This window comes from Pseudomonas sp. AG1028, from assembly GCF_007993955.1.
In the GTDB taxonomy this organism is placed as follows: domain Bacteria; phylum Pseudomonadota; class Gammaproteobacteria; order Pseudomonadales; family Pseudomonadaceae; genus Aquipseudomonas; species Aquipseudomonas straminea.
In genome coordinates this window covers 55002-112672 of the sequence record NZ_VIVP01000008.1, presented here as the reverse complement: position 1 = coordinate 112672, position 57671 = coordinate 55002, and the positions used below count along the sequence as shown (strand labels likewise).

General features: G+C 64.2%; 48 protein-coding genes (2 of these 48 cut by a window edge). 19 read left to right on the top strand and 29 right to left on the bottom strand.

The window, feature by feature from the left end; all coding sequences use genetic code 11:
* A protein-coding gene (locus FB481_RS14715; protein ID WP_147176889.1) for a hypothetical protein crosses the window boundary here: on the top strand, positions 1-254 show its end. 646 nt of this gene lie to the left of the window's left edge; only the last 254 of its 900 coding nucleotides appear in the window; its start codon lies off the left edge, out of view; it ends in the stop codon at positions 252-254.
* 21 nt (positions 255-275) lie between these two features.
* On the opposite strand, the gene FB481_RS14710 is transcribed toward FB481_RS14715, so the two are convergent.
* Entirely contained in the window at positions 276-1226 is a 951-nt protein-coding gene (locus FB481_RS14710) for a threonine dehydratase (protein ID WP_147176888.1), read from the bottom strand.
* Between the two features lie 82 nt (positions 1227-1308).
* Here FB481_RS14710 and FB481_RS14705 point away from each other — a divergent pair, with 82 nt between their 5' ends.
* A complete protein-coding gene (locus tag FB481_RS14705; RefSeq protein ID WP_147176887.1) occupies positions 1309-2649 on the top strand; it encodes a PLP-dependent aminotransferase family protein in 1341 nt (446 codons plus the stop codon).
* A 70-nt stretch (positions 2650-2719) separates the two neighbouring features.
* Complete coding sequence (gene amn / locus FB481_RS14700) at positions 2720-4195, top strand: AMP nucleosidase (protein WP_147176886.1); 1476 nt, start codon at positions 2720-2722, stop codon at positions 4193-4195.
* A gap of 262 nt (positions 4196-4457) precedes the next feature.
* On the opposite strand, the gene FB481_RS14695 is transcribed toward amn, so the two are convergent.
* Positions 4458-4682, bottom strand: a complete 225-nt coding sequence (locus FB481_RS14695) for a hypothetical protein (protein ID WP_093505302.1) — start codon at positions 4680-4682, stop codon at positions 4458-4460.
* 135 nt (positions 4683-4817) lie between these two features.
* Here FB481_RS14695 and FB481_RS14690 point away from each other — a divergent pair, with 135 nt between their 5' ends.
* Entirely contained in the window at positions 4818-6038 is a 1221-nt protein-coding gene (locus tag FB481_RS14690) for an HD-GYP domain-containing protein (RefSeq protein WP_147176885.1), read from the top strand.
* Here FB481_RS14690 and FB481_RS14685 read toward each other — a convergent pair.
* Together FB481_RS14685 and FB481_RS14680 are read right to left on the bottom strand one after the other, a co-directional pair.
* Positions 6035-7102 carry an ATP-binding protein gene (locus tag FB481_RS14685; protein ID WP_147176884.1) on the bottom strand — a complete coding sequence of 356 codons (1068 nt, stop codon included), beginning with the start codon at positions 7100-7102 and terminating at the stop codon, positions 6035-6037. The genes FB481_RS14690 and FB481_RS14685 overlap by 4 nt on opposite strands.
* A complete protein-coding gene (locus FB481_RS14680) occupies positions 7099-7818 on the bottom strand; it encodes a response regulator (protein ID WP_147176883.1) in 720 nt (239 codons plus the stop codon). Before FB481_RS14680 ends, FB481_RS14685 begins: the two co-directional genes overlap by 4 nt.
* Positions 7819-8068: 250 nt before the next feature.
* On the opposite strand from FB481_RS14680, the gene FB481_RS14675 reads away from it, so the two are divergent.
* Genes FB481_RS14675 through FB481_RS14660 form a run of 4 tightly spaced genes read left to right on the top strand, consistent with a single transcriptional unit; the run spans position 8069 to position 15239 of the window.
* On the top strand, positions 8069-9115 hold the full coding sequence (locus FB481_RS14675; RefSeq protein ID WP_256662752.1) for an efflux RND transporter periplasmic adaptor subunit: 1047 nt from the start codon (positions 8069-8071) through the stop codon (positions 9113-9115).
* 15 nt (positions 9116-9130) lie between these two features.
* Positions 9131-12271: an efflux RND transporter permease subunit gene (locus FB481_RS14670; protein WP_147176881.1), complete on the top strand. Its 3141-nt coding sequence runs from the start codon at positions 9131-9133 to the stop codon at positions 12269-12271.
* Positions 12272-12273: 2 nt separating this feature from the next.
* Complete coding sequence (locus FB481_RS14665) at positions 12274-13728, top strand: efflux transporter outer membrane subunit (protein WP_147176880.1); 1455 nt, start codon at positions 12274-12276, stop codon at positions 13726-13728.
* A gap of 2 nt (positions 13729-13730) precedes the next feature.
* Positions 13731-15239, top strand: a complete 1509-nt coding sequence (locus tag FB481_RS14660; protein WP_147176879.1) for an MFS transporter — start codon at positions 13731-13733, stop codon at positions 15237-15239.
* 339 nt (positions 15240-15578) lie between these two features.
* Here the strand turns inward: FB481_RS14660 and FB481_RS14655 are convergent, their stop codons facing one another.
* From FB481_RS14655 to FB481_RS14615, 9 genes are all read right to left on the bottom strand, one after another.
* On the bottom strand, positions 15579-17189 hold the full coding sequence (locus FB481_RS14655; protein WP_147176878.1) for a gamma-glutamyltransferase family protein: 1611 nt from the start codon (positions 17187-17189) through the stop codon (positions 15579-15581).
* On the bottom strand, positions 17183-17980 hold the full coding sequence (locus tag FB481_RS14650) for an amino acid ABC transporter ATP-binding protein (protein ID WP_147176877.1): 798 nt from the start codon (positions 17978-17980) through the stop codon (positions 17183-17185). Before FB481_RS14650 ends, FB481_RS14655 begins: the two co-directional genes overlap by 7 nt.
* Before the next feature lies 1 nt (position 17981).
* A complete protein-coding gene (locus tag FB481_RS14645) occupies positions 17982-18752 on the bottom strand; it encodes an amino acid ABC transporter permease (protein WP_093505284.1) in 771 nt (256 codons plus the stop codon).
* A 10-nt stretch (positions 18753-18762) separates the two neighbouring features.
* A complete protein-coding gene (locus tag FB481_RS14640; protein ID WP_147176876.1) occupies positions 18763-19569 on the bottom strand; it encodes an ABC transporter substrate-binding protein in 807 nt (268 codons plus the stop codon).
* Between the two features lie 77 nt (positions 19570-19646).
* Positions 19647-20315 (bottom strand): GntR family transcriptional regulator, encoded by a 669-nt coding sequence (locus FB481_RS14635; RefSeq protein ID WP_147176875.1) that lies wholly within the window; start codon positions 20313-20315, stop codon positions 19647-19649.
* Positions 20316-20602: 287 nt separating this feature from the next.
* A complete protein-coding gene (locus FB481_RS14630; protein ID WP_147176874.1) occupies positions 20603-22042 on the bottom strand; it encodes an amidase in 1440 nt (479 codons plus the stop codon).
* A gap of 57 nt (positions 22043-22099) precedes the next feature.
* A complete protein-coding gene (locus FB481_RS14625) occupies positions 22100-23326 on the bottom strand; it encodes an MFS transporter (RefSeq protein ID WP_147176873.1) in 1227 nt (408 codons plus the stop codon).
* Positions 23327-23336: 10 nt separating this feature from the next.
* Positions 23337-24266 (bottom strand): transporter, encoded by a 930-nt coding sequence (locus FB481_RS14620; RefSeq protein ID WP_147176872.1) that lies wholly within the window; start codon positions 24264-24266, stop codon positions 23337-23339.
* A 59-nt stretch (positions 24267-24325) separates the two neighbouring features.
* Positions 24326-25330, bottom strand: coding sequence for a helix-turn-helix domain-containing protein (locus FB481_RS14615; protein ID WP_147176871.1), 1005 nt, complete (start codon positions 25328-25330; stop codon positions 24326-24328).
* Positions 25331-25596: 266 nt separating this feature from the next.
* On the opposite strand from FB481_RS14615, the gene FB481_RS14610 reads away from it, so the two are divergent.
* The 7 genes from FB481_RS14610 (at position 25597) to FB481_RS14580 (ending at position 33025) form a co-directional block, all read left to right on the top strand.
* Positions 25597-26775 carry an MFS transporter gene (locus FB481_RS14610; protein ID WP_147176870.1) on the top strand — a complete coding sequence of 393 codons (1179 nt, stop codon included), beginning with the start codon at positions 25597-25599 and terminating at the stop codon, positions 26773-26775.
* A 409-nt stretch (positions 26776-27184) separates the two neighbouring features.
* Entirely contained in the window at positions 27185-27757 is a 573-nt protein-coding gene (locus tag FB481_RS14605; RefSeq protein ID WP_147176869.1) for a fimbrial protein, read from the top strand.
* A gap of 67 nt (positions 27758-27824) precedes the next feature.
* Positions 27825-28520, top strand: coding sequence for a molecular chaperone (locus FB481_RS14600; RefSeq protein ID WP_147176868.1), 696 nt, complete (start codon positions 27825-27827; stop codon positions 28518-28520).
* A gap of 29 nt (positions 28521-28549) precedes the next feature.
* A complete protein-coding gene (locus FB481_RS14595) occupies positions 28550-31156 on the top strand; it encodes a fimbria/pilus outer membrane usher protein (protein WP_147176867.1) in 2607 nt (868 codons plus the stop codon).
* A gap of 3 nt (positions 31157-31159) precedes the next feature.
* A complete protein-coding gene (locus FB481_RS14590) occupies positions 31160-32071 on the top strand; it encodes a fimbrial protein (protein WP_147176866.1) in 912 nt (303 codons plus the stop codon).
* Between the two features lie 7 nt (positions 32072-32078).
* A complete protein-coding gene (locus tag FB481_RS14585) occupies positions 32079-32546 on the top strand; it encodes a fimbrial protein (RefSeq protein WP_147176865.1) in 468 nt (155 codons plus the stop codon).
* Entirely contained in the window at positions 32543-33025 is a 483-nt protein-coding gene (locus tag FB481_RS14580; RefSeq protein WP_147176864.1) for a fimbrial protein, read from the top strand. Before FB481_RS14585 ends, FB481_RS14580 begins: the two co-directional genes overlap by 4 nt.
* Here the strand turns inward: FB481_RS14580 and FB481_RS14575 are convergent, their stop codons facing one another.
* The 6 genes from FB481_RS14575 to FB481_RS14550 all read right to left on the bottom strand — a co-directional run bounded on the left by FB481_RS14575 (position 33026) and on the right by FB481_RS14550 (position 42192).
* Entirely contained in the window at positions 33026-33673 is a 648-nt protein-coding gene (locus tag FB481_RS14575) for a response regulator (protein ID WP_147176863.1), read from the bottom strand.
* Between the two features lie 30 nt (positions 33674-33703).
* Entirely contained in the window at positions 33704-36601 is a 2898-nt protein-coding gene (locus FB481_RS14570; protein ID WP_147176862.1) for a response regulator, read from the bottom strand.
* Between the two features lie 108 nt (positions 36602-36709).
* Positions 36710-37909 (bottom strand): EAL domain-containing protein, encoded by a 1200-nt coding sequence (locus tag FB481_RS14565; RefSeq protein WP_147176861.1) that lies wholly within the window; start codon positions 37907-37909, stop codon positions 36710-36712.
* The gene (locus FB481_RS14560; protein WP_147176860.1) at positions 37906-40728 is read right to left on the bottom strand and encodes an ATP-binding protein; all 2823 of its coding nucleotides are present in this window, start codon (positions 40726-40728) and stop codon (positions 37906-37908) included. The genes FB481_RS14565 and FB481_RS14560 overlap by 4 nt, the downstream gene beginning before the upstream one ends.
* Before the next feature lie 146 nt (positions 40729-40874).
* A complete protein-coding gene (locus FB481_RS14555) occupies positions 40875-41249 on the bottom strand; it encodes a type 1 fimbrial protein (RefSeq protein ID WP_147176859.1) in 375 nt (124 codons plus the stop codon).
* A 235-nt stretch (positions 41250-41484) separates the two neighbouring features.
* Entirely contained in the window at positions 41485-42192 is a 708-nt protein-coding gene (locus FB481_RS14550) for a CPBP family intramembrane glutamic endopeptidase (protein WP_147176858.1), read from the bottom strand.
* A gap of 320 nt (positions 42193-42512) precedes the next feature.
* Between FB481_RS14550 and FB481_RS14545 the strand changes: the two genes are divergently transcribed.
* A complete protein-coding gene (locus FB481_RS14545) occupies positions 42513-43223 on the top strand; it encodes a tRNA (adenine(22)-N(1))-methyltransferase TrmK (protein WP_147176857.1) in 711 nt (236 codons plus the stop codon).
* Positions 43224-43239: 16 nt separating this feature from the next.
* On the opposite strand, the gene FB481_RS14540 is transcribed toward FB481_RS14545, so the two are convergent.
* The 8 genes from FB481_RS14540 to FB481_RS14505 form a co-directional block, all read right to left on the bottom strand.
* A complete protein-coding gene (locus FB481_RS14540; protein ID WP_147176856.1) occupies positions 43240-44637 on the bottom strand; it encodes an ABC transporter ATP-binding protein in 1398 nt (465 codons plus the stop codon).
* Positions 44634-45455, bottom strand: coding sequence for an ABC transporter permease (locus FB481_RS14535; RefSeq protein WP_147176855.1), 822 nt, complete (start codon positions 45453-45455; stop codon positions 44634-44636). Before FB481_RS14535 ends, FB481_RS14540 begins: the two co-directional genes overlap by 4 nt.
* Positions 45452-46387 (bottom strand): ABC transporter permease, encoded by a 936-nt coding sequence (locus FB481_RS14530; protein ID WP_147176854.1) that lies wholly within the window; start codon positions 46385-46387, stop codon positions 45452-45454. Before FB481_RS14530 ends, FB481_RS14535 begins: the two co-directional genes overlap by 4 nt.
* Complete coding sequence (locus tag FB481_RS14525; RefSeq protein ID WP_147176853.1) at positions 46384-47925, bottom strand: ABC transporter substrate-binding protein; 1542 nt, start codon at positions 47923-47925, stop codon at positions 46384-46386. Before FB481_RS14525 ends, FB481_RS14530 begins: the two co-directional genes overlap by 4 nt.
* A 141-nt stretch (positions 47926-48066) precedes the next feature.
* Positions 48067-48975 (bottom strand): LysR family transcriptional regulator, encoded by a 909-nt coding sequence (locus FB481_RS14520; protein WP_147176852.1) that lies wholly within the window; start codon positions 48973-48975, stop codon positions 48067-48069.
* Positions 48976-49045: 70 nt separating this feature from the next.
* The gene (locus FB481_RS14515; protein WP_027904438.1) at positions 49046-49435 is read right to left on the bottom strand and encodes a hypothetical protein; all 390 of its coding nucleotides are present in this window, start codon (positions 49433-49435) and stop codon (positions 49046-49048) included.
* A 63-nt stretch (positions 49436-49498) separates the two neighbouring features.
* Positions 49499-50467: a carbon-nitrogen hydrolase family protein gene (locus FB481_RS14510; RefSeq protein ID WP_147176851.1), complete on the bottom strand. Its 969-nt coding sequence runs from the start codon at positions 50465-50467 to the stop codon at positions 49499-49501.
* A 78-nt stretch (positions 50468-50545) separates the two neighbouring features.
* Positions 50546-51958, bottom strand: a complete 1413-nt coding sequence (locus tag FB481_RS14505; protein ID WP_147176850.1) for a cytosine permease — start codon at positions 51956-51958, stop codon at positions 50546-50548.
* Positions 51959-52499: 541 nt separating this feature from the next.
* Here FB481_RS14505 and FB481_RS14500 point away from each other — a divergent pair.
* Together FB481_RS14500 and FB481_RS14495 are read left to right on the top strand one after the other, a co-directional pair.
* Complete coding sequence (locus FB481_RS14500; protein ID WP_093505244.1) at positions 52500-54119, top strand: methyl-accepting chemotaxis protein; 1620 nt, start codon at positions 52500-52502, stop codon at positions 54117-54119.
* A 363-nt stretch (positions 54120-54482) separates the two neighbouring features.
* A complete protein-coding gene (locus tag FB481_RS14495; RefSeq protein WP_147176849.1) occupies positions 54483-55544 on the top strand; it encodes an acyltransferase in 1062 nt (353 codons plus the stop codon).
* 75 nt (positions 55545-55619) lie between these two features.
* On the opposite strand, the gene FB481_RS14490 is transcribed toward FB481_RS14495, so the two are convergent.
* Positions 55620-56138, bottom strand: coding sequence for a hypothetical protein (locus tag FB481_RS14490; RefSeq protein WP_178109886.1), 519 nt, complete (start codon positions 56136-56138; stop codon positions 55620-55622).
* A 201-nt stretch (positions 56139-56339) separates the two neighbouring features.
* Entirely contained in the window at positions 56340-57290 is a 951-nt protein-coding gene (locus tag FB481_RS14485) for a GlxA family transcriptional regulator (RefSeq protein WP_147176847.1), read from the bottom strand.
* 109 nt (positions 57291-57399) lie between these two features.
* Between FB481_RS14485 and FB481_RS14480 the strand changes: the two genes are divergently transcribed.
* Positions 57400-57671: the 5' portion of an SDR family oxidoreductase gene (locus FB481_RS14480; protein WP_147176846.1), read on the top strand. The gene runs 529 nt beyond the window's last position; only the first 272 of its 801 coding nucleotides appear in the window; the start codon lies at positions 57400-57402; its stop codon lies beyond the right edge, outside the window.

Here is a 57671-nt window from a genome sequence, read left to right as displayed (position 1 = left end):
AAGCCCGCCAGGAGCGCAACGAGCGTCAGCGCCGTGCCGACGCCGAAGAGCTGAAGAAGGTCGCCGCCCAGCTCAAGCAGCTGCTGGCCATGGTGCGCTCGCAGATCAGCGGCAAGCCGGGCGAAGAGAACAAGAAACTCATGGAAGGCATCGACAAGCAGCTCGCCGAGGTCGAGAAAGCCGCAGGCGAAATGGCTGGCGGCGGTTTGTCCCTGTCCGTTTCGGTCGGCGCGACGCTGTCGATCAGCGTTTAGCTGGCTCGGGTGGACGGCGGCTCAGGCGAGGATCGCCGCCAGCGCCGCGCGGTCGACGTTGGCGCCGCTTAGCACCACGGCGGCGCGCTCGCCACGGTTTATCTCTCGCTCCTGAATCAATGCCGCCAGGGCTGCCGCGCCGGCGCCTTCTGCGAGGTTGTGGGTGTCTTCGTGGTAGATGCGCATGGCCTGGCGGATCTCGTCGTCGTCGACCCGCACGATGCGCGCCGCGCCTGCGCGAATGATTTCCAGCGCTTCGGGCTGCGGCATGCGGCAGGCCATGCCGTCGGCGATGGTGTCGGCGCTGTCGGTGCAGATGATCCGCCCGGCGGCGAAGCTCTGCGCATAACCATCGGCGGCGGCGCTGACCACACCGATCACCTCGGTATCCAGGCCGAGCAGGTCGCGGGTACGGATTACCCCGCAGATGCCTGAGCCCAGGCCGATGGGCACATAGATGCGCTTGAGCGGCGGCGCGGCCTCGAACAGCTCCAGCGCATAGGTGGCAACGCCGCGGATCAGATCCGGATGCAGTGAGGGCACGAAGTGCAGGCCACGTTGCACTGCCAGCTCGGCTGCCCGGGCGCGGGCGGCATCGAAGTCGCGACCATGCTCGATCACCTCGGCGCCCAGCGCGGCCATGGCGGCATTCTTCTCCCGTGCATTGCCTTCAGGCACCACGATGACGATGGGTAATCCGGCCTTGCGCGCCGCTAGCGCCATGCTTTGCCCATGGTTGCCGCGGGTCGCCGAGATCAGCCCGCTGATGCCCGGCTCGCGGCGCAACAACTGGTCCACATAGACCAGCCCGCCGCGCACCTTGAAGGCGCCAGTCGGGGTGTGGTTCTCGTGCTTGACCCACACTTCGCAACCCAGGCGCTCGGCCAGCAGCGGCCAGGCGAACTGCGGCGTCGCCGGAATGCTCGGGCGGATCAGGGTAACGGCTTGGCGCAGGGCGGCGAGGTCGAACATCGGGTAGTGCTCCGGGCGGGCTTTGACCAGATGCTACGGCTCGGGCATTGTATGGGTAAATCTTTATATTGCATGGCAAGCAATGTGGTTACCTGACCTTCAGGGCAGCACGCTGCCCACTTACCTGGCGCTGGTCGAAGCGATCTCCGTGGCCATCGGCAAGGGTGAACTCAAGCCCGGCGAACGGCTGCCGCCCCAGCGGCGACTGGCCTGGACGCTGGGCATCAACCCGAGCACGGTGATGCAGGCGTACCGCGAGGCGGCGCGCCGGCATCTGGTGTCTGGCGAAGTGGGCCGCGGCACCTACGTGTTGGCCGATAGCCACGAAGCCAGCCTGTTTCACCTCAAGCAGCCACGGCTGCCGGCCGACGGCATCGACCTGTCGACCAACGTGCCGGTGCACGATGGCGGCAGCGATGACCTGTCGCACACCCTGCAGCGGATGATCGCCGAAGGGCGCCTGGATGCCCTGCAGGCCTACGCGCCGGCCGAGCTCGAGCAGCGCGGGCGGGTGGCCGTCAGCCTGTGGCTGCAGCAGCGCGGCGTGCATACACCGCCGTCTCAGGTGGCGCTGTGCGCGGGTGCCCAGCAGGGCGTGTCGGCGGCGCTGCTGGCGCTGTGTGAGGCGGGTGACCCGGTGCTCGCCGAAGCCTTCACCGCGCCTGGCATCAAGGCCGCTGCCCGCCAGTTGCGGCTGCCGCTGCACGGCGTGGCCATGGACGAGCGCGGCATTCTTCCTCAGGACCTCGACCGTCAGATACGCGCCACCGGCGCGCGGGTGCTGGTGCTTACCCCGTGCCTGCAGAACCCCACCGGCAGCAGCATGGATGGCGAACGCCGCCAGCGCATCGCCGAACTGGTGGAGCGCCATGGCCTGTGGCTTATCGAGGATGACGTCTACGGCGCCCTCGGCAGCCAGGCGCCGTTGGCCGCGGCGGTACCGGCACGCAGCCTGCTGGTCAGCAGCCTGTCGAAAACCGTGGCGCCCGGCCTGCGCCTGGGTTTCATGCATGGGCCCCAGGCGCTGCTCAAGCGCATCGACCCGCAAGGCCACGCGACCAGCTGGGCGGTGTCGCCGTTGTGCCTGGCACTGGCCTGCGAATGGATCGAGAGCGGCACCGCCGCCCGCAAACTGGCCTGGCAACGCGAAGAACTGCAGCAGCGCTGGCGCCTGGCGAGCCGCGTATTGGGCTCGCGTATGCCGCCGGGACGTGAGGTGGCGCCGCACCTGTGGCTGCAGCCGCCGGACAGCGGCGCGCTGGTGGCGGCCTGCCGGGCTGCAGGCGTGGAAGTGGTGCCGGCGGACGTGTTCGCCGTCGGCCCGGCCCAGGCCAGCGCGATTCGTATCAGCCTGGCCGCCGCGCGCAGCCGCGCCGAACTCAAGCAGGCGCTGGAGCACATCGTCGCCGCCTGGCCTGTTTGATCGAGCTACTTGCACCGGCGTTGTAATGCGTGTCAGCTATGAACCATGAATCCACGATAAGGAACCGTGCATGTCCCTTCCTACAGACGGCGCTTTTATCGTCGTCAACACTGCCGAAGAAGCCGTTGACCGCCTTGCCGCGCTGCACCAGCGCGCCACCGAGGGCCTGAGCCAGGCGCTCAAGCGCTACCTCAAGGATCGCGTGCGCCCCGATGCCGACGAGCAGGATCTGTTCCGCTATCCCGAGCTGCGCCTGACCTACGATTGCCAGGGCGAAGTGCCGACCACCGTGCGCGCCTACGCCAAGGTGCAGGTGCCCGGCACCTACAGCGTGACCATCACCCATCCGGCGGCGTTTCGTAAGTACCTGCTCGAGCAGCTGCAGCCGCTGATGGCCGACTTCACCCTGACCGTCGAAGTCGGGGTCAGCGAGCAATACATTCCCTACCCTTACGTGGTCGAGGGCGGTGACGAGTTGGCCGGCAGTGGCGTGACCGCCGCCGAGCTGGCGCGGGTGTTTCCCAGCACCGACCTGTCCGCCGCCACTGATGGCACCGCAGACGGCCTGTACGACTGGGAGAACATCGACCCGCTGCCGCTGGCGCTGTTCGACGCGGCGCGCACCGACTTCTCGCTCAAGCGCATCCAGCACTACACCGGCAGTGACTGGCGCCATGTGCAGCCATGGATCCTGCTGACCAACTACCACCGTTACGTCGACCAGTTCATCCGCCATGGCCTGGACATGCTGCAGGGCGACTCGCGCTTCACCCGCATGGTGCTGCCGGGCAACGTGGTGGTCGAACGCGGCATGGCCGAAGGCGAGATGCAGGCGATCATCGAGAGCGTGGTCTGGCACCGTTACCAGATGCCGGCTTACCACCTGCAGGCCACCGATGGCGACGGCATCACCCTGGTCAACATCGGCGTCGGCCCGTCCAACGCCAAGAACATCACCGACCACCTGGCCGTGCTGCGCCCGCACTGCTGGCTGATGATCGGCCACTGCGGCGGCCTGCGGCAGTCGCAAACCATCGGCGACTACGTGCTGGCGCACGCCTACATGCGCCGCGACGGCATTCTTGATCGCGTGCTACCGCCGCACATTCCGCTGCCGGCCCTGGCCGAGGTGCAGCAGGCGCTGCAGGATGCCGCCGCCCAGGTCACCGGCGAGCGTGGGGATGATCTAAAACGTCGCCTGCGTACCGGCACCGTGCTGACCTACGACGACCGCAACTGGGAGCTGCGTTGGGCCCAGGAACGGCCGCTGATCAACCTGTCGCGGGCCGTGGCGGTGGATATGGAAAGCGGCACCATCGCCGCCCAAGGCTATCGCCTGCGCGTGCCGTACGGCACCTTGCTGTGCGTGTCTGACAAACCGCTGCACAGCGAGATCAAGCTGCCGGGCGCGGCCGGTGCGTTCTACGAGCGGGCGGTGACTCAGCACTTGCATATCGGCATTGCCGCGCTGGATCTTTTGCGCGGCCAGCTCAACTCGCTGCACTCGCGCAAGCTGCGCAGCTTCGACGAGCCGCCGTTCCGCTGAGGTCATTGCGCTAAGAACCTGCTCATGATGTTTCAGCCAGGTTCGTCGATTTTGTTAGCTAAGTGGTGGGAGCGGCCTTTCGCTATCTGGTGGGAGGGGCTTTAGCCCCGAGCTTTTTGCAGCCTAGTAAAGCTCGGGGCTAAAGCCCCTCCTACATGCTCACCGACCGCTTCTGCTTTGTAGCTGCAGCTGCCGTTTCATGCGCACAAAGATCGTGAACAGGCTCGAAGAGAGAGCCGCGCCGGGCAATCCGGCGCGACGTTTATTTGCCGTTCTTACCTGTCATCATTTTCCAGCGGTTGCGGTTGAGCAGTACGTAGCCGGTCAACTGCATGCCGGCAGCGATCACCAGGCTGCGGGTCAGGTCCGGGTTGGCCGGGCGCGGGCCGGTGTATATCTGGTACAGGGCGTACACGACGCCGATCAGACCGAGGATGAAAAACACCAGGCCGAGGATGGTCAGGCGGTGAAGCTTGCGTGGCAGCATGGCAGCACATCGTCCGGGAAAAGGGGCGTCAAACTAACCCGTAATTGGTGACGGCGCCAGCCACCTTATCGCCTTGAAACGCGCTAGATTAGTGAGCAGGCATCAACGCGTTCGCTGAGTTCTATCGAGGCGCCCATGCTGAAAAAAATCCCCACCCAGGCCGTGCGTATCGGCATGTTCATCCAGGGCTTCGATGGCAACTGGCTGTCGCATCCATTCTGGAAAAGTCGTTTCGTCATCGAGGATGCCGAAGACCTGGCCCGAGTGCGCCAGAGCGGTGTGTCCGGTGTGTGGATCGACACCAGCAAGGGGCTGGATGTCGCCGTCCAGGCCGCTCAGGCGCCTGCGCCTTCGGCCGCTCAAATTGTCGTACCTGCCGAGATCATCGCCCCAGCTGTCTCGCCACCCGCGACCGTGCCCAGCTGCAGTGTGCGTGACGAACTGCAACGCGCCGCCAAGCTGATCAATCGTTCCAAGAAAGCCGTCACCGAGCTGTTCCAGGAGGCGCGCCTGGGCAATGCCATCAATGTCGAAAGCTGCCTGCCGCTGGTCGCTGATATCGGCGAGTCGCTGGCGCGCAACAGTTCGGCGTTGCTCGGCCTGGCGCGCCTGAAGAGCAAGGATGAATACACTTACATGCACTCGGTGGCTGTTTGCGCGCTGATGCTGTCGCTGGCCCGGCAACTGGGTCTGGACGAGGCGCGTGCCCGGGAAGCCGGTCTCGCCGGACTGCTGCACGATGTCGGCAAGATGGCCATGCCGCTGGAAGTACTCAACAAGCCCGGCAGCCTGACGGAGGTCGAGTTCGCCATCATGCGCAGCCATCCGGAGCGCGGCCACGCCATGCTGCAGGCGGCCGGTTCGCTACCCGAGTCGGCGCTGGACGTTTGCCTGCGGCACCACGAGAAATATGACGGCAGCGGTTATCCCGGCCGTCTGGCTGGTGAGGCGATCAGCCTGCTGGCGCGCATGGGCGCGGTCTGCGATGTGTACGACGCCATTACCTCCAACCGGCCTTACAAGCACGCCTGGAACCCGGCCGAGTCGCTGGCTCGGATGGCACAGTGGACCGGTCATTTCGATACCCATGTGTTCCATGCTCTGGTGCGCACGGTCGGCATCTATCCGCTGGGCTCGCTGGTGCGCCTGGAGTCCGGGCGACTTGGTGTGGTGGTCGACTTGCTGCCCGGCAAGCTGACCACGCCTGTTGTGCGGGTGTTCTTCTCGGCGAAGAGCAAGGTAGCGATTACCCAGCAGGAGGTCGATCTGTCGAGGTCTGGCGCCAACGACCGCATCGTCAGCCGTGAAGATCCAGCCGAGTGGGGATTCAGCAATCTCGACGACTTCTGGCGTTAGCGCTCGTGAGCTAACGGCAATTGCACGACAAACCGCGTTCCGCCTCCCGCCCTTTCGCAGCGCGCCTGTCCGCCATGGGCCTGAGCGATAGCCCGTACCACCGCCAGGCCCAGGCCGCTGCCGCCGCTGTTTCGCGAACGCGACGGATCGCCACGGCGAAACGCCTCGAACACTTGGCTGGCCAGTTCGGTGTCGATGCCCGGGCCGCTGTCCGTGATGCTCAGCTGGTAGCTGTCATTCACCACACCGGCTTCGATTCGCACTGGGCCTGCGTCGGCATGGGCCAGGGTATTTTCCAGCAGGGCGATCAGCGCTTGACGCAGACGAAATTCGTCGCAAACCACGCACGTCTGCTCATCGAGCTGCACCTGCAGTTCGAAGCCGCGGGCCTGTAAACGGCCAGCGAAAGCCTGCACGGTGGCCGCGATACCTTCGGCGGGGCAGGTGGTGGCCAGGTCCAGTTGCAGGTGGTCGCTGTCGCCCAGGCTCAGCACGCGCAGGTCTTCGATCAGCCTGCCAAGCCCTTCGACTTGGCGCAGCAGCCCTTCGAAGGTTTCCGTGCTGGGCGTGAATACGCCTTCGGCGAGGCCTTGCAGGCGCCCGCGCAGGATGGTTACCGGGGTGCGCAGTTCGTGGGCCACCGCGGCGTTCCAGAACTGCTGTTCGCGGGTCACGCTCTGCAGGCGCTCTGCCATGGCGTTGAAGTCGCGCACCAGTTGCCCGGCTTCGCCCAGCGCCCTGTCATCCGGTGCGGCGCGGGCCTGCAGGTTGCCCTGAGCGATCTCCCGTAGGCTGTGGGCCACCGAGTTGAGCGGGGTAAGAATGCGCCGGGACAGGCGCACGCCTACGTAGCCGGCGATGCACAGCGCCACCAGTATGGTGCCGGCCATCCACAGCATTTCGATGCCCGAGGGCACCCAGGTTTCCGAGATGCTGCCGGGCGCCAGTGTCGAAGCGATGGCGTAGAACGCGTAGCTGCCGACGATGGACAGCAGGATCACGCCCAACGCCATGATGCTCAGTGACAGCAGGATCTGCCGGCGCAGACTCACCGCGCCACTCATGTGCCGCTCCCGAAGCGGTAGCCGACGCCACGCACGCTCACCGGCGTGCCCTGGATACCGAGGTTTTCCAGTTTGCGGCGCAGCTTGCTGATGTGGCTGTCCACGGTGCGTTCCTGGGTGTCGCCTTCGGGGAGGCAGCCGACCAGCAGCTCGGCGCGGCTGAATACCCGTTTGGGCGTGCGCATCAGGGTGACCAAGATCTTGAATTCGGTAAGGGTCAGGTCGAGGCCGTGTTGCCGGTCGTCGCAGTTGACCGTGGCCTCGTGGTTATCCAGGTCGACCTGGAACTGGCCGACGCGCAGCAGTCGGCTGCCGGCCGCACCACCGGTCTTGGCGCGACGCAGTACGGCGCTGACCCGGGCCACCACCTCGGCCGGGTTGAAGGGTTTGACCACGTAGTCGTCGGCGCCGATGCGCAGGCCCATCAGCTTGTCGATGTCCTGATCCAGCGCGGTGAGCATGATCACCGGCGTGTCGCCACGGTGACGGATCTCGGCCAGCACCTGCCAGCCATCCAGACGCGGCATCTGTACATCGAGCAGTACCAGGTCGGGCTTGAGCGTCTGGTGATGGAGCAGTGCCTCCTGGCCGTCGCGGGCGTGCACGGTGCGCAAACCACCGCGCTGCAGGTAGGCGGCGAGGATCTCGGCGATCTCGCTCTCGTCCTCGGCAATCAGGATCAGCGCATCCTGGCTGGATGTGGGCGGCAATGTCATGAATTTCACCTTTTCGTCTGCCTCCACATTATCTCCACAAAAGCTCGAATCAATCCCGATTGTTTGCACCGACACTCGCCTCCTGATGCTGCGCCAGGTGCGCAGGCAACGAAACATCTGCGAGGTCGGTGAGGTTATGGGAAGTGGAAGAGGGCGGTACGTCATGGGCCTGTGCCTGTGCGCCCTGATACTGGGCGGTTGTGATTCGGCGCAGCAGGAGGCACAACCGGAACCCGTGCAGGTTTCGGTCATGACGCTGACACCGCAGCCCTTGGAGGTCAGCGAGGATCTGCCGGGGCGCGTCGCGGCGTTCAGAACCGCGGAGATTCGCCCGCAGGTCAGCGGTATCGTGCAGCGCCGGCTGTTCGAGCAGGGGGCCGACATCCAGGCTGGCGCCGCGCTGTTCGAGATCGATGCAGCGCCGTTCAAGGCCGAGGTGCAAAACGCACAGGCGGCCCTTAAGCGTGCCCAGGCCGTGCTCGCCCGCGCACGCATTCAGGTCGAGCGCCTGCGGCCCCTGGTCGGCGCCGAAGCGGTGAGCCAGCAGACCTTTGATGACGCCGCCTCTCAGCGCGAGCAGGCCGCCGCCGACGTCGCCCAGGCCGAGGCGACGCTGGCGCGCAAGCGCCTGGACCTGAAGTACGCCACCGTCAGCGCGCCGATTTCCGGGCGCGTCGACCAGGCGCAGGTGTCTGAAGGCGCCCTGGTTTCGACCACCGACACCACGCCCATGGCCACCGTGCAGCAGATCGATCAGGTGTATGTGGACGTGCGCGAGTCGGCCACTAGCCTGGAGCGCTGGCGCCATGCCCTTGGCAGCCAGCTGGCCCCCGGCGCCGATGGCGTACCGGTGCAGGTGCTCGACAGCAGCGGCAAGGCCTACGGGCTGAGCGGCAAGATCCTGTTCTCCGGCATCAGCGTCGACACTGGCACCGGCAACGTGCTGTTGCGTGTGCAGGTCGACAACCCCAATCGCCAGTTGCTGCCGGGCATGTATGTGCTGGCGCGGGTACCACGGGCGCACCATGCCGATGCCCTGAGCGTGCCACAACAGGCGGTGCTGCGCCGTGATGGCCAGGCCAGCGTGTGGGTACTGGGCGAGGGCGAGCGGGTGCAGCGTGTGGCGGTCGAGCTCGGTGAGCTGGTGGATCGTCGCTACCGCATCGTCAGCGGCCTCAGCGCTGGCCAGCGGGTGGTGATCGAAGGCCTCGACCGCCTGGCTGATGGCGCCGTCGTCAAGGCGCGGCTGTGGCAAACCGGCAACGCCAGCGAGCTGGCCAGCTCGTCCGCGCGCTGATCGGGAGAAACCCAAATGCCACAGTTCTTCATCAACCGTCCGGTGTTCGCCTGGGTGATCGCCCTGTTCATCGTGCTGTTCGGCACAATCGCCATTCCGCAACTGCCGATCGCCCGTTACCCCTCGGTGGCGCCGCCGTCGGTGGCGCTCTACGCCACCTACCCGGGCGCCACGCCCAAGACCCTCAATGATTCGGTGGTCAGTCTGGTCGAGCGCGAGCTGTCCGGGGTCAAGAACCTGCTCTACTTCGAGTCCTCGGTTGACACTTCGGGCACTGCGCAGATCACTGCAACCTTCAAACCGGGCACCGATCCCGAACTGGCCCAGGTGGACGTGCAGAACCGCATCAAGGCGGTCGAATCGCGGCTGCCCCAGGTGGTGCGCCAGAGCGGCCTGCAGGTGGAATCCGCCGCCTCGGGCTTTCTGATGATGATCGGCATGACCTCGCCGGACGGCCAGTTCGACGAGGTCATGCTGGGCGACTACCTGGCGCGCAATATCGTGCCGGAGCTGCGCCGCATCGAGGGCGTCGGCCGCGTGCAGTTGTTCGGCGCCGAGCAGGCGCTGCGCATCTGGGTCGACCCCAGCAAGCTGAACGCCTTCGGCCTGACCATGGGGGATCTGTCCCAAGCCATCGAGCAGCAGAACGCGCAGATTGCCCCCGGTCGGCTCGGTGATGAGCCGGCATTGCCGGGGCAGCGGCTGGCCGTGCCGCTGACCGTCGAAGGCCAGTTGGAAACGCCCGAGCAATTCGCCGCTGTGGTGCTGCGCGCCAGCGCCGACGGCTCGCGGGTGACCATCGGCGACGTGGCGCGGGTCGAGCTGGGCGCGCAGTCCTACGGATTTTCCAACCGCGAGAACGGTGTGTCGGCGACCAGCGCGGCGATCCAGCTGTCGCCGGGTGCCAACGCCGTGCGCACGGCTCAGGCTGTGCGCGACCGGCTCGCTGAGCTGGCGCCGAGCATGCCCACCGGCATGAGCTATTCGGTGCCGTTCGACACTGCGCCGTTCGTCAAGGTGTCCATCGAGAAGGTGATCTACACCCTGCTCGAGGCCATGGTGCTGGTGTTTCTGGTGATGTTCCTGTTCCTGCAGAACATGCGTTACACGCTGATCCCGGCCATCGTCGCGCCCATCGCGTTGCTCGGCACCTTCGCGGTGATGCTGCTGGCCGGCTTCTCGATCAACTCGCTGACCATGTTCGGCATGGTGCTGGCCATCGGCATCATCGTCGACGATGCCATCGTGGTGGTGGAGAACGTCGAGCGGCTGATGGTCACCCGCGGTCTGTCGCCGCGTGAGGCGACGCTGCAGGCGATGAAGGAAATCACCGGCGCGGTGATCGGCATCACCCTGGTGCTCACCGCGGTGTTCATTCCCATGGCCTTCGCCAGCGGCTCGGTGGGGGTGATCTACCAGCAGTTCACGCTGTCGATGGCGGTGTCGATTCTGTTCTCGGCGTTCCTGGCCCTTACCCTGACGCCGGCGCTGTGCGCCACGCTGTTGCGCCCGGTGAGTGCCGATCACCATGAGAAACGCGGTTTCTTCGGCGCCTTCAACCGCGGCTTCGAGCGGCTGACCGAGCGCTACACCGGACGTGTCAGCCGGCTGGTCGGGCGCAGCGGAAGGATGATGGTGGTGTTCATGCTGCTCTTTGGCGTGCTGGCCGTCGCCGGTCAGCAGTTGCCATCGTCGTTCCTGCCGGAAGAGGATCAGGGCTATTTCATGACCTCCATCCAGTTGCCGACCGGCGCCACCAGCGAACGCACCCTGGATGTGGTCAAACGCTTCGAGGCCCACGTGGCCACACGTCCGGCGCTGGACACCAACCTGGTGGTGCAGGGCTTCAGCTTCTCGGGTTCCGGCACCAACGCAGCCATGGCCTTCACCATGCTCAAGGACTGGGATCAGCGCCACGGCGCCACTGCCGCCGAGGAGGCGACGCTGGCCCAGGAGGCCATGGCCGATAACGTGGAAGGCACGGTGATGAGCCTGATGCCGCCGGCCATCGACGAGCTAGGTACCTCGTCGGGCTTCACGCTATTTCTGCAGGATCGTGGCAACCGTGGCGAAGCCGAGTTGCTCAAGGCCCAGGCGCAGCTGCTGGAGCTGGCCGGACAGAGCAAGGTGGTCAGCGACGTTTATCCCGATGGTCTGCCGCCGGGCGAGAGCATTCGCCTGAACATCGACCGCCAGAAGGCCGAGGCCATGGGCCTGTCGTTCGCGGCGGTGAGCAGCACGCTGTCAGCGGCCATGGGCTCGCAGTACGTCAACGACTTCCCCAACGCCGGGCGCATGCAGCAGGTGATTCTGCAGGCCGACGCCCCGGCGCGCATGCAGCTCGACGATGTGCTCAATCTGCGCGTGCGCAACACCAGCGGCGGCATGGTGCCGCTGCGCGAAGTGGTGACGCCGGTGTGGAGCGAGTCGCCGCAGCAGATGATGCGCTTCCAGGGCTTCCCGGCGGTGCGTATTGCCGGCGGCGCGGCGCCTGGCGTTTCCAGCGGCGCGGCAATGGCCGAGATGGAGCGCCTGGTCGCCCAGTTGCCTCAGGGCTATGCGGTGGCCTGGACGGGCCAATCACTGCAGGAGCGCCAGTCGGCGGCCCAGGCACCGATGCTCATGGCGCTCTCGGCGCTGGTGGTGTTCCTGGTGCTGGCGGCGTTGTACGAGAGCTGGTCGATTCCTTTGTCGGTGATGCTGGTGGTGCCCCTCGGTCTGCTCGGCGCGGTAGCGGCGGTGATGCTGCGCGGGCTGCCCAACGACGTGTTCTTCAAGGTGGGGATGATCACCATCATCGGCCTGTCGGCGAAGAACGCCATTCTGATCGTCGAGTTCGCCCGCCAGCTGCACGGCGAAGGTCGCTCGCTGGTGGACGCCGCGGTGACCGCCGCACGCCTGCGCCTGCGGCCGATCCTGATGACTTCGCTGGCCTTCACCCTGGGCGTGGTGCCGTTGATGCTCGCCGCCGGCGCCAGCGCCGAGACCCAGCACGCCATCGGCACCGGCGTGTTCGGCGGCATGCTCAGCGGCACCCTGCTGGCGGTGTTCTTCGTGCCGTCGTTCTTCGTGTTCGTGATGGGGCTGCAGGAACGCTTTCAGGCTTGGCGCGCACAGCGCACCGCCGCAGTGCCGCAGCCTGGTGAGGAGCAATGATCATGCGTTGTTTTCTGGTAGTCGCCCTGGTCACCGGTTTGTCGGCCTGTTCCATGACGCCCGAACTGGAGCGCCCGGCGCCACCGGTGCCGGTCAGCTTTCCAGAGGCTGCTGCGCTGCAGGGCGCCGCCGTGCCAGCCAGCGAAATGGGCTGGCGCACGATGTTCGCCGACCCGCAGTTGCAGCGCCTGATCGAGCTGGCCCTGGCGCACAACCGCGATCTGCGTCTGGCGGCATTGAACGTCGACGCTGCGCGCGCGATGTTCAACATCCAGCAGTCCACCCGTCTGCCGTCGGTGTCCCTGGATGCCAGCCGCACCCGCGAGCGCGCCCTGGCGCAGGGCAACAGCGGTGAGTCGCGACGCGAGGTGACCAACCAAGTCGCCGTGAATGTCGGCGTCAGCGCCTTCGAGCTGGATTTGTTCGGTCGCGTGCGCTCGCTGTCAGATGCGGCGCTGGCCCGTTACCTGGCCAGTGAGCAGGGCCGCGATGCCGCGCAGATCAGCCTGATCGGGGCGGTGGCCGACGCCTACTTCGCTCGCCAACTGGCCGACGAGCAGCGTCAGCTGGCGCAGCGCACCCTCAAGGACTGGCAGCAGTCTCTGAAGCTCGCGCGCCTGCTGCAGGACGCCAAGCAGAACAGCGGCCTGGATGTCGCCCAGGCCGAAGGTCAGGTGGCCAGTGCCGAGGCCGATCTGCAGGCGCGCCAGCGGGCCTATGTCCAGGCCGGCAATGCCCTGCAGTTGCTGGTCGGTGAAGCGCTGCCGGCTGACCTGCCCGCGGCGCGGGAACTCGCCCGGCAACCGCTGGTGGCGCGGCTGCCGGCCGGTCTGCAGTCGGACATGCTGCTGGTGCGCCCGGACATTCGTCAGGCCGAACAGACCCTCAGCGCGGCCAATGCCGATATCGGCGCGGCGCGGGCGGCGTTCTTCCCGCAAGTATCGCTGACCGCCTCGTTCGGCTATGCCAGCACTTCGCTGGGCAGCCTGTTCGACCCGAGCCGTCAGGTCTGGCGCTTCACGCCGCAGCTATCCCAGCCGCTGTTCCAGGCCGGGCGGCTGCGCGCTGAACTGCGCCTGGCCAAGGTACGCAAGTCCGAGGCGGTGGCTCAGTATGAGCGCGCCATCCAGACCGCCTTCCGCGAAGTGGCCGATGCCCTGGCCGGCGCGGCCACATTGGACAGCCAGATCGAGGCGCAAACCCGTGTGGTGGCCAGTGCCCAGCGCCGGGTGGCGCTGTCCGGCTTGCGCTATCAGGCCGGCGTCGATGGTCGCCTGGAGCTGCTCGACGCCCAGCGTGGGTTGTACGCCGCCCAGCATAGCCTGCTGGAGCTGCGCTGCGACGCAGCGGTCAATAGCGTGGCCTTGTACAAGGCGCTGGGCGGCGGCCTGCGTGAACGTACTATCATCACCGCCGCGAACGACCCCGCGGCCAACGCCGATCACCGAGAGCAGTAGTCATGTTGCGTGCCGTACCCAAACGCTGGTTGATTCTCGTCGCCGTGATGCTGGCCTTCATGCCCATCGTCATCGACATGACCATCCTGCATATCGCCGTGCCGTCGCTGACCCAGGCGCTCGGCGCCACGAGCACGGAGATCCTGTGGATCATCGACATCTACCCGCTGCTGATGGCCGGCCTGTTGGTGCCCATGGGCACACTGGCCGACCGGGTGGGCAACCGGCGCATTCTGCTCGCCGGGCTCGGCGTGTTCGGCGTGGCGTCGACGCTGGCAGCCTTCGCGCCCACACCGACTCTGCTGATCGCCGCACGAATACTGCTAGCCCTCGGCGGATCGATGATCATGCCCTGCGTGCTGGGCATCATCCGCCGTACCTTCGAGGATGAGCGCGAACGGGCCATGGCGCTCGGCCTGTGGGGCACCGTCGGCGCGGCGGGCGCGGCGGTCGGCCCGCTGATCGGTGGTGCGCTGCTCGAGCATTTCTGGTGGGGCTCGGTGTTCCTGATCAACGTGCCGGTGATGGCGGTGGTGATTCCGGTGGCCTTCGCACTGCTGCCCCGCGTCGAGGAGACTACGCCGGGCAAATGGGCCATCGGCCAGGCGCTGATCCTGATCGCCGGCATCATCAGCGTGGTCTACGCCCTCAAGGCCGGCGTCGGCGGTACCCAGCCGCTGCCGGTGGCCCTGCTGGTGCTGCTCGTCGGCCTGGCGTTGCTGACCCTGTTTACCCGCCAGCAGTTGCGCTCGGCCGAGCCGATGCTCGATCTGTCGCTGTTCGGCCGCCCGGTGCTGCTGGCCGGGCTGATCATGGCAGTGGTCGCGATCGGTGCCCTGGCTGGAGTGGAACTGACCCTGGCGATGGAGCTGCAGTACGTGCTCGACAAGTCGCCGCTTGAGGCCGGCATCTTCATGATTCCGATCATGGCAGCGGCGGCGGTCGGCGGGCCGCTGGCCGGCTACCTGTCCAACCGCTTCGGCCTGCGTGGCGTAGCCAGCCTGTCGCTGCTGGTTTCCGCAGGCGCCCTGGGTTTCGTGGCATTCGCCGATCTGCATGAGCCGGACGTCAGCGTGCCGGTGGTGCTCGCCGTGCTGGGGCTGGCGCTGAGCATCGGCCTGACCGCTTCATCCATCGCCATCATGGGCGCGGTGGAGGCCAGCAAGGGCGGCGCGGCAGGTGCCCTGGAGGCCACCGCCTACGAGCTGGGCACCGGGCTGGGAATTACTTTCTTTGGCGTATTCATGTCCAGCGTGTACGGCCACACCATCGCTTTGCCCGCAGAGCTGGCGGCAGCATTGGCACAGCGGGCTGCGCGTTCGATTGGCGACAGTTACCTGGTGGCCGCCGAGTTGCCGGCCGAGCAGGGCAGTGCGGTGATCGCGGCGGCCAAGGCGGCGTTCTCCAGTACCCATTCGATCTTGCTGTGCACCGCGGCCGTGGTGGTCGGCGTGCTGGCCGTCGTGGTGTTCAGGTTGTTCAAGGGGCAGCGCGGGCAAAGCGCTCACTAGGCACTGTATGAACAGGACCTGCGCTCCGAGTTGTTTCAGTCAGACCTGAGAGGCTGCTACGGGGTAATAGCAGCCGTTCGCCGATCCACTGTGGGAGCGCGCCATGCGCGCGAAAAATCGCGGGCATGGCCCGCTCCCACAGGTGCTGCGCAGATGGCCGCTTCCGCCACTTTGCAGACCGTAGGATGGGTGAAACCCATCAATTGCGATGGGATTCACCCATCCTACGGTCTACCACTACTTCGCCGTCAAAGCGTTAAGTTCGAGCCGATAGCTCGTGAACCGACTCTAAAAAAACGGGCCGCCATTGCGGCGGCCCGGGTATTTCAGAAAACGGCGTCACCACACGGCGATATGGGAGTCCGCGCGTGGCTCGGTGCCGCCGCACAGCACGCCGGTTTGCGGATCACGCACGATGATCTGCCCGCGGCCGTAGTCGGTGGAGTCGCATTCCACATTGACCTGGTGGCCCATGCGCGCCAGGGCCACAGCCACGTCACGCGGGGCTGCCTGTTCGATGCCGACCTTCTTGTCGCCCTGCCACTGCCAGCGCGGTGCATCGAGTGCGGCTTGCGGATTTAGGCCGAAGTCGACCAGGTTCATGACCATCTGCACATGGCCCTGGGGCTGCATGTAGCCGCCCATCACGCCGAACGGCGCGACCGCTTCGCCGTCCTTGGTCAGGAAGCCGGGGATGATGGTGTGGAAGGTTTTCTTGCCGGCAACCAGGGCGTTGGCGTGATTGGCGTCCAGGCTGAATTCCTGGCCGCGGTTCTGCAGGGAGATGCCGGTGTCCGGCACCACTACGCCGGAGCCGAAGCCGTGGTAGTTGCTCTGGATAAACGAGATCATGTTGCCTTCGCCATCGGCGGCAGCCAGGTAAACGGTACCGCTGGCGTGCGGGTCGCCGGCTTCCGGCTTGATCGCGCGCTCGCCAATCAGTCTACGGCGGCGCTCGGTGTAGCCCGGGCTGAGCAGGTCAGCTACGGCGACGCGCATGTGCTCGGGGTCGGTAATGTGATGCAGGCCGTCGGCGTAGGCCAGCTTCAGCGCCTCGATCTGGCGGTGCCAGGTTTGCAGACTGTCACGATGGTCGAACTCGAAGCCCTGAAGAATCTGCAGGGTCATCAGGGCGACCAGGCCCTGGCCGCTCGGCGGGATTTCCCACACGTCATAGCCGCGGTAGTTGACGCTGATCGGGTCGACCCAACGCGGCTTGTAGCCTTGCAGATCTTCCTTGCGCAGGTAGCCGCCGGCGGCGCGCGAGGCCTGGTCGATGGTCTCGGCGAGCTCGCCGCGGTAGAAGCTCTCGCACTGGCTGTCAGCCAGCGCCTGAAGGGTGCGCGCCTGGGCCGGGTTACGGAACAGCTCGCCGGCCTTTGGCGCGCGGCCATCGATCAGAAAGGTGTCGAACCAGGCCTGCATGGCCGGCTCGCGGCGCGCGGTGTATTCGTCCAGCGTCACCTGCCACTGGTGGGCGACCACTGGCGACAGCGGGAATCCATCGGCAGCCAGGCTGATTGCAGGTGCCAGCAGGTCGGCGAACGGCAGGCGACCGAAGCGGCGTGACAGTTCGGCCCAGGCCGATGGGCAGCCCGGCACGGTGACTGGCGTCCAGCCGTACAACGGCATCTCCTTGTGGCCGGCGGCCTTGACCGCCTCGATGTTCAGAGCCGCTGGCGCGTGGCCGCTGGCGTCCAGGCCGTGCAGCTGGCCCTTGACCCAGACCAGCGCGAAGGCGTCACCGCCGATGCCGCAGCCGGTGGGTTCGACCACCGTCAGTGCGGCAGCCGTGGCAATGGCGGCGTCGATGGCGTTGCCACCGCGGCGCATGATGTCAATACCGGCCTCGGCGGCCAGGGGTTGCGAAGCCGCCACCATGCCGCGCCGGGCGAATACGCTCTGGCGCTGCGAAGCATAGGGATAGCGGTGGGCAGAAAAACTCAGCATGCGGTTACCTCCGGCAGTACGCGACTCAGGAACGCCCGCGTACGCGGATGGCTGGGTGCGCTGAAAATTTGTTCGGGCGGGCCTTGTTCGATCAGTTCGCCCTGGTCGAGCACCACGACGCGGTCGGCCACTTCCCGGGCGAAGCCCATTTCATGGGTGACCACCACCATGGTCATGCCCTGTTCGGCGAGCTGCTTCATCACCTGCAGCACTTCACCGACGGTTTCCGGGTCCAGGGCGCTGGTCGGCTCGTCGAACAGCATGGCTTGCGGCTTCATCGCCAGGGCGCGGGCGATGGCCACGCGCTGCTGCTGGCCGCCGGAAAGCATCGACGGGTAGTGGTCGGCCTTGTCGGCCAGGCCTACCTGCTTGAGCAATTGGCGGGCGTGTTCCAGGGCCTGGGCCTTGCTGACACCGAGTACCTGGGTCGGCGCCTCGATGATGTTTTCCAACGCGGTCATGTGCGGGAACAGGTTGAAGCGCTGGAACACCATGCCGATGTCGCGGCGCTGGCGGGCGATATTGCGCTCGCTGTCGCGCACCAGCTTGCCGCCCGGGCGTTCGCGATAGCCCATGGGTTGGCCGTTGACGCGGATACGCCCGCTCTGAATTTCTTCCAGCAGGTTGATGCAGCGGATGAAGGTGGTCTTGCCTGAACCCGAGGCACCGATCAGCACCACCACTTCGCCGCGTTTGACCTGCAGCGACACGCCCTTGAGGATCTCCAGGTCGCCGTAGGCCTTATGGATATCCAGCGCTTCGATGACCAGATCCTGATTACTGCTCTGCATCTCAACGTCCCCTCAAGAGTTTTGCCGTGTAGCTGCCGAACATGCGCTTGGAGGCCGTGGCCGGGCGCCGGTCGGATTGCCCGAAGCGGCGCTCCAGCCAGGTCTGGAAGAAGCCCCACAGGGTGGTCAGCGCCAGGAAGTAAATGGCCACCACCAGGTACAGCTCGAACACCCGGAAGGTCGCCGAGGTGATCATCTGCGTGCTGAGCAGAAGCTCCTGCACGCCGATCACGCTGACCAGGGTGGTGTTCTTGAGCATCAGGTTGAACTCGTTACCCAGCGGCGGAACGATGATCCGGAACGCCTGGGGCAGCACAATGCGGCGCATCAGCTTGCCGAAGGTCATGCCCAGAGAGCGGCCGGCCTCGTACTGGCCCTTGTCCACGGCGCCTATACCGGCACGCATGATCTCCGCCATGTAGGCGCCCTCGTTGAGGCCCAGGGCGATGATCGCCGCCTGCAGGTTGCCCGGTATCACCACCCAGCCCAGGTCCAGGTCCTCGAAGCGGAAGATGCCGCCCGCCGCCAGCGCCGTGTACAGGAAAACGATCTGCACCAACAGCGGAGTGCCGCGCATCAGCCACACGTAGAAGCGTGCCGGTGCCTGGATGAGCGGGTTGCTCGACAGGCGCATCAGCGCCGTCAGCAACCCGATCACGCAGCCCAGCGCCATCGCCAGTACGGCGATGACGCAGGTCATCCACAAGGCACGCAGGTACACATCACTGGGTTGCAGCAGGTATTGCCAGAAGATGTCCCAGTTGAAATTCATCGTGCCGCCCTCAATCCAGCGTGTCGCCAGGGATGTGCCATTTGGTCAGCAGCGCCATGTAGCTGCCGTCGGCGCGCATGTCATCGATGATCTGCTGCACGGCGGCAGACATCTGCTGGTCGTCCTTGCGCACACCAATGCCGGTGAGGATGCGGCCGAACGCCGGCACGGCTTCCTCGAACATGTCCGGCGCCATCGCCGCGTAGTAGCCCGAGGTTTCCACGGTGGTGCCGTAGGCATCGACCTGGTTGATGCGCAGCGCCTGGAAGGCGTCGGTGTCACTGTTGTAAACCGCCAGTTTCATCGGCGCTTTACCGTCCTTGGTCAGTTTGTCGTTCTCGGCTTCGAGCAAGGTCTTGATGGTCGAGCCGTTGAGCACCGCGACCTTCTTGCCGGACAGGTCGCCCATCGCCTTGACGCCCTTGGGGTTGCCCTTGGGCACCACTACCGACTGGCTGGAGTACATGTAGTTGACGATGTCGATCACCTGGCGGCGCTCGGGCTTATCGAAAAGCTGGTCGACGATCAGGTCGCACTGGCCGGCCAGCAGCGCTGGGATGATTCCGGAGAAGGGCGTGACGCGCCACGACACTTCCTTGTTGCCCAGGCGCTTGGCGATCTCCTCGCCCAGCTCGATGATCATCCCGGTTGGCTTCTGCGCCGCGTCGAAGGAAGCCAGCGGTGGGGAATCCATGCCCGAACAATACGTCAGCTTATTAACGTCCTTGAGGCGATCTGGAATGACCGGTGCAGCAGAGGCCAGCGAGGCGGCCAGGCTGAGGGAAATTGCGGCGGCTAGAGAGCATGTTAGGCGCATGGTGGTACTCCGTTTGCTGTGATCGAAAGGGCAGCAGTGAAGTGGGATGAGAGGCAGTCGTTGGCGACCGTCCGTTGTTATTGTTCGGTTTGCAGGAACTGGGTCAGGGCCGGCAAGGTGCCCTCGATGTGCTCGCGGATCACCCGTTCGGCCAGGTCGGCATCGCGGGTGCGCAGGGCGTCGAGCAGCTTGTCGTGTTCTTCGCGGTCGCTGAGCGGCTTCTCGCCGTGTTCGATCCACAGGCGCATCGGTGCCTCGGTCAGCGAGTAGAGCGCGATGATCTGCTTCATCAGCCGCGGGCGCTCGGCGATGCTGCACAGGTATTCGTGAAAGATGCGGTGGCGCGCGACCCATTGGGCGGCGTCGTCGCGGCAGTCGTCCATGTCGTCGAGCAGGCGCTCGAGCAGGGTCAGGTGGCGCTCGGTTACCTTGCTGACCGCCACGCGGATCGCCAGGCCTTCAAGGGCGCTGCGCATCTCGAAGACTTCGCTCATTTCCTCGATATCCAAACCACTGACCACCGCACCGCGGTTGGGGCGCAGGGTGACAAGGCCCTGGGCATCCAGGCGGCGAAAGGCTTCGCGCACCGGCATGCGGCTGGTGCCTATCTCTGCAGCGATGTCCTCGGCCACCAGCCGGTCACCCTTGCGGTAACGCCCCGCGCAGATCGCGCCGAGCAGGAAGTTGTACGCCTCCTCTTCGGCAGTGACGGGCGGGCGCTGGGCATAGAGCGGAACAGTCAGCATGGCGGCAATCCTGAATAAATGTATCCAATTATCCGTTTATCCAATAAGGCAAAACGCGGGCCAGGTTTGGAAAGCTGAATAATTCGCGAGGGATAACAGAGAGTTAGGCGAAGACCGTGGATTTTTCGTAGAAAGCGCGGTGATGAGCGTGTCACCAAATGAAGCACGCTGGGTGCCGATTGCTCACTTAGTGGGCGTTTTGGTGGCAGAGCGGAGCGGGAAATGTAGATGTATCGATGGGCTAGGTGTTGCGGGTATCGCCTTGCGGTCGATACCCGCAGTACCCCTCAGCGGCGCTGGGCGCTTACGGGGGGCACGCGGCCGGCCCAGGGTTGGGCCTGTTCCAGCTGCGCCGCGAGGGCGAGCAGGGTGCCTTCTTCGCCGAAGCGGGCGGCGAAGTGCGAGCCCAGGGGCAGGCCGCCGGCGGTCCAGTACAGCGGCACCGACATGGCCGGTTGGCCGCTGGCGTTGAACAGCGCGGTGAACGGCGAATAGCTGTGGAAGCGGTCGATCAGGGTGGCCAGGCTCAGGCTCTCATCGAACGGGTCCAGGGTGCCGATCAGCGGCGGTTCGCGGGTCAGCGTCGGGGTGAGGATCAGGTCGTATTCGGTGAGAAAGGCGGCCAGGCGCCGGCCCAGCATGTGAATGCTGGCGACCGCATCGGCGTAGCGAGCACCGCTGGCGTTGCCCTTCTCGCGCAGGATGATGCGCGTGCGCGGCTCCAGCTCTTCGAGGCTGACCGGCGCGCCGCGCATCTCGCCGACCAGGGTGACGTAGCTGCTGGTGCTGGCGCCGATGATGTCGAACACCTGATCGAGAAAGGCCAGGGCGTCGACCGGCAGGCTGGCGTGCTGCACATGGTGGCCGAGGGATTCACACAGCTGGGCGGTGTGGCGCACCGCAGCCAGCGCCTCCGGGCCGGTGGTCCAGGGCGTCAGGTGCTCGACCAGGGCGATGCGTAGCGGGCGCGGCGGGCGGCGCAGGCTGTCCACGAAGGGCTCGTGCTGCCACGGCGCAGCGTAGGGCGCACCGAGGTCGGCGCCGGCGGTGATGTCCAGCAGCGCAGCGCTGTCGCGCACCGACATCGTGATCGCGTGGGCGGTACTCATGCCCGCCCAGCCTTCGCCGGTCAGCGGGCCGCTGGGCATGCGCCCGCGGCTGGGTTTGAGGCCGAACACGCCGCAGCAGGAGGCCGGCACGCGCAACGAGCCACCGCCGTCATTGCCATGGGCGAAGGGCACCACCCGGGCAGCGACCAGTGCCGCTGCGCCGCCGCTGGAGCCACCAACGCTGCGCGCGGTGTCCCACGGATTGCGGGTGGCGCCGAAGCGGGTCGACTCGGTGGTGTAGGAGGTGCCGAATTCCGGCGCCGTGGTGGTGCCGATGAACTGGCAGCCAGCCTCGCGCAGGCGGCTGACCAGGGTGTCGTCCAGCCCCATGCGTGCTTCGCCGAGTGCCAGCGAGCCGTTACTCATCCGCGCGCCGTCCAGCGGTGCGAACAGATCCTTGATCAGCGTCGGCACGCCGCGAAACGGGCCATTGCCGAGCTTGGCCTGGCGGGCGCTGTCGTAGAGTTTTTCGGCTACTGCGTTGAGCTGCGGCTCGACCTGTTCCAGGCGCGCGATGCTCGCTTCGAGCAGCTCGCCGGGGCTGACCTCGCCTTTGTCGACCAGGCCGGCCAGGCCGGTGGCGTCGTAGTGATCCATCAGGGTGTGAATGTCGCTCATGGCAAACCTCGGCTAGTGAGTAACGCCCGCTGGCACGCCAGCGGGGCAAAGGGAAATTCAGGGATGGGAGACGACGGGCGCGGCGCGTGGGCCGACCAGTGCGGCGACCAGCCAGATGGCCGCGCAGGCCAGGCTGGCGGCGGCCAGCCAGCCGATGGCGTCGCGCAGGTCGTAACCCAGTGCCGTCAGCGTGGCGACCGCCAGCGGGCTGGCGAACTGGCCGATGTACAGGCAGGCGGTGAAGCCGCCCAGGCCGCGGCCGCGGGTGGTGGCGCTCAGGGCGTTCATTACCGGCGCCATGGCGTTGGGCACCAGGAGGCCGACGCCAAGGCCATGGACGACCACCGCGATCAGCATGTCCTGATAGCTGCCAGCGTGGATCAGCAGCCACAGACCGGTGGCCATCAACCCCAGCAGCAAGGCATTGCAACCGGGAATGCCAAGGGCGCGGCGCAGCAGCGGCCAGGCTATCGAACCACCGAGGCTGGACAGCAGGCCCAGGCCGGCGCAGGCGCCGATCATCGTGCTGGAGGTGATGCCCATGCCCGCCAGCAGCAGCGGCGACTGCACCGGCACCACCACGGCCAGCACCATGCCGCCGAGAATCAGCAGGTAGCCGACCACCAGACGCGGGATGGACACCGGTGTGTCGTCCGCCTCGAGGCTGCTCGCCACCCGCACCGGCGGTTCCCAGAGCACCCGCAGCATCGCGGGAATCAGCAGCAGCGGCAGCAGGTACAGGTAGAACGGCAGCCGCCAGGACTGCTCGCCCAGCGCGCCGCCGATCACGAAGCACAGCGAGCCGACCAGGCCGATGGCGACCACCTGCAGGTTGATCAGACGCATGCGGTCCTCGCCCTGCCAGTAGTCGGCGATCAACGCGGCGCAGCAGGTCATGATCGCCGCCTCGGCGCAGCCGAACAGCAGTCGCGCCCCGACGATATGGCTGAGGTCATCGAGCAGTGCCGGCAGCACGCCGAGCAGCGCGTACATCAGCGTGGCGATGACCAGCAGCGCCTTGCGACCCACGCGGTCGGCGATCCAGCCGGCCAGCGGGGCGAACAGCGCGATGGCCAGGGCCGGCCCGGTGATGGCCAACGGCACCAGCACATCGGCGCGCGGCTCCAGCGGGCCGAATTCGGCGCCGAGCTTGGGCAGGATGGGCGCGACCATCACCGAGCCCATGATGGTCAGGCTGCTGCCCAGTACCAGCACCAGCCCTTCACGGCGGGTCACGGCCTGGCGTGCGTTGCCTTGGGATGACACGGAAGATTCGATCGTCATGGCGGCCACCTCAGAAGCTGTACGCGACGCGCAGCGCGACGTTGTAGCCTTCGCTGCGGTTCTCGGCAACGAACTCCTTGTAGGCATGCAGCCATACTGGCGGCAGACCGGGTTTGAAGAAGCTCACGGCCGGGCCGACGGCGATGACCCGGGCGCGGTTGCCGGTCTGCAGGTTGGGCGCGTCGTCATCGCTGATCTGCTGGTAGTAGTAACCGCCCAGGCCGACGGTCCAGGGGCCGACGTGCTGGCCCACGGCGAGCTCGTGGCGGTACTCGGTGCCGCTGCGGTAGTCGGTGGCGTGGTTGCGGCTGTTGATGTCCAGCTGCTGGCTGGACGACACCTCGAAGCCGCCGTCGCTGATCCAGGTGGCGTTGAGCACCGGCGAGACGGTCCAGTGATTGAGGCCGGGGGAGATCAGCCGGTCCTTGTCGTAATCGCCGGTTGGCGCCTGAATCTGCAGGCTGGTATTGACGAACAGGTTGCGCGAAACGTCCCACTGCAGGATCAACGGGGTGATCTGGGTGTCGGCTTGGCGGAACACTTCCTTCTCGAAGCGCAGGGGGCCGAACGGGGTATCGACCTTGAGGCGAGCGTCCATTTGGAAGAACGGCTGGACGATGGCGAAGCCGTAGCGGGCGCCGAACAGCTGCTGGTCGGTCATGCGGATGTAGGCCACGCCAAGCGACAGCACGTCCAGCGAGAAGGCGTTATTGACCTTCCTGCCGTCGCCATCCTTCAACTGGTTGGTAGAGTAGTAGGCCGCGCGCACGCCCAGGGTGCCGAACGGCGTGGGCGGCGGCGTCATGCCGGCACCGAAGTCGTTGAGCCCGGCGGGCGTGGTGGGTGCCCCGTTTTCCGTGGCCTGGGCCTGGCTGCCGAGCAGCAGGGTGGCGCCGAGAAGGGCGGAGAGATGAACGAGTGACGCACGGCGAACCGTCATGGCTGACCCCTTTTATTATTGTGTGGGAGGTCAGCCTAGGGCGGCTTCAGCGCCTGCCGTTATCCGTTTTCAGCACAGTATTGGCGAGCCTGACGCAAGGTCTCCGACGGCTTGCAGCCGAACAGCTGGCGGTAGTCGCTGGCGAAGCGGCTCAGGTGCCAGAAGCCCCAGTTGGCGGCGATGCTCTGTACCGAATCGGCCTCGCTGGCGTGGCGCAACTGGCGGTGCACGGCGTTCAGGCGGATGGTGCGCAGGTAGGCGATCGGGTTGATGCCCAGCGCTTCCTGAAAGCAGTACTGCAGCTTGCGGCGGCTGGCGCCGATCTGGTTGCACAGCTCGAGAATGTTGATCGGCCGCTCCGGATGAGCCAGGGCGTAATCCCGGGCGCGGTCGACCATGCGCCGGCGCGCGCTGGGCGACAGCGAGTGGTCGTCTTCGCTGTCGATCAGCTCCAGCAGATGCATGATCACCGCATCGCGGATGGCGCCGCGGATGGTGCCGTGGTCGAGTAGCGCGGCGCCGGGCGCCTGCTGGTCGAGCACGCTGCTGAACAGGCTGATCAGCTGCTGCTGGTCGGCCTGGCCGAGCAGTTGGTAACAGCGCGACAGACGCGTCAGGTCGAGTTCGCGCTGTTGCTGGTGCAGGGTGCGCTGCAACGATTGCTCGTCGATGGCGATGCACACTGCATCCAGATCGCCGTGCACGCGCAGTTCCGGCAGCTGGGCACCGTGGCCGATCAGCAGGCTCGGGGCGTGAATCGAATGGCCCCCGCAATGCACGTGCGGGTCGGCGCAGCGCATCGGCAGGGCGAAGACGATCGCGCCGGGCCAGGTGGCCGCCTGCTTGAGCATCGCCTGGTTGGCGCGGTCGCGGATCAGCTGCATGCCGTCGAGCTGCACCTCGAGTATCTCGCCGCTGAAGCGGCCGGCGCTGAGCTGGTCGTAACGCAGCTGCCAGCCGGACAGTTGCGCGTGTTCCTCGATATCCTGAGAGCGCCGGTAGCGGATTGCCGAAGGCGGCGCGGATTGAGGCGAATCGGACATGGTGACCAGAGAACTGTGCATTTTCGAAACCTCTACTGCGGTTCGATGCGGTTGCTCTCACAATAAGGCAATTTCCGTTCCGTAAAATCGATTAATGATTAACAATGTTAACTTGTGCCGAAATGGGATAGCCGACTACGGCGAGCCGGAAGGCTGAGCATGCGTGAAGTAGGCGTCTAGATCGCACCATTGCCGTTGGGCATGAGCGGTATGCACCGCGTTCATTTGACCCTCGCGGCTTGAATGCATAGGGTGGCGACCCGTTTTTTCCAGACTCAAGGTCGCCCATGTCCGCTCGTCCCAAACTGCCGTTCACCATCTACCTGCTGGGTGCGACGATCTTCTCGCTGGTCACGGCCGAATTCATGGTTGCCGGCATGATGCCCGCCCTGGCCGAGGCGTTTTCGGTGAGCCTGGGCGAGGTCGGCAACCTGATCGCCTTCTACGCCCTGGGCATGGCGCTCGGCGGCCCGCCGGTGACCGTGCTGCTGCTGTCGCGCGGCATTGGTAGCAAGCCGGCGCTGGTCGGCTTGCTGGCCGTGTACGTATTGGCCGGCGCGCTGGCCGCGGCGGCCACCAGCTACCCGGTGTTGGCCTTGGCGCGGATCATCATGGGTGTGTCCAGTGCGGCCTGCATCGGCCTGTGCATGACCCTGTGCGCGGCGATGGTCTCCAACCAGGAACGCGGCCGCGCGGTGTCGGTGGTGCTCGCCGGGCTGATGCTTTCGCCGGTGGCCGGCGTGCCGATGACCGCCTGGATCGAGCAGCATTACGGCTGGCGCGCCAGCTCCTGGGCGGTGGTCGGCCTGGCGTTGACCTGCACCCTGCTGGCCGCCATGCGCCTGCCCAAGGGCGAGGCCGGTGGCGAAGCACGGCTCGGCGAGCAGATCAAATCCCTGCGTACCCGCCCGTTGTGGGGCGCCTACCTGACCAGTGGGCTGATCATCGGCGCGACCTTCGCAGCCTTCAGCTACTGCACGCCGATCCTTATTCAGGAAGTCGGCCTGGCGCCTGGCCAGGTCGCACCGATGCTGGCGCTCTACGGCGTGGCCAACCTGATCGGCAACATGCTGGTCGGCCGCGTCGCCGACAGCCACACCATCGGGGTGGTGGGCCTGGGCCTGGCCATGATGGTGCTGGTGATGAGCATCTTCGCCCTGGCTGGCGACAACCTGTGGCTAAACCTCACCTGCTTTATCGCCATCGGCCTGACCGGCGTGGCGCTCAACCCGGCGATGGTCGCCCGAGTGATGAAGGCCGCCGAGCCCGGCGCGCTGGTCAACACCCTGCACACCTCGGTGATCACCGCCGGGCTGGCATTCGGTAGCTGGGCTGGTGGTGCCGCCATCGAAGCCGGCTATGGCCTGCGGGCGCCGCTGTGGGTTGGCGCTGCCATCGCGCTGGTGGGGCTGCTCAGCGTTATTCGTCCGCTGGCCAGCCGCCGTATGGCCGCCAACTGCGCCTAAGCGATTTCTTATCGATAACGCTGTGCGCTGCTCTCAGCTCGATCGCTACGTCTTGCAGCGGCCGAGCTGTCAGAGCTTCCTCTGCTAATCGGCGTTCTGCCCGTAGGTCCCACAAAAAGTATCGGCACTCGGCGATGCTTAGCTAAGAGTCAGATTGGCAAGCCGCCTGTGGCTAAGGCGCCACAGTGCTGCCCCGCCTGATCTTCGCTCGGAAGCCTTTCAGCCCTAGATCCTTCAGCTATCTGCTGCGTCACAGTCTCGCCCGGCAACACGCAGGTGCCCAAGCCTGAGCGCGGGCAATCGACAATTAAGATCCGTCTGATACGCCGTTCAGCGACGGCAATGCACCATGGTCTGGCTTACCGATGAGGTCGGCAGTCAACCATCCAACCGTAAAAGGGGCATTGCAATGCTGAACACTCTGAGCAAACTCACCCTCGCCTGTGGCGCGACCTGCCTGTTGGCCAGTACCGCTTCTTTCGCCGACAGCGGCCAGATCGTCTTCAATGGCTCGGTTACCGACAACGCCTGCACTATCGCCACCTCCGACATCACCAAGTCGGTCACGCTGGACCCTGTGCGTATCGCTGATTTTGGTACGGCAGTCGGCTCCAAGGCCAAGCCTAAGAACTTCTCCCTGAGCCTGGAAAACTGCAGCATCGATGCCAAGCAGAATGCATCCATCACCTTCAGTGGCCAGCCGGATAGCAGCGATCCGACCCTTCTGGGCTTGACCGGCGAAAACCAAGTCAAGGGTATTGCCATTCAGATCGACGATGCGCGCAACGGTAGCAAGGTTGCGCTCAATGCCCCGGTCGAATACGCCCTGCGCAAGCAGAGCAACACCTTTGACTTCACCGCCTCCTACGTGCGTACCGCCGCCGATACGGTGGTCGGTTCGGGTGACGACGCCGTGACCACGCCAGGCATCGGCACTGGTCAGGTCAACGCCCTGGCGACGTTCGACGTGACCTACCGCTAAGACCTCTTCCTGCTTGCCGCGGGTCGCGTTCAACGGCGTGCCCCGCGGATTTCAAAGGTTATCGATCATGGGTTTGAAATTCTTGCTGTCTCTGCCGCTGCTCTCTCTGTGGATATCGTTCAGCGCCGACGCGGCGGTGATGGTTGGCGCCACTCGCCTGGTCTATGACGGTGCCTCTAAAGAGGCCAACCTTGCCGTGAGCAATCGCGGTGATGATTCGCCGTTCCTGGTGCAGTCCTGGGTGAGCCGCTACAACGGCAGTGAAGCCAGCGTCGACAGCTTTATCGTTACGCCACCGTTGTTCAGGCTCGACGCCAACAAGGAAAACATCCTGCGCGTGGTGTTCACCGGCGGAGCCGATGTGCCTCAGGACCGCGAAAGCCTGTACCTGATGAATATCAAGGCGATTCCGGCCATGAGCGACGATCAGCGTGACAAGAATGTCCTGCAGATCGCGCTCAAGACCACCATCAAGCTGTTCTACCGGCCGGCAGGCCTGCAGGGCTCGCTCAAGGAAAGCGTGACCCGGCTGAACTGGGCTGCGAAGGCAGGCACGCTGTCGGTCGACAATCCCTCGGCTTTCCACCTGGTGATCAGCGAACTGAAAGTCAACGGCCAGGCCATCGACGGCGCTGTGGATGCGCTGCGTCCTGGTGAGCACCGCGAGTTCTCCGTCAAGGCCAAAGCCGGTGATGAGATCGCGCTCGGTTACATCGACGACTACGGCACCCATATCACCGCCCCCATCGTTCGTCTGCACTGATACGCCTTACCCGCCATCCAGGAACTTCCATGTCTGCTTCGCTCCCATTCATGCGCCGCCGCGCCGTGAAGGCCGTCGGCTGCCCGCTGGCAGCCGCACTGGCCCTTCATCTGGTGCCAGCGCAGGCGGGCTTTCAGTTCGATCCGACGTTTCTGGAGATCGGTGGCGGGCAAGGTTCGGCTGAGCTCCAGCAGCAGATCGGCGTGATGAGCGAGGGACAACTGCCGGGTATTTATCGTGTGGATATTGCGATGAACCAGCGTTTTATCGAGCGGCGCGATATCCGCTTCGTGCGTGTCACAGAGCGCTCCAGCCAGTCGGATACAGGCCTGTTTCCCTGCCTGGATGCCGACTTCTTCCGTAGCCAGGGAGTCGCCGAGCAGGTGCTGGCCAAGCGCACCGATAGCGACCCGAGCTGTCTGGCATTCGATCAGGGCCTGGCCGGCGTGAGCTACGACTACGACTTCAATCAGCAGACCCTGTCGATCGAGGTGCCCCAGGCCTACCTCGGCGATATTCCCTTCGAGGTTCGGCGCCGCCAGTGGAGCAGCGGCGAGCGTGTGGCCTTCACCAATTACTCAGTGTCCGGAAGCTCCGTCCAGGCTGAAACGGGAAGGCGTCAGGATCAGTTCGCCAGTTTGCGCAGCGGCGTGAATGCCGGCGACTGGCGTTTGCGAAACTTCTCCACCTGGCGTCAGGGCAGCGGCACACCGGGACGTTGGGAGTCGCTGGAAACCTATGCCCAGCGCGACATGGGCGACATGATGGCAATCGCGACCGTTGGCGATGCCACGACCGAAGGCGATCTCTTCGATGCCATCCCTTATCGCGGCCTGGGAATAAGCTCTGACCTGGAGATGCTGCCCGACAATGCTCGAGGCTTCGCTCCGGTGATTCGTGGCATCGCCAATGGGCGCTCGCGGGTGATCATTCGTCAGCGCGGTTATGTGATTCATGAGCAGTGGGTGCCTTCGGGGCCTTTTGCCCTGACGGATCTGTACCCGACGGCCAGCAATGGCGACATCGAGGTCACTGTGGAGGCGGCTGATGGTCAGCTCCAGGTCTATACCCAGTCGTTCTCGTCGGTGCCGTACATGCTGCGTGAAGGGCAGCACACTTATTCCTTGTATCTCGGTCAGTATCGCCCGGCGACCAGCGCCGACCAGATTGCCCCGACGTTCGTGCAGGCGACCCTGCGCCGCGGCCTGGCGAATGGCACCACGTTGTTCGGTGGCAGTTTGCTCAGCGATGGCTATGGCGCCGGCCTGTTTGGCATTGCCCATGACTTCGCCGGTTTCGGTGCGGTGTCCGTCGACCTGACCCACGCCCGCGCTACCGATCTGGGAGCGAATCTGTCCACGGCCAGTGGTCAGTCGTTGCGCTTTCGCTACTCCAAGTCGCTGGCGCTGACCAATACCACGTTCAGTCTGGTGGGCTATCGCTACTCCACCAGCGGCTATTACGCCTTCAGCGAGGCGATCAACAGGCGTATCGAGGCCCAGGCTACTCAGCCGTATCGCGCTGCGGACAACTGGGTGGTGCCGGCGGCTCGTTATCGCAGCGGCCATATGAAAAGCAACTTCAACGCGAACATCTCCCAGCAACTGGGCAGCTTGGGGGCGATGTACGTCAACCTGTCCAAGACGGCTTACTGGGCAAGCGAGGCTGCCGACCTGAGCATGCAGATGGGTTACAACTTCAATGTCGGCAACATCTCCTATTCGTTGGGCGCCGGCCTGACTCAGGGCCAGCGTCAGGACCGCAACCTCACGCTTAGTGTCAGCATGCCGTTGGGCGGGCCGGGCAATCGACGCCTTTCGGCCAGCACCAACCGCAGTACCAGCGGTAGCACCGCTCATATGGCGACCCTCAGCGGTAATGCCTTGAAGGATGACCTGCTGGCCTACAGCGCCAGCGTGTCCCAGCGCAGCAGCGCCGAGCAGCGCACGGTCGGTGGGGCGTTCGCAGCCCAGTACGACGCGCCTCAGGCGATCTTGCGTGGTGGCTACAGCCAGGCCGGAGAGAGCCGGCAGATCGACCTGGGCATCGAGGGCTCCGTGCTGGCCTATGACAACCACCTGATCCTGGGGCAGCCCCTGGGAGAGAGCAATGTGATCGTCGCAGCTCCGGGCGCGGCAGGCGTGAGCCTCACCAACAAACGTGGCGTGCGGACCGATGGCAATGGCTACGCCGTAGTGCCTTCGGCCATGCCGTACCGCAAGAACCGGGTGTCGCTGGATACCCAGAGTATTCCCGAGAATGTCGATATTCAGCAGTTGGTGCAGGAGGTCACGCCTAATCGTGGCGCCTTCGTGGTGGCCGATTTCGAAACCCGAAGCGGTCGGCGGATCCTGTTTCGTATTCGCGACGGCCTGGGCCGGGTGGCGCCGTTTGCGGCCACTGCGGAACTGGTCGCGGCCGACGGCCATTCACTGGGCAGCACCCTGGTGGCCGACAACGGCCGGGCGTTCCTGACCGGCGTACCGCCGCAGGCGCGCCTGCAGGTCAGCGTCGGCGGTCAGCCCTGGTGCAGCAGCGAGTTGCATCTCGACGACGAGCAGGCTGCCGACGGCATCACCCAAATGAACTTTCAATGTGAGCGCACGCCGGATACGGCTGGCGCCGAGGATGCCTGACACATGAATACCAACAACAAGCCATTCAACCGGCGGCGCCCGCTGTCGGCACTCCTGCTGCTGGTTCTGAGTTGGCTGTGCGCCGGCCAGGCTCATGCGTTGATTGACGGCAGTATCAGTTGCAGCGTCTCGGGCCTTCCCTATAACGGCTATACCTTCGAGCCAGGCGCTGAAATAAAAATCCCGTTCAGCGGCAACTGCCAGGCGATCCGGGTGTTTCCCTATGGCGCCGGGCTCAATCACGAGCTGTACCTGACCTCGGGCAGTGGCGTGCAGTTGCAACTCTATGACCCGATTCCGAACATGTATCTCACGGCGTTGCCGCTAGGTAGCTATGGCGGCAACTGCTTCAATCCACGTTGCGCATACATGGCGCCTGGGGCTGCTTTTTCCTACACCTTCTATGTTGTGGGCCGGGCACCAATGTCGCCTGGTGTTCGCCAGGTCAAATTTCGCGTGGGGTATACCGCGATTGGCTACCCGGCTTACGCGGAGTGGCTGTATGAGTACAACTTCAAGTTAACGGTCGCGTCCACCAGTTGCAGCGTGTTGTCGCCCCAGTCGGTCGACCTGTCGTTCGGCAGTATCAGTGGGGCTGACCTGAGCAAGCAGTCGCGGTCGACCAGCATTGTCGTCAATTGCCCGGTAAGCAAGTTGGCGGGTGTTTATCTGGTACCGAGCCAAGGTGTGGTCAACGCCAGCAACGGTATTTCGCAAACCACCCTGTCAGGTCTGAACATGCAGGCGTTGTGGAGTGATACCTCCCGCCCGGTGGAGTTGAGTACCGCTCGTAACATGCAGCTCTTGGCGGGTAATAACGCGTTGAACCTGACCTTCAAGCCCCAACTGGCATCTTCGCAGTCGCCAGCTGGTGCATTCCAGAGCCAGTACACGCTGGTCATCAACTACCTTTGAGGCTTCCATGAAAGTACTCTGGCTTGCGCTTTGTTTCTTCTGTAGTGCTGTGAACGCTGCAGACATGGTCAATATCACCGTAAGTGGCACCCTGAAGCGACCACCTTGCACACTGAGTTCGTCGACAACCTTAAAGGCCGAATTCGGAGACGTGCGCACAGATCAGGTTTCCGAGACCGGGACGAAAAACCTGCCTGTGACCCTGAATTGCCCAGCCGGCTCGTCGCTGAAGGTCGGCTTCAGCTCCACCAATGGCACCTATACCTCCACGGTTGCCAAGACCACTGTCGATAACTTGGGGGTGTCCTTGCTGTGGGCCGACAACTCCGCAGCCAATCTGCAAGGCACGACCAAGACCTATAGCAACCTCAGCGGGACCGTGAACCTCAGCCTCAAGGCGCAACTGGTCAAACGCGGTGATTTGTCGCCTGGGCAATTCAGTTCGGCCATGGTCATGACGATCACTTACCTATGAGAGCGTTGTTCTGGATGCTACTGGCGGTATCGGGCAGCGTGTTGGCGCAAGCCGCGGATACCACCCAGGTTCAGGTCAACGGCAAGCTGGTCACGCCACCCTGTCGCCCTGGCTTCGCGACCTCGATGAACGTGAAGCTTGAAGAGGTCAGCGTACGCCAGTTGCTCGATGGCGATGCTCGCGTCACCGAGGTTCCGCTGACCTTCGACTGCCGTCCTGACAGCCGGGTGAGTCTGGTGCTGTCAGCCGGATTGGGCAGCATCGACACGCAGACCTTGCGCACCAGCCGCGAAAACCTCGGGTTGCGCCTGATGGGTGTCGATGGCAAACCCGGCATCAGCCTGGGGCAAACCAGTAGCTGGACAGTGGGCAACGACCCATTGCAGTTGACCCTGCGTGTCAGGCCGGTGTCATTGGGCGAACTGCCAGAGGCCGGTGCCTTCAGCGCAACCCTGTTGATGCAGATTCTCTACCTCTGATCACTGGAACTGCCTGGCCTCGATGCAGTAGGTCAGCAGCGCCTGGTCACTGTCCGCTTCCAGCTTGCGCATGGCCGATATTTTCTGCGCGCTGACGGTCTTGTTGCTGCGGCAGAGTTGCCGGGCGATGTCGCTGACGCTCATACCGGTGACGAACAGGCGCAACACCTCCAGCTCCCTGGGCGACAGCTGCTCAAAGCGCTCTTCCACATGATGGGGGTTGGCGATCACCGAGTGGCTCTCGGCACCAACGCTTTTGTAATGGCGCTGCGCGCTGAGGGCACTCAGTGCCTTCTCTATTTCGTCGTGCAGATGATTTTTCTGAATCACTCCCGCTACGCCGAGCTCCTGCAGGCGCGTGAGAATCAGGTTGTTGGAAATCATGGTCAGTACCAGCACCTGGGTCTCGGGAAAGTGGCGCAGTATGTACTCGATGAGTTTCAAACCATCGCCATAGGTCGAGTCGCCCGGCATGTTGAAGTCGGTGATCAGCAACTGCGGTCGATGTTGGCGCAGTTGCTCGACCAGCTCACTGGAGTTGATCGCTTCGCCCACCAGGCGGTAGCGCGAATCGCGCTGGACGATCTCGCGAACGCCCAGCAGCACGATGGGATGATCGTCGGCGATGACCACCTTCAGTTCAGGCATTTTGCGCTCTCTTGTCTACGAAGTTGATGATCAAGACAGTTCGCTCTGCAGGCATTGGGCCACGGCCGTCAGTCGGTCGCAGAGCAAACGGATCTGCTGGCTCGCCTGTGCATCGAGCGGGCCTTGGTGCAGCGCGTTCTCCCATCGTTGGCAGGCAACGTACAACGCCTCGGCGTGCACGCTCGCCAAGGCACCGCTGAGGCTGTGCAGGCGCTGGCGAACCTGAAGTCCGTCACTGCGTTGCAGGCCTTCCTCGACCTGCTGGACGTCAGTCAGCAGGGTGTCGGCCATCAATTTGCGCATGTCTGCGGACAGCTCTATCCAACCGTCACGGTCCTTTTCCCGCTCTGGGGTCGGCAGTGAAAGGCCGCTGGCCCGCTTGCAGTGCGACAATAGCGTCTGGCGCAGCAGACTCATGCTCAGTGGTTTGACCACCCAGGCGTTCATGCCTACGGCCAGGCAGCGCCGGCCCTCTTCGCGCAGGGCATTGGCGGTAACGCCGATAATCGGCACCTGCACGCCCTGCTCGCGCAGGGCGCGTGCCAGATCATAGCCATTGAGACGCGGCATGTTGATGTCGGTGATCACCAGATCGAACGGCTGCGTGTTCCATATCTGCAGCGCCTGTTGTCCGTCGCGGGCTACGGTAGGCCTTGCACCCAGGGCTTCGAGTTGCTCACGCAGTACGGCCTGGCTGACCGGGTTGTCTTCGACCACCAGTACTTGCACGTTCAGACAGGGCGCATCCATGCCTGGCAGCATCGGTGTCTGATCTGCTTGCGCTGCCGGGCCGTGTAGCACCGGCAAGGTAATGAGCAGCGAGAAGCTGCTGCCCAGGCCCGGTTCGCTGACCACCCGCATACTGCCGCCCATCAGTTCACTCAGGCGCGAGCAGATCGACAGGCCAAGCCCTGCGCCATTGCCGTCCTGACCCGCAGCGACCTGGTAGAAGGGCTTGAATAGCTGTTCCAGTGCCTTTTCCGCAATGCCGACCCCGGTATCGGTGACCTGCCACTGCAGGGACACGCTGTCATCATTCAACTCCAGAGCGATCAGGCGCAGGCGTACCCGACCAGAGTCGGTGAACTTGATGGCGTTGCCCAGCAGGTTGTGCAGGATCTGCCTGATTCGTCCCGCGTCGCCTTCGATCTGGCGTGGCACCTGTGGATCGATTTCCGTATCGATCTGCAGGCCCTTGTTGCGTGCCGTGGCGGTAAAGCCGAGAACCGCTTCCTCGACCAGTTGGACGGGGTCGAACGGCGCCATTTCCAGGGCCATTTGCCCGGACTCGATCTTCGTCACGTCGAGCACGTTGCTGATCAGCTGGAACAGTACGGTGGACGAACCCTGAATGATTTCCAGGTACTGGCGCTGGCGTTCACTCATGTCGGTGAGGCCAAGCAGTTCCAGGTTGCCGAGCACGCCATACAGCGGCGTACGGATCTCGTGGCTCATGGTCGCCAGGAACACCGTCTTGGCTTCGTTGGCGGCCGTGGCCTGGCGACGGGCCTGGTTGAGATGCAGCGTCTCATCCACATGACGGGTGATGTCATTGCAACCGCAGAGATACACGTCCTGGCCCTCGTAGCGTGCGGCGACTACCACGACCTGCAGGTAGTGCTCGCCGACCTGCAGGCACATCTCTCCCGGTGCCTGCTCGCCGTGGTTGGCCTCCAGTACCTGCAGCAATGAGTCGGTAGCGCCCAGCTGTGCGGCACGCTGGTTTTCCAGCAGCAGTTGCCCGTCGCTGCGCCGTATCACGTACAGGCCCACCGGGGCGTTGTGTAGCATGATGCGGTTGAAGGCCTCGCTCTCGAACAGACGGTCCTGGGCGCGTTGAGCCGGGATGACGATACTGGCCTTGTACCAGCGGTTGATCAAAATGCCGACGAGTACGGCGGCGATGAAGGTCAGGATCAGACCCAGCAACGGCCATTTGGCGTAGCGTAGGAAATCCTGGTAGCTGATCGCATACAGGCCGGTCCAGCGCTCGCCGTTGGTCGAGGCCATCTTGAATCTGAGGCCCTGGCTGGTAAAGCTCAGGCCCATAGGTGCCATGTCGTCGGTCCCCAGATCACCGAGCACGATGGTGCCGTCGGGGGCAATCAGCGTGAACTGGTTGTAGACCGACAGGCGCAGCACGCGCTCGAATTCGTCGACCTGGGCGGTATCCACGACGACGGCGAGGGTCAGCAGGTCGTCGGGAGTGGTGTTGGCCAGGAGTGCCTTGGCGGCATCCACGGTGATCATCGCGACGATGCTGCGGTGATCCTGATAGAGACGCAGCGGTGCCCGGCTCCAGCGCACCTGCCGATCATTGAGGTCGGGCATGCTACGTGTCAGCTGGCGTAGGCGGTCGACCACGGTCGCGTATTGTTCCGGCAGCAAGGGCAAGTGCTGGCGCTGGTCGTTGACGGCTGGTATCGCCAGGCTGGCCTGCCCATTGGGCGCCATGACGAACAGTTGCGGCGATGCATAGAAGGATGCTGCCCAGAACCCGCCGTAGTAGTCGGTCAGTTGCACGCCAAACGCCAGTGCCCGACCGATGTCCTCCTTGTTGAAGCTGTTCGCGTGGGACAGGCTGAACGGCATCGATAGTTCGAAACCCTTGGCCTTGAGCAGTTCCTGGCCCTCAGAGGGCTGAGATTCAATGACCGTTACCGACTGAACCGACTTGAGTGCCGGAAGGTCGCTCTGCCGATAGCCTGTGGCAACGTTGCGCAGAAAACTTTCGTGTTCGTGGACGATCTCGATCACCCGGGCGAAATGGAACTCCACACGCTGCTGCTCGGCCTCCAACAGCCGTGAAATCGCCCAATAGCACGTGCTGCATAGCACCAGTACGAGACCGGTCAGCAACAGCAGTGCCTTGTTCAGGCGTTGGGAGCTTTGCGCCAGCTTGTCCAGGCGCAGGCTTGCATGTTTCATGTTGAATATCGCTCGACTTGAGAGGGGCGGGAGCCAGAGCGCAAAGATCTCTTTACTCCGAGCTTTATCGGTTCGCCTTGCCTGGGGCTTTAACCTTTGAGCTGATGGTTATTGGGTTGGTGGCAATGAGCCATCTTCTATCAATAGTCGAGTAAAGTCATCCCGCGATACAGCATGAGAAATGATGAAGCCCTGGACCTGGTCACAGTTAACGCGCCTCAAGACTGCCAGCTCTTCCTGGCTCTCAGCCCCTTCTGCAACGGTGGTCAAACCTAGCTGGCGGCCCAGGTCAGCGATGCTGAGCAGGGCTGAGGCCAGACTTTCATTGGTTGCACAGCCGTGAACCAGGGAACGGTCTATCTTGAGTTCGGTGAATGGAGTGGATACCAGGTTGAAGTAAGAGCTGTAGCCCTTGCCGAAGTCGTCCTGAGCCAGCCCGAAGCCCATCAGGCGCAAACGGCAGGCACCTGCGTAGTAGCTGCTGGAAAGCTGGGTCATGGAGTTTTCAGTGAGCTCGAAGGTTATCTGCCTCGGCTCCGCCTGGTATGTCCTTACTTGCGTCAGCAAGCGGTCAACCAGGTCATCCTGGTCGAGCAAGTGCGTAGGCAGATTGATCGAAACGGGCAACTGATAACCCATCTGCTGCCAGCGCGCTTGCGCTGCCAGCGTCTGGTCCAGCATGCACGTCAACAGGTGATCTTCAAGCCCGTTGCTTTCGATCTCGTCGAGAAATGCACTTGGCATGAGCATGCCTTCATCCGGATGAATCCACCTCACCAGCGCTTCGGCAGCAACGATGCGGCCATCATGCAGGGATTTCTTGGGTTGAAACCAGGCCTGGATTTCGCCGTTGTTCAAGGCGCGGAGCAGTGTGTTTCTTGAGCGGCAGCCGCGTGGCTGGTCGCTTGGCGATCGTGCCTGCTGAGCCAGCTGTTCCAGGCCCTGGTGCAGGGATCGGATATCGGCGACGCCCACCGGTTTGGAGATCAGCCCGGCCACGCGCAGCCCAAGGTTCTTGGCCACCTGTCCCGAGCCTACGAGCATGCGGCGTGATGCGGCGGTCATGAGCGCCAGAGCTGGCGGTGCTGGCAGTTGGGCCAGGCGTTGTATCAATTGCACGCCGTCCATCTGCGGCATCATCAGATCGCTCAGCAGCAGGTCGTAGCGCCCCTGGGACAGGCGTTCCATGGCGCTGGTACCGTCCCAGACAAAGTCGACTTCGAAGCCGCCAGCGGCTTGGAAGACATTGGCCAGATAGTGGTGCTGAAAGGGATGGTCTTCCACAATGAGCACGCGATAGACATTCAAAGCACGCCTCTCTGATAGGCCTGCAGGCACTGATAAAGCGCCCGCAAGGTAAACGGTTTGACCAGCAGATCGTCCATGCCGGCATTCAGGCAGCGATCGGCCTCATCCAGCATGGCGTTGGCTGTGGCGCCCACGATTGGCTGCGTACAACCCAGTTCGCGCAGCTGCTTGGTGAGTTCGTAACCATTCATGCGCGGCATGTTGACGTCGGTGAGAATGATGTCGAAATCGCCTGCGTGCCAAAGTGACAACGCGTCGACACCGTCACGTGACAGCGCCACTGTGCATCCCAGCTCCTCCAACTGGTCGCGCAGGATCAATTGGTTGATCAGGTTGTCCTCTACAACCAGGACGTGCAGCTGCAGCTTTGGCTCGAAAGGCGTTTGGAGGGGCGCTGGACTGTGCAGCTCCTGTCGACCCTGCGCTTTGCTCACCGCCCTGTTCAGTGCTCGTAGGTCGTTCAGGCCAATCTGCCAACTGGTCGGCGATGCGTTAGGGGTGCCGTGCCCATCGACGACAGCAATCACCCGTGGACCCGGCCATGCAGACAAGGGCGACGAACTGCTGGGCGCGGGATGCAGCTCTACCAATACGGCAGTGCCATCTGCGATGGACAGGCTGGGGATACGCGATTGCGCCCGCGCACCCCAGCGGCGTAGCCAGCCAGCGACGTTATCGGCCAGCTCCTGCACCGTCGACCACACGTAAACGGGCTCGTCGAGCAGCGCCATCGCCCAGGCGCCCGCGTCTGGTCTACTCACTTGCTCCAGCGGCAGCGCGAAGGTGAAGCTGCTACCCAGCCCGGGCTCGCTGAACACGCACAGGGTGCCATTCATCAGATCCACCAGGCGTTTGCAGATCGACAGACCCAGCCCGGTCCCGGCTACTACGTTGGTGGTTCCATTGCTCTGGTAGAAAGGATCGAAGAGAAACGGTTGGTCTTGTGCGCGAATACCCTTGCCGGTATCGACAACCTGCCACTGCAGCATGCAGCGTTCGCCTTCCCGGCTTTGCTCTGTCAGACGCAATACGATGCGTCCGCTGTCGGTGAACTTGAGTGCATTGTTGAGCAGGTTGTTGAGAATCTGGCGAATCCGCGTGACATCACCGCGTACCAGGTCCGGCAGCCGGGGGGCGATACAGGCGAACAACTGCAATTCCTTGCCTTGCGCCGCACCGGTGTAGCTCTGGATCACCTCCTGGGCGAGTTCGAGTGGCGAGAACACGCTCAACTCCAAGGCCAGTTGCCCCGCCTCGATCTTGGAGACATCCAGTACGTCGCAGATCAGCTGCAGCAGCGTCGCCGAAGAGCCTTCGATGGCGTTCAGATAACCCCGCTGCTGCGCGTCGAGCTGGGTGCGACCGAGCAGTTCCAGGGTGCCGAGCACGCCATACAGGGGCGTGCGGATCTCATGGCTCATGGTTGCCAGGAACAATGTCTTCGCCTCGTTGGCCGCATCGGCCAGTGCCCGTGCACGCTGCAGCGCCAACTCCACCAGCTTGCGTTCAGTGATGTCGCTGAACGCGCAGATCAGAACGTCCTCACGCTGGTAGCGGGTAGGTGCGAAGCTCAGGTACAGGTGGCGCCCGTCGGCCATCTGCAGTTCATCGGTGCTGCTGTGCTCGGCCTCGTCGAAGGCGCGGCGAATCCAGCCGTGACACAACTGTTCGCGTTCTCCACCGTCGCCAAGCCACTGTTGCGACAAGGGGTTTTCCAGAACTACGGCACCGTCGCTGCGACGCAGTACGCACAGCGCCACGGGGGCGATACGGATAACCGCACTGCTGAACGCCTCGCTTTCCACCAGTGCTTCGATACGGTGGGCGGCAGGCTCGATCAGCCGCTGGTCGATGTGCCGGACCAGCCAAAGCATCAACGCGCTGATGAAGATGCACAGAACAAGGCACACGGCGAAAGGTGCGGCGAGGCTCGGCAGTAGCGAGCGAAATTCCAGGCTGTAGACGATTTGCCAGTGCGAATAGCTCAGGTGCTTGCGGATGGCTAGGCGGTCTGGCAACCAGCCGCTGCCCTCCCAGCCGAAGCTTGCCGTGGCACGCTGGTTATTCAACAGGCTTAGCGCCCTGGGATGATAGGGCGCGCTGCTCAGAATCAGCTTGCCCGCCCCGTCTAGCAGCATGAAGTCACCTGCCTTTTCGTGCTGCAGGGCACTGAGTAGATCGGGACCATCGACCTCCAGGCCCAGCCAGCCTGAAGTCGGGCTGCGTTCATCCAGTCGGGTGAAGATGTACAGCGGCGAATCCAGGCGGCTTTGTTCGGTGAGCCACAGTTCGTCGGCGGTCGAGACCTTGCCACTGTCCACTTCCAGCAACCGCTGCAGTACGTCGGTGGGTACCGTGTTGGGTGCTTCGGATGCTGCGAAGAGTCGCACCAGTTCCGGTTTTTCCCGCTGCGGGACATAAACCAGATTGACCTGATTGGCCCGCAGGTAATCGAGCATGCGCCTGGTCAGCCAGAGGCTCCACAGGTTGCCCGGTTCGCCTAGGCTGATATGCACTTCTTCGCTGGGGGCGCTGTTGAGTTCGCCCTCGGGTGGCGTCAGATGCCGAACCGTCGAAAGGCCCAGGCTTTTCAGAAGCGTCTGTCTGCTGACGAAGAACGTCTGGGCGTCGGAGATCGCCTCGTTCATGAAGCTGCGGCGCAGTGAAACCTCTTCATTGAACGCCGAACGCTGGTAGCTGTAAGCACCGACGTACACGCCCAGGACCAGTGCCAGGGCAAACAGGCGCAGCAGCCTGCGAGCCGTATGGGGCGTCGAGAAGTCCGAATCGCTGGGCGGGAGGAAATGTGTGAGCTTCATTCTTACAAGGGTAAGAATGTGGAGAGGACGACTGAATAGGACGTATCTGAATCAGTGTCCCCGCCAAAGGGCGAGCTGCTATGCCGGTGTAGCTCGCATGAGCAGCTCCTTGGTGTCCAGGCGGCTGGAGCTGCTCTAGGCGGCGCTTACAGCTCGGTCAGCGTCACCAGGTAGTGGCCTGTTTTCACGGGTTTGCCCGTGGCGGTAACCAGCACATACCGCTGGTCGTGAAGGCGACCGCGAGACGTGTCGGATATGAGTTTGGCCTGCATCTGTGCGCCGTTCGCGGAGCCTGCTTCAAGTGATCGAGGCAACGGTTGTACGGCGACCTTGGCAGGGTGCGATTTGGACGAGCAGGCATCCAGACGCAACGTGTCCGCCACCGATGAGAACGAACAGGCAGGCTCCACGACGCTGCCACTGAAGTGAATGACACCCTGGTTCATGGGGGGCGCCGCGAAGCACGCCGAACAGAGGCCGGAAAACAAAACGAAGACGCGCGCGGACAGTTTCCAGCTCACGTGGATGCTCCAAGGGAAGACGGTGTCCGAGGAGTATCCGCGTGTTCTGTAATTATCTGAAGTGCAGCCGTACGCCGAGCGACGAGCTGTCATGAACGGCTGGCTTTCGCTGGTACAGGTTTATGCGCGCGTTTTAGGTAAGGCCCAATGGCTTTGTGTGAGTGATTGTCGTCGAACGTTACCTCATGGATTCAAAATTCTCGATCAATAGCCAGCCTTTATCGCACCGGGTTGATCAGTCGAGCGTTGAAAGAAAAAGACTTGAGGCCAAACCTGCTGCCATGGCGAGGCCATGCAGCAAAATAGGGGCTGCCAGCCCTCCGCTGCAGATTCGCACCACACCTAGAATCGCCCCCAGGCAGGCCATCAGCACGAACGACGACCGGCTGTGGTAATCGCCATTGGCTATCACGAACACGACGGTCGTCACCATGACGGCGACCCATCGCCAAGAGCGGCTGTTCATTGGAAAAAGACGAATCAGAAAGTGACGGTAGAGAAGCTCGTCACTCAGCGCAGGAATAGTGAGCAGCATCGCGAAGAACACGACCTTCTGGCCCACGGACAGGCTGGAAAGCATCGGTGCGATGAAAGGTTGCGCTTGGCCACCCATTACGGCGTCTACGAGCGTCGTCACAATGAACACTGCTGCCACCAGGGGCAGTGCCATATTCAGGGCTTTGCGGGTGTTGTTTCCCATCAAGGACCGGATACCGCCCCTGCCGTGATACTCGAGCATGGCCAATAGCAGCAATGCAGCGCCTGCCAGCCCTTGTGCAGCCAGCATCCAAAGCGGATTCCAGTTGTCTGGGCCGACCAGAGTGATGGTCAGCATCTGCAGTTCGATGAAAATGAATACCGCGACAATCGCTAGGCACCATCGACCTATCAGGCGCGGTAGCTTGTTCTTTGCTTCATGGGTGAATCTGCTAGTGGACGTCATGCCCCTTCCTCAACAGGCGGTCATACAACGATGCGCTGCAGTCGGCCCTTGGATTAAGGCCATGAGCGCTGTGAGTGCATCACCTGTGAAGCCTAGGTAGCGAAGGGGAGCAGGTTAATAAGACATATCTCAAAAGCAGCGCCTGAATGGTCAGGGAAATTAGCTTTGTGTCGAAGCCTCGGTAGCTGACCTGCCTGCTGCTTGCCGCGGTTCGCCAAAAACAAGCCGGTGCGTCACCACGGTTGCTTCACCAGTCATTGCCCGACAGAATCGCCGGCCGCGCGGCCAAAGCCTGGTCCGCGTTGCTCACGAGGTCGCCGTTGAACCCACGCCAACTCTCCGCACGCCTTGAGCGCGTCGCCGCCCAGGTGCCCACCGGTGCGCGGCTGGCAGATATCGGCACCGACCACGGCTACCTGCTCGTCGCGCTGATGCAGCGTGGCGTGATCAGCGCGGCGGTGGCCGGCGAGGTGGCGCTGACGCCTCTGCGTGCGGTCGAGCGCAGCGTGCGCGAGAACGAATTGGGTGATCGCATCGCCGTGCGCCTGGCCGACGGTCTGGCGGCCATCGAGCCTGGCGACCGCATCACCGCCATCAGCTTTTGTGGCATGGGCGGCGAGACCATTCGCGACATCCTCGCACGGGACAAGGCGCGGCTCGCCGGCCACGAGTTATTGATCCTGCAACCCAATGGTGGCGAGCAGCCGCTGCGTCAATGGCTGATGGATAACGGCTACCGCATCCGCCACGAGGAACTGCTGCAGGAAAACCGCTTCTTCTACGAAATCATCGTCGCCGCGCCCGGCGAGCCGACGCGCTATAGCGAACCTGAGCTGTATTTCGGCCCGCTGTTGCTGCAAGAACGCAGCCCGGATTTTCTCGCCAAGTGGCAGCGTCTGCTACGCCTCAAGCAGCAAACCCTGGCCAGCCTGGCCCGCGCTCAGCAGGGCCAGCCGGACCAGAAGCTGGAGCGCCAGGCGTGCTGGATCGACGAGATGCTGGCTGCGGACGGCGGTTCAGCGAAGCGCTGAATCCGCTGCACTCATTTCAGTTGCCCAGGCGAATGCGCTGATTCGCTACCGCCTCGATCAGCGCTTCGTCGTGACTGACCAGCAGCACCGCGGTGCGGCGTTCCCGGGCGGTTTCCACCAGCAGTTCGATCATCTCCTGCTGGGTGATCAGGTCGAGGCGCGAGCTGGGTTCGTCGGCGAAGATGAACACCGGGTCGAGCAGCAGCACGCGCAGCAGGGAAAAACGCTGCAGCTCGCCGCCGGAGACGTTGCCGGGCAGGCGGTCGAGCAGGCCGCGGTCGAGGCGCAGGCGGTGCAGCAGCCCGTCGATACGGCTGGCATCGAGGCGATGCAGCTTGACCAGATCGGTCAGGCAGCGGCCCAGGGTGACCGTTGGCGCGAAGGCCGCCACCGGGTCCTGGTAGAGCTTCTGGAAGGCCACGCGCGGCGCCTCGCGGTGCTTGGTCACGCTGCCGCTGCGCGCCTGCATCAGGCCGAGAATGACGTCGCCCAGGGTCGACTTGCCGCAGCCCGAGGGGCCGGTCACACCCACCACTTCGCCAGGGCGCGCATCGAAAGACAAACCCTCGAACAGAGTGCGGTCGCCGCGCTCCACGGCGAGGTCGCGCACCTGAACCACCGGCTCGCCGCTCGGCGCTGGCGGCTCATGGCGTGGCCAGCGCGCCGGATCGGCGTTCAGCAGGCGGCGGGTGTACTCATGGGTCGGCGCATCCAGTACCTGCTCGGCGCTGCCGCTCTCGATGACGCGGCCCTTGAGCATGATCATCACCTCGCCACCGAGCTGGCGCGCCACCTCGATATCGTGGGTGATGATCAGCAGCGCGCCGCCCTCGGCGATGCCCGCCTGCAACAGGCTGATCACTTCGCCGATACGCGCGCTGTCGAGGCCCTTGGTGGGTTCGTCGGCGATCATCACCTTGGCGCCACCGGCGTGGGTGGCGGCGAACGCCAGGCGCTGGGCCATACCGCCGGAGAGCTGGAAGGGAAACTTCGCCTCGGCCTGTTCGATGCCCAGCTGCGTCAGATCCCTGCGGCTTTGCTGACGCGAGGCCTGGGCGCTTTTGCCGACCACGAAGCGGTAGGTTTCCGCGACCTGATCGAGGGCGCGCATGGTCGGGTCCAGGCTCAGCCAGGGTTCCTGGGGCAGCACGGCGACTTCGCGGCCCCAGGCGGCACGCCGGCCGCTGGCCTGGCCTTGTTCGCACAGGCCGCCGGCCAGTTCGATCTCGCCGTGGGCCGAGAGGCCCGCTGGCAGGTTGCCGACGATGCCCTGGGCGAACAGGCTCTTGCCCGAGCCGGTCTCGCCGATGATGGTCAGCACTTTGCCCGGCCACAGATCGATGGACAGCGGCTCGACGAGTTGCGCCGTGGCGGTGCGGATGGCCAGGGCGCGGGTGCTCAGCAGTGGTTTCATGGCTTGCGCCCCCCGGCAATCAGCAGCAATGACAGAACGATGAGAAAGATCACGGTGATCGGCAGGGCGATCACCGACGGCGCTTCGGCGAAGTACGGCAGCAGCTCGGTGATCATCAGTCCCAGCTCGGCGGTCGGCGGCTTGACGCCGACGCTGACGAAGCCCAGGGCGGCGATGGCCATGATCGCCGCGGCCGCGCCAAAGGCGGCGATGGTCATCAGCAGCGGAGCCAGTTCCGGCAACAGGTGGCGACGAGCGATGTACAGCGGACCGAAGCCGAGCAGTTGCGAGGCGGCCACCGCTGGCGAGGCCAGCACGGTGCGCGCCAGGGCGCGGGTCATGCGGAAATATTCGATCCACAGCACCAGCGCCACCGCGCCATACAGGGCGAGAAACGAGCCGGGGTAGATGGCCACGATCAGCAGTACCAACAGCAGGCCGGGCAGGGCCAGGAACATCTCGGCCAGCAGCCCAAGACCCTTGTCGACCCAACCACCTTTCCAGGCCGCCAGGATACCCAGCAGCACGCCGGGGATGGCCGCGGTGGCGACGCTGACTAGCGCCAGGCCCAGCGACAGACGCACTGCAGCGGCCAGGCGCGCGAGCATGTCGCGGCCCAGGTGATCGGTGCCCATCGGATGGGCGCTGCTCTGGCCTGCGAGAATCGCGCTGTAGTCCTGCTTGGCGATGTCCACGCCCCAGAACAGTGGTACGCAGACGGCGAAGGCGACCAGTGCCGCGAGCAGGGCGAGGCCGATGTAAAGGACGGTCGCGCGCGGTGCGGGCGCCGCCTCGGCGATGGCGATTTCCAGGCTCATGCGGTTCTCCGGCGCGGGTCGATCAGGTGGTTGAGCAGGTCCACGGCGGTATTGAGCAGCACGAACATCAGCCCCATGGCCAACGCGGTGCCCTGCACCATGGGCACGTCGCGCTGGACGATGGCGTGCACCAGGCCATGGCCGATGCCCGGCCAGGCGAACAGGGTCTCGACCACCACCACGCCTTCGATCAGGTACACCAGCTGTACGCCGAGGTAGGTCACCACCGGCACGCCGATATTGCGCAGGCCGTGGCGCAGGAATACCTGGGTGCCGCTCAGACCTTTGAGGTGCCCGAAAGCGAAGTAGGCGGACGACGCCACCGCCACGGTGGCGTCCCTTGCGACCCGGGAGGAGACCGCCGCGAGCCCCAGCGCCAGGGTCAGCGTCGGCAGGATGGTGTGGGTGAAGCTGCCGTGGCCGGCGGACGGCAGCACCATCAGCCACACCGAGAAGATCATCACCAGAATCACCCCGAGCACGAAGTGCGGGATGGCGCGAGTGACCGTGCTGAGCAGCAGCAGGCCGCGATCCAGCACGCCACCCGGGCGCAAGCCGGCGATCACTCCGATCGGCGGGCCAATCAGAAAGGACAGCAGCACGGCACCGACCGCCAGGCGCACGGAGCTGCCCAGTTCGTGGGCGACCATGTCCATCACCGGCCGGCCGGTAACCAGCGAGTTGCCCAGATCGAGGGTCAGCAAGTCGCCGATCCACGCGGTGAAGCGCCACAGTACCGGTTGGTCCAGGCCCAGTTCGGCGCGCACCGCTTCAGCGGCGGCGCTGTTGACCAGGTCGTAGCCATAGCGCCCGGCGGCGATGCGGTAGGCGGCATCACCGGGCAGCAGGCTCATCAGCAGAAAGGTCAGCGCGCCGATCAGCACGGCGACCATCACCGCCTGCAGCAGGCGAAAGCCCAGCAGGCGGATCATGGGCGCCACCGCATGTTGCTCAGGCCGAAGGTGCGCTCGAACGGATCGATGGCGGCGCCTTCGACCTGCTTGGACACGGCGATGGACTGGCGATACCAGGCGATCGGAATCAGCGGCAGATCGGTCTGCACCCGCTTCATCAGCTCGTTGCGCAACTGCTGTTGCTCGACCGGATCATTGCTGGCCAGCAGTTTGCTCAGGGTCTGGTCGAACTGCGGGTTGTTCCAGCCCAGCGGGCCCCACTCGGCACCACCGTTGCCGAAGTCGGCCATCAGGGTCAGCAGCGGGTCGGGCACCAGGGCGTAGTTGCGGCCGTACAGGGCCAGTTGCAGGGTGCCGTCGTTGTGCGCGGCGGGGATGGCGCTGGCGTTGGCCACGGCGACTTCCACGTCCACACCCACCTCACGCAGTTGCGCCTGCAGGGCGGTGGCGATCAGCGGCAGTTCCGGGCGATCCGAATAGGTAAGCAATTTGAGCTGCAGGCGCTGGCCGTTTTTTTCCAGAATGCCGTCGGCACCCGGCGCCCAGCCCTGGTCCTTGAGAAGGTCGCGGGCGGCCTGCGGGTCGTATTTCAAGGGCGGCAGGCTGGCGTCGTGCCAGGCCGGCACGCTGCCTGCGAACATCTGCGTCGCGCCGGTGCCTGGGGCGCGCAACACGGCAGCGGTGATGCCTTCGCGGTTGATCGCCAGGCTCAGGGCACGGCGCACCTCGACCGGCGCCGTGGCGCCGTTGCCGGCATTCGCCGCCAGCACCAGCACGCGCGGCACCGGGCCCATCAGCACCTGCACGTTGGGGTTGCGTTGCAGGCGCGCGATGCTCGGCGGATCGAGCTGGAACACCAGTTCAGCACCACCGCTCTCGGCCATCAGAGCGCGGGTTTCGCCGCGACCGGCGCCGAGGTAGGTGGCCTTCTCGATACTCGGTTTGGTTCCCCAGTAACCGTCGAAGCGCTCGGCGGCGAGGCGCTGCGGCGGCTCCAGCAGGGTCAGCCGATAGGGCCCGGTGGCGATGATCTGCTTGACGTTGTCGTCGGCGTCATAGGCTGCGCTGGCCAGAATGTTGGTGGACGAGTGCGCCAGCAGCGCCGCCAGCGGTTTGAAGGGCTTGCTCAGGGCGATCACCACGTCATTGCCATTGGCACTGATCGCGGTGATCGGCGCGTCACGCAGCATGCCGGGCTTCTTGCGCGCCGCCTCCAGAGCATGAGCGGCGACGGCTGCGGTGAGGTCGCTGCCATCATGAAACTTCACGCCCTGGCGGATCGACAGGGTCCACTGCCTACCGTCGCCCGAAACGCTCCAGCGCTCGGCCAGTGCCGGTAGTGGCTGACCCTTGGCATCGGCCTCGAGCAGGGTTTCGGTGATCTGCATGCGCTGGAAAATGAAACCGGAAATCGCCGGATCCAGCCCGCCGATCTCGAACGGCGCGACCACGTCGAACACGCGATCTTCGGCGCCGACGTGGCCGGATGTCAGTGTCAGCCAGGCGGCGAGGGCGCCAGCGAGCAGTGAAAGGTGAGGGCGGGTTCTGAGAGGCATGGGCAGATCCTTGGCAAGTCCGATTGACGAGCAGGAGCTAGCGCCACACTGCCCGATAAGAAAAACGGGCGGGCAATATAGTAATGTTATGTTGTATCGTCGAGAAAATGATTCGCAACGTTTTGTTACTCGCGTTCAGATCTATGAGGCGAGCGCCGCCGCGTCGAGCAGCGCGTCGATGAAGATCTCCATGGACGCGCTGCGGGCGCTGCCCTGGCGGGTGATGCAGTGGCAGGTCGCGTGGTAGGCGAAGCGCGCTGGCCATATCGGTCGCAGCACGCCGCGCGCCACCAGCACGTCGGCATAGTGGGTAGGCAGATAGCCGATGAAGTGGCCGGAGGCGACCAGCGAGGCGACGGCTTCGGTCGACGCGGCGCTGGATACGCTGTTGAACGGAAAGGTGAACGGCTTGCGGTTCTCCACCACCAGGCCGCGGTCGACGTACTGGGCGGTGAAGATATCGGCATCGCCAAGCGTGCTGTCGGCGCGTTCGAACACCGGGTGGCCCCGGCCGCAATAGAGGTTCTGTTCCTCGCCGAACAACTCCAGGTAATGCAGCCCCGAGAGCTGGTGATCGAACACGCCGATGGCGAGATCCAGGTCGCCATTGATCACCGCCTGTTCCAGCCCTTCGGCAGTGAGCACCTGCAGCACCAGGCGAGTGTCCGGGATAGCTTCGCGCAGCTTGCCCAGAGCGTAGGGCAGGGGCGCCGGCTCCAGGGTGATCAGGTTGTCCAGGCTGCCTACGCGCAGCGTTTCCGGATGGTGAGCATTGAGCAGCACCAGGCGCTGGCGGAAGCGCTCCATGTCTGCATACAGCTCCTGGGCGGCGGCGTATACCTGGGCGCCTTGCTCGGTCAGCTGGAAGCCGCCCTTGCCGCGCCGGCACAGGGTGTAACCCAGGCGCGTCTCCAGATCCCGCACCGTAACGCTCAGGCGCGGCAGGCTGGTGTTCAGCGGCACCTGAGCGGCGGTAAAGCCGCCCGCCTCGACGATCGAACAAAAGATGCGCAGCATTTTCAGGTCGATATCCGAGAGGTTGGCCAGCATGGTGTCGTCCGCTCATTGGGGCTGTGTTAAAGGCCCGCCGAGTATGGCAGCTCTCCGTTCGCCGCTGTGCTCAGAAATGGGTGCTGATGAAATGCCCGGCCGCCAACACCAACCCCAGGCTCAGTGAGGTGAACGACACCAGCGACACCAGGCGAAACGCCTGCGTGGTGTCCACGGTTTTCGAGAAGGCCATGGGCACGAAGGTCAGCGGGTTGACCACGCCGCCAAACATCACCAGCGCGTAGATCCAGCCCGGCATGTCCGGCACGGCAAGGGCGGTGGAAACCATCACGGTGCCCATCACGATCCAGTCGATATGCGCCTGGCGAATGCGCATCGGGTTGATCACGCCCAGGGCGCGGGCCTTTTCCGGGTAGTCGACGCAGGTGAGCACGGCGAAGCCGGAGAGGGCGCCAAGGGCAAGGGACAGCAGGGCGATGGCAAGCAGTAGGTCGTTCATGATGGATCTTCAGCATGTGAAAAAAGGTGACGCTGGCGAAGGCTCGTCAGCGCCCTTGGGGCGTCACTGGTCTCGCAGCGCGATGCCGGTGCGCGGGCGGCGGTCAACGTGCAGCTCGAACACATCCGGGCGCAGGTAGTGGCCGGCCACGTCGAGGTCGTGGTGCTGGGCATCGACGCAGTCCAGGTCGAGAGTCGCCAGCACGATGCCGGCTTCGCCCACCAGCGGCGGTGCCAGCCATTGACCGTCAGGGCCGACCACGCCCGAGCCGCCGGCGAACAGCACGCCATCGACCGATTGCTCGGCGCCGGCACCCTGGCGATAGGCATCCAGCAGGTCGGCGGGCAGGTCGGCGGTGGTCAGGTACTGGCCGGCACAGAGCACGAAGCAGCGGCCCTCGAAGGCATAGGAACGGGCGGCGATATGGTGCATCTCGGGCATATCCGGCCACACGGCGACGTGGATCTGCTCGTCCTGGGCGTGCAGCGCCTGGCGGGCCAGCGGGTGCCAGTGTTCCCAGCAGATCAGCCCGCCGACGCGGCCGACCGGCGTATCGACCACGCGCAGGCCGGCGGCATCGCCTTGGGCCCACACGTTGCGCTCGGTGTGGGTCGGCGTGAGCTTGCGGTGCACGTTGAGCAGGCAGCCGTTAGCGCCGATGGTCACCAGCGAGTTGTACAGCGAGCCACTTTGCGCCCGTGCCCGCTCGTTGATGCCTATCACCACGCACACCTGGTGCTCGCGCGCGGCGTCGCGTATCGGCGCCAGGCCGTCGTGCATATCGTCGTGGGCGCCGAGCACCGGGCTGTCGGCCAGCAGCCGCTGATACCAGCGCTTGGCGTGAGCATCGTCCCAGCCGGCCATGCCGAATACCCAGGCTGGGTAGCCGCTTAGCCAGGTCTCCGGAAATACGATCAGCTGCGCACCGCGGACAGCGGCTTCGTCGATATGCGCCACGGCGCGTTCGAGCGATTGTGCAGTGTCGAGCACGGCCGGAGGCTGCTGGATAAGGGCGATGGTTTTCTCGTTCATGGGCATGCACCTGAAACGCGGGTGAGCGAGGGCGGCCCGGCCGCCCTCAGAGGTAGGTTTGCAGAAACAAGGAAGTGGCTAGAGCTGATTCGGTGCAGCGCTCGGGCGCTCGTTGCCGGTCAGGGTCAGCAGGTAATAGAGGCCGCCACCCACCAGCAGGCCGGGGATGAAGGCCACGTCCGCACCGCCCAGTGCCTCGGCGACCGGGCCGACATAGAAGGGCAGCGAGAAGAACGGAATCATGCTGAGGAACGCCGCGGCGTAGGACAGGATGCCCTGCCAGGCCCAGCGCCCATAGATGCCCTGGGGATTGAAGATTTCGCTGATCGAATACTGGCCCTTGCGTACCGCATAGAAGTCGACCAGGTTCACCGCCGTCCACGGGATCAGGAAGTACAGCATCAGCAGCACGAAGCCGTTGAAGCTGGTCATGTACGCCTCGGGCAGCGACAGCGAGACGATGATCGACGCCACGCCCACCAGCGTCAGCCCGGCCACGCGCAGGCCGAGCGTTGGGCGCACCGGGCGAAAGCCGTCCACCGCGCTGAGGCCGGTGAGCATCGCACCGTAGCAGTTCACCCCGGTCACCGACAGCTGCGCGGCAGCGCCGACCAGCACCACGAACACGCCGAAACCTGCGAAGAAGTAGTTGCCGGTGGTTACCAGCGCGACGATGCCATCGGCGCCCGGCAGGTAGGTGGCCAGCACCGCGCCCAGCGACATCAGCCACACTGCCGAGCCGGCTGCGCCCAGGTATGTCCAGAAGATCAGCTTGCCGCTCGGCGCATCCTCGGGCAGGTAGCGCGAGTAGTCGGACACGTACACCGAATAGCTGATGTTGTAGCCGGCAGCGAGGGACAGCTGCACCAGAAACGCGGTGGTGTCCCAGTGCGGCGTGGCGGCTACCGTTACGGTCGAGGCCTGGGGCAGGGCGGTGACGGCCATCACCGTGACCACCGCGAAGGTGGCGATCAGCACATAGGTCAGCCAGCGCTGCACGAAGTGCAGCAGGTCATAACCCACCACCGCCAGGATGATCGACAGCACCACCAGCGCCGGGTACCAGAACGCCTTGGAGCCCGGCAGCACCAGCTGCAGCGCCTGGGTGACCAGAATCACCCCGAACACGATAAAGCCGATGTACACGAACACCGTCGCGGCGAACGGCACGATGGCGCCGCGGCTGCCGAACTGCGCGCGGGATTGGATCATCTGCGGCAAGCCCATCTTCGGGCCCTGGTTGGCGTGCAGCGCCATGAAAATGGTGCCGAAGCAGGCGCCGAGCGCCACCGCAAGGATGCTCCACAGCATGCCGAGTCCCATGCTCGGGCCCGTGAAGCCGACCATCATGGTCAGGAAGACGAAATTGCCGGTGAACCAGAACGGTCCCTGGTGCCAGATCTTTCCATGGCGTTCTTCACGCGGCACGTAATCGATCGAGCGGACTTCGAGCTTGGGCAGCTCACGTCCGGCATTGCTCGGCGTGTTCATAGGGCGCCTCTTGTTGTTATGCGCTTATCTGGAAGCCTTTGCACTGCGGGCTGAGCCCATGCCTGCGCAGGCGACCTCAGTATTGGGGGCGCTCTGGAAGGCTGTAAATTCCGGGTTTCTCAAGCTGACTTTCGCGAAAGTGAAAGCATTCGAGCGTGCACAGGCAGGCGTTTTTTGAGGGCGCGTGACGAGGACGAAGGTGAAAGCTAAATACGTTGCTTATGCGGATGGCATATCGGCCAAGATCACTGGATAGCTTGGGCGTCCAAATTTTGGCGACAAAATAAAGTTTCTTGCAGGTAAGTCGATATGAACGTGCAGAGCATGCTCTTGATGCACTGATTAAACCGCAGCCTGGCACTGAAAGATTGCCCTTGGAGAATCCTGCTTGACCGCTCTAGATAGCTACTTTCAGGTACGCCTCAGCCACGTTCTGCTGCTAACCTGTTAAGCCTTGTAACAAAGTTCCGCTGTTTAGCAGCGGCACGCCTTGCCGCCGCTCCTGCCTCGCTCCCCGACCTTCTTAAGGATGAGATCCGCCATGAACCTTCGATCCATGCCCATCGCCCGCCGGAGTCTGTTGTGTTTTGGCACCATTGCCATTCTGGTAGTGATGCTGGGACTGTTCAGCCTTTACCAGATGAGCAATATCCGCAGCGAGAGCGAAGTGATCGAGCAGAACTCGATTCCGGCTATCGTGTCGAGCAGCAAGCTGGCATTGGCGCTGGCACGCCTGCGCCTGGAGACCCTGCGTCTGGCCGCCGACCCCGCCAAGGTCGATGCCACCTACGTGAAGATCCAGGACATCGGCGTGCTGATCGAAGCCGAACTGGCGCGCTACAAAACCATGATCGTGTCGCCCGAGGAGCAGGAGCACTTCGGCAAACTGACCGACATCTTCCATGAGTACCTGCAGCATGACGCGACCCTGGTCACCCTGATCAAACAGGACCGCATGGATGATGTGCGCGACCTGCTAGCGAAACGGCTGAACGATCTGGGCATCGCCATGAATGCGTCCTCGGGCAAGTTGCAGAGCATCAACCTCGACGAGGCCAACCATCACACCGAAGTGGCAGTGGCGCTGTTCGCCAACTCGCAGAAAGTCACCGTGCTGGCCATCATTGTCGCCGTGGCGCTAACCCTGCTGCTGTCCTGGCGGATGACCCACAGCCTGACGGCGCCGTTGGGCAGTGCTGTTGCCGCCGCCCAGACCATCGCCTCGGGCGACCTCACCCGCCAGCTTGATCTCTCCGGCAAGGACGAAGCGGCCCAGCTGCTGCAGGCCATGCACTCCATGCAGACCACCCTGCGCAGCACCCTGGAGCACATTGGCAAGTCCGCCGAGCAACTGGCTGCCTCCACCGAAGAGATGAGTGCGGTGATGAGCGAGAGCGCCCAGGGTTTGCAGCAGCAGAACAACGAGATCGAGATGGCCGCCACCGCCGTGACCGAGATGAGCCACGCTGTGGAAGAAGTGGCGTCCAACGCCGTAACCACCTCGGCCGATTCCAAAGCCGCCGCCGAAACCGCGCGCTTCGGCCAGGTGCAGCTCACCGATACCCTGAGCGCCATCGGCTCTCTGACCGGCAACGTGCTGAGCGCCTCGGATCAGGCTCGTAATCTGGCCGAGCAGACCCAGAGCATCAGCAAGGTGCTGGACGTGATCCGCGCTGTGGCCGAGCAGACCAACCTGCTGGCCCTCAACGCTGCCATCGAGGCCGCGCGTGCTGGCGAGGCTGGGCGCGGTTTCGCCGTGGTAGCCGACGAAGTGCGCTCGCTGGCCCATCGCACCGGCGAGTCGACCCGAGAAATCGAACAAATGATCGGCGGCATCCAGCAGGGCACCAACCAGACCGTCTCGGCCCTGATGACCAGCGCCGACCAGGCCCGCCAGACACAGGAGCAGGCCAGCGCCGCCAATCAGGCCCTGAGCACCATCACCCAGGCGGTCAGCGGCATCGACGAACGCAACCTGGTAATCGCCAGCGCTGCCGAAGAACAGGCCCAGGTCGCCCGCGAAGTGGACCGCAACCTGGTGCGCATCCGCGACCTGTCGATCCAGACCTCCGCCGGCGCCGAACAAACCCAGACCGCCAGCCAGGAACTGTCGCGCCTGGCCGGCGACCTGAGTGGGCTGGTGCGTCGTTTCAAGGTTTGATGGCTGTTGTTTACTTTAGCTGGGGCGGCAAGCCCTGGTTGGCAGACGAATTGTCATGGGTGCGATAGGCGTCATGCTGATGGGGAAGTCTGCCACACCTCAAAAGGTGGCCGGTCTGATGCTCCTTATCGCCTCCCTGCGATCCGCCTCTAGATCCGAGTGCCGTATCGACTTTGGCACTCTCTCGACGCTTTCATCGGTACAGGTTGTTGTCTCAATCGGCCCATGCTTCAGGACTGCCCGCTTTTAGTGCCTCACCGCTGAACTAGTCGAAGCTCCATGCGCTCAGATGATCGATTCGTCGGCATCCGTTCCCATCTTCGGGGAAACGCTGTCTCGCTTAGCTAGTACAGAGGACTCAGCATGACCAAGACCACGCCCGAGAAGGATCTGCGAATAGAGACGATTCGCGGACTGGCGCTGTTTCTGATGGTAGCGGGCCATGTCATCGGCAGTTCGTCCGACCTGGGCATGAAAGTGCCGGACGACTCGGTGTTGCGCTACCTCTACGATTCCCTCGTTTATATTCGCATGCCGCTGTTCACCGCCATCTCGGGCTATGTCTACGCGCTGCGGCCGGTGAACGCCGACTGTGAGTTGTCGCGCTTCTACCAGGGCAAGTTTAAACGCGTCGGCATACCGCTACTGACGGTCTCGACGCTGTTCTTCGTCATGCAGATGATCGTGCCCAACACCAACGACAAGCCGCAGCTGGGCGATATTTTCAGCATCTACTTCTTCAGCTACGCGCACTTCTGGTTCCTGCAGGCGATCTTCTGCATCTTCGTGGTGATTTCGCTGCTGGAGAAGGCTGGCCTGCTGCTGACGTTACGCAACTATGGGCTGGTGTTCGCCGCGGCCCTGGCGGCGTCCTTCGCGTCGGAGAGCTTCCCGAACCTGTTCAGCCTCGACCGGGCGGTGGAGCTGTTGCCGTTCTTCCTGCTGGGCCTGGGGCTCTACCGTTTCAGCGCGCAACTGATCACCCGCAGCAGCGTCATCACCATGGCCGCGGCGCTGGTGATTCTGGTGGGTATCGACCAGGCCTATCTGTTCGCGCTGCTTGACCTCGACGATGCCAACCTGGCCTTGGTCGGAACGGCGCTGGGCCTGGCCGCCATCAGCCTGCTGATCGCCCGGCGCTTCTACTTCATGCCGCTGGCCTGGCTGGGTTATTTCTCCTTCGAGATTTACCTGTTCCACGTCTTCGGTACGGCGGGGGCGCGCATCGTACTGAATAAGCTGCAGGTGCAGGAGGACTTGCTGGTCTTCGTCGTCAGCATGGCGATGGGGCTGCTGCTGCCGGTGGCGTTCAAGCTGGTGCTGGAGCGCATCGGCCCGCTGCATTTTCTCAGCGTGGCCTTCTTCGGCGCCAAGACGCGGGTCAACCGCGCCACCGCGCCGCTACAGAAAAGGGCGACGGCCTGATGCGAACGGCTATAAAAAACCACGCCTGGCGTGGTTTTTTATTTTCGGGGGGCTGCAGCGTGGGGTTTCAGCAGACTAAAAGGCATCCAGTGCATTGCAGAGACCAGCCTTTTCAACAGGCTCGTTCTCGGCTTTGCCCTCGGAGTTCAAGTGTTGCAGGCCGACCACGCACATTCCGCTATCCAGCAGGATCAGCTCATAGTCCTGGCCCGCCTGCGGTGTGAAGCGAAAGGTCTGCTGGCAGCTGTAGGAATAGCCACCCGACACGTAGCCGCTGCTCTGGAAGTTCATGGCGAAAGGCTTGCCTGCTGGCACTTTCAGCTCGCTGCGCGCCAGCTTTTGGCCGCCCACCTCGCGACCACTTGGGGGCATGCCCAGGCTGCGGCCGTTGTTCTGGTCGGCAAAGCCAGATTGGGCTACGGCCATTATTCCCGCGCCGGGCATACGCCAGTCGATGCAATCGCGGCCTGGCACACCGCGCGCCATTCCGTTGGTGATCACGCGCAACCGCGCCGTATCACCTGAGGCTGGTTCCATATAGGCCTTGGAATAAGCACGCATATTGGCAATGTTGCCGCAGGCACTGATGGCCAAAGCCAGGCCCGCTATCAGAAAGACTCTCATGGAAATCCCTTTTCGAGTGTCGATGGTCAGAGGCGAGGGCGCTCGCTGTGGTCGGGGTCGCCCGTTTCGGTGACGAAAGGTGCCAATTGGTCAGCAAGCCGTCAACTCGGCTCAGTGGATAAACCGGCCCCAGCCAATGGCTGCAGCAAGAGGGCGCCTGAGCCAGGCCACTCAGGCCTTCACCCCGCGCACGTCGCGGCGTATCGCCTGGGGCGGCACGCCAAAGCCGCGGATGAACACTTCGCGCATATGGCGGCGGTCGCGAAAGCCGGTTTCCTTGGCGATCACGTCCAGGGAATGGCGGCTTTGCTCGATCATCACCCGCGCCGCTTCCAGGCGCAGGCGCTCGATGGCCTTGGCCGGCGACTGCCCGGTTTCTGCGGTGAACACCCGGGTGAACTGGCGCGGGCTGAGGTGCACGGCCTCGGCCAGTTCCTCGACGCTCAGCGCCTTGTGCAGGTTCTGCCGGGCGTAGTTCAGGGCGTTCTGAATGCGGTCGGACTTCGGCGCTAGGGTGAGCATCTGCGAGTGCTGCGACTGCCCGCCCGAGCGGCGCTGGTGCATGACCAGCTTGTGCGCCACCGAGCGCGCCACCTCGGGGCCGAGGTCCTTTTCCACCATGCCCAGGGCCAGATCCAGGCCGGCGGTCATCCCGGCGGAGGTCCACATGCTGCCGTCGATGATGAAGATGCGATCGTCTTCGACGCTGATCTGTGGGTACAGGCGTTGCAGCGCGGCGCCATAAGCCCAGTGGGTGGTCGCGCGGCGGCCATCGAGCAGGCCGGCCTGGGCCAGCACGAAGCCGCCGGTGCAGATGCCGGCGACGCGGCGAGCTTGTTGCCCGGCCTGGTGCACGAAGGCCAGGGCGGCCTCGCTCGGTGGCGTTTCCAGCGGCTTGTTGACCCCGGCGATCATCCAGGTGTCGGCCAGGCCGGGGTTGTTCAGCGCGCGGGTTTCGATGCCCAACCCCAGGGACGAGCGCACGATGCCGCCGGCGACGGAGAAGAATTCGATGGAGTAGAAGGGCGTCTCGGCGACGACGTTGGCGTATTCGAAGACGGTCTGGGTGGCCAGCGAAAGCACCTGGAAGTCGTCGGAGAGCAGGTAGCCGATTCTGTGCATGGTGAGTCTCGTATCAGTCATGTCCTAAAAAATTACTTTATACGTCATTTAGGTCTTTGCCCATCCTCGCCATCATGTGTATCAAGCCCACCGCACTTGGAGACACACCATGAACACCGTATCGAAAGGCTCCGCACTGGTCACTGGCGCATCCTCGGGTATTGGCGCCCTTTACGCTGAGCGTCTGGCCCAACGCGGCTACGACCTGATCCTGGTCGCCCGCAACCGTGACCGCCTCAATGACCTGGCCCGCCGCATCACTGATGACACCCAGCGCGTGGTCGAGGTGCTGCAGGCCGACCTGGGCGACGCCGCCAGCCTGGCCACTGTCGAGGCCAAAATCAAGCAGGACGCGAGCATCACCCTGCTGGTCAACAACGC

What these genes read in the sequence shown, in the direction of transcription:
- FB481_RS14710 (WP_147176888.1), bottom strand. Translation starts at nt 1,226, where the DNA reads ATGTTCGACCTCGCCGCCCTGCGCCAAGCCGTTACCCTGATCCGCCCG.
- FB481_RS14705 (WP_147176887.1), top strand. Translation starts at nt 1,309, where the DNA reads ATGTGGTTACCTGACCTTCAGGGCAGCACGCTGCCCACTTACCTGGCG.
- amn (WP_147176886.1), top strand. Translation starts at nt 2,720, where the DNA reads ATGTCCCTTCCTACAGACGGCGCTTTTATCGTCGTCAACACTGCCGAA.
- FB481_RS14695 (WP_093505302.1), bottom strand. Translation starts at nt 4,682, where the DNA reads ATGCTGCCACGCAAGCTTCACCGCCTGACCATCCTCGGCCTGGTGTTT.
- FB481_RS14690 (WP_147176885.1), top strand. Translation starts at nt 4,818, where the DNA reads ATGCTGAAAAAAATCCCCACCCAGGCCGTGCGTATCGGCATGTTCATC.
- FB481_RS14685 (WP_147176884.1), bottom strand. Translation starts at nt 7,102, where the DNA reads ATGAGTGGCGCGGTGAGTCTGCGCCGGCAGATCCTGCTGTCACTGAGC.
- FB481_RS14680 (WP_147176883.1), bottom strand. Translation starts at nt 7,818, where the DNA reads ATGACATTGCCGCCCACATCCAGCCAGGATGCGCTGATCCTGATTGCC.
- FB481_RS14675 (WP_256662752.1), top strand. Translation starts at nt 8,069, where the DNA reads ATGACGCTGACACCGCAGCCCTTGGAGGTCAGCGAGGATCTGCCGGGG.
- FB481_RS14670 (WP_147176881.1), top strand. Translation starts at nt 9,131, where the DNA reads ATGCCACAGTTCTTCATCAACCGTCCGGTGTTCGCCTGGGTGATCGCC.
- FB481_RS14665 (WP_147176880.1), top strand. Translation starts at nt 12,274, where the DNA reads ATGCGTTGTTTTCTGGTAGTCGCCCTGGTCACCGGTTTGTCGGCCTGT.
- FB481_RS14660 (WP_147176879.1), top strand. Translation starts at nt 13,731, where the DNA reads ATGTTGCGTGCCGTACCCAAACGCTGGTTGATTCTCGTCGCCGTGATG.
- FB481_RS14655 (WP_147176878.1), bottom strand. Translation starts at nt 17,189, where the DNA reads ATGCTGAGTTTTTCTGCCCACCGCTATCCCTATGCTTCGCAGCGCCAG.
- FB481_RS14650 (WP_147176877.1), bottom strand. Translation starts at nt 17,980, where the DNA reads ATGCAGAGCAGTAATCAGGATCTGGTCATCGAAGCGCTGGATATCCAT.
- FB481_RS14645 (WP_093505284.1), bottom strand. Translation starts at nt 18,752, where the DNA reads ATGAATTTCAACTGGGACATCTTCTGGCAATACCTGCTGCAACCCAGT.
- FB481_RS14640 (WP_147176876.1), bottom strand. Translation starts at nt 19,569, where the DNA reads ATGCGCCTAACATGCTCTCTAGCCGCCGCAATTTCCCTCAGCCTGGCC.
- FB481_RS14635 (WP_147176875.1), bottom strand. Translation starts at nt 20,315, where the DNA reads ATGCTGACTGTTCCGCTCTATGCCCAGCGCCCGCCCGTCACTGCCGAA.
- FB481_RS14630 (WP_147176874.1), bottom strand. Translation starts at nt 22,042, where the DNA reads ATGAGCGACATTCACACCCTGATGGATCACTACGACGCCACCGGCCTG.
- FB481_RS14625 (WP_147176873.1), bottom strand. Translation starts at nt 23,326, where the DNA reads ATGACGATCGAATCTTCCGTGTCATCCCAAGGCAACGCACGCCAGGCC.
- FB481_RS14620 (WP_147176872.1), bottom strand. Translation starts at nt 24,266, where the DNA reads ATGACGGTTCGCCGTGCGTCACTCGTTCATCTCTCCGCCCTTCTCGGC.
- FB481_RS14615 (WP_147176871.1), bottom strand. Translation starts at nt 25,330, where the DNA reads ATGCACAGTTCTCTGGTCACCATGTCCGATTCGCCTCAATCCGCGCCG.
- FB481_RS14610 (WP_147176870.1), top strand. Translation starts at nt 25,597, where the DNA reads ATGTCCGCTCGTCCCAAACTGCCGTTCACCATCTACCTGCTGGGTGCG.
- FB481_RS14605 (WP_147176869.1), top strand. Translation starts at nt 27,185, where the DNA reads ATGCTGAACACTCTGAGCAAACTCACCCTCGCCTGTGGCGCGACCTGC.
- FB481_RS14600 (WP_147176868.1), top strand. Translation starts at nt 27,825, where the DNA reads ATGGGTTTGAAATTCTTGCTGTCTCTGCCGCTGCTCTCTCTGTGGATA.
- FB481_RS14595 (WP_147176867.1), top strand. Translation starts at nt 28,550, where the DNA reads ATGTCTGCTTCGCTCCCATTCATGCGCCGCCGCGCCGTGAAGGCCGTC.
- FB481_RS14590 (WP_147176866.1), top strand. Translation starts at nt 31,160, where the DNA reads ATGAATACCAACAACAAGCCATTCAACCGGCGGCGCCCGCTGTCGGCA.
- FB481_RS14585 (WP_147176865.1), top strand. Translation starts at nt 32,079, where the DNA reads ATGAAAGTACTCTGGCTTGCGCTTTGTTTCTTCTGTAGTGCTGTGAAC.
- FB481_RS14580 (WP_147176864.1), top strand. Translation starts at nt 32,543, where the DNA reads ATGAGAGCGTTGTTCTGGATGCTACTGGCGGTATCGGGCAGCGTGTTG.
- FB481_RS14575 (WP_147176863.1), bottom strand. Translation starts at nt 33,673, where the DNA reads ATGCCTGAACTGAAGGTGGTCATCGCCGACGATCATCCCATCGTGCTG.
- FB481_RS14570 (WP_147176862.1), bottom strand. Translation starts at nt 36,601, where the DNA reads ATGAAACATGCAAGCCTGCGCCTGGACAAGCTGGCGCAAAGCTCCCAA.
- FB481_RS14560 (WP_147176860.1), bottom strand. Translation starts at nt 40,728, where the DNA reads ATGAAGCTCACACATTTCCTCCCGCCCAGCGATTCGGACTTCTCGACG.
- FB481_RS14550 (WP_147176858.1), bottom strand. Translation starts at nt 42,192, where the DNA reads ATGACGTCCACTAGCAGATTCACCCATGAAGCAAAGAACAAGCTACCG.
- FB481_RS14540 (WP_147176856.1), bottom strand. Translation starts at nt 44,637, where the DNA reads ATGAAACCACTGCTGAGCACCCGCGCCCTGGCCATCCGCACCGCCACG.
- FB481_RS14535 (WP_147176855.1), bottom strand. Translation starts at nt 45,455, where the DNA reads ATGAGCCTGGAAATCGCCATCGCCGAGGCGGCGCCCGCACCGCGCGCG.
- FB481_RS14530 (WP_147176854.1), bottom strand. Translation starts at nt 46,387, where the DNA reads ATGATCCGCCTGCTGGGCTTTCGCCTGCTGCAGGCGGTGATGGTCGCC.
- FB481_RS14525 (WP_147176853.1), bottom strand. Translation starts at nt 47,925, where the DNA reads ATGCCTCTCAGAACCCGCCCTCACCTTTCACTGCTCGCTGGCGCCCTC.
- FB481_RS14520 (WP_147176852.1), bottom strand. Translation starts at nt 48,975, where the DNA reads ATGCTGGCCAACCTCTCGGATATCGACCTGAAAATGCTGCGCATCTTT.
- FB481_RS14515 (WP_027904438.1), bottom strand. Translation starts at nt 49,435, where the DNA reads ATGAACGACCTACTGCTTGCCATCGCCCTGCTGTCCCTTGCCCTTGGC.
- FB481_RS14510 (WP_147176851.1), bottom strand. Translation starts at nt 50,467, where the DNA reads ATGAACGAGAAAACCATCGCCCTTATCCAGCAGCCTCCGGCCGTGCTC.
- FB481_RS14505 (WP_147176850.1), bottom strand. Translation starts at nt 51,958, where the DNA reads ATGAACACGCCGAGCAATGCCGGACGTGAGCTGCCCAAGCTCGAAGTC.
- FB481_RS14500 (WP_093505244.1), top strand. Translation starts at nt 52,500, where the DNA reads ATGAACCTTCGATCCATGCCCATCGCCCGCCGGAGTCTGTTGTGTTTT.
- FB481_RS14495 (WP_147176849.1), top strand. Translation starts at nt 54,483, where the DNA reads ATGACCAAGACCACGCCCGAGAAGGATCTGCGAATAGAGACGATTCGC.
- FB481_RS14485 (WP_147176847.1), bottom strand. Translation starts at nt 57,290, where the DNA reads ATGCACAGAATCGGCTACCTGCTCTCCGACGACTTCCAGGTGCTTTCG.